Genomic DNA, 55,516 nt, shown 5'->3' on the forward strand with positions numbered 1-55,516 from the left:
CCGGCGTCGCGGGTCGATGGCTCTCGCCTGGCGGCGTTGTCGTCGGTCGCCGCAGCTCCGCTGCGTCTCCCTTCTCCGCCTTGCCAAACTCGGCCCTCGACCCGCTCCTTTCTCCACCCCGCCTATCCGCGCAGACCTCTTAGCTGTCGTGAGCAGCGAGCCTCTCGGTCGCCCGCGTCGGCAACCCCCCGCCACGCAGCTGCCGCAACGTCCCCGTGCCCGCGAGACTCCGGGCCCCCCAGAGGGGTCGCGAGCCCGCCCGGCACACCGGTCACCCAGGAGTAGCCGCGCACATCCGTGCGGGACTCGCACAGGGCTGTGCGCGGGCCCGGCGCAGGGCGGTATCCAGGCGATGCGTGGAAGTCCCGATGCCCCGCACGTGCGAAGGACGGGTCCTGTCGCCCAGTTCGGTGACCAGGAAGTCCGTGAACCGGGCGCACAGTTGCGGGTCGGCCGTCCGTTCCGCAGCCCGCGGCGCGACGTACGCGCCCTCCAGGTCGGGTCCGAGCAGGTTCCTCGACCGGTGCGGCGGTGAACGGCGCGAGCTGCGAGGTCGGGCTGAGGCCGGCGCGGGGTTGCACGGTCCTGGCTGCCGTGATGACAGCGGGACCCCGGATGCCCCCGTCGCGGGCCGCGGCTGGTCATCGAGAGACGTCTCCGACTGGCTCCGCCCGTCAGGCCGGGCGCACTATGGAGACAAGAACACTACTGTCCAGTCGCGGAGGTGAACCGCGATGACCGTGCCCGCCCACCGCCGGCCCGGCCGGCTCATGGAAGGGTTTCCCGCCCTCGGCTGGGGCGAGCCGATGGCATCCGAGTTCGACGAACTCTTCAGCCGCATGAACGAGCTGCTGGCCTCGGCCGCCGCGACCGGCCCAGGCGCCTCGTCGCCCCTTGCGGACATGCACGAGACCGAAGACGCCTATGTGATCGAGGCCGAGCTGCCCGGCATCACGCGCGAGGACATCGACGTCGAGGTGGACGACCAGCACCTGCGCATCACCGGGGAGTACAAGAAGCGCGAACGCGAAGGCATTTTGCGCCGCAGCACCCGGCGGACCGGACGCTTCGAGTACCGTGCCCTGCTGCCCACCAGCGTCAACGCCGAGGAGGTCAAGGCTCAGTTGGCGGACGGCGTTCTGACCGTCACCGTACCCAAGTCCCAGAGCGCCAAGCCCCGGCACGTCGAGATCACCGGAGGCTGACGGGCGCCCCGTCCCACCTGGCGCCCCGGTCACGGCCCGGCGTGGCCGACGTCCCCGGACGGGGGTAGAACGCGTCGTCCGCGGCCGCGGACGAGCGGCGCTGAGAGACTGCGCTCGGCGCCGCACCATCGGCGCGGCCCGTCTTCGCGCGATGTGACCGCCACCAGCCGCACCGACGCCGCGCACGCGTCTGATCACGGCGGCCGGCGGCGGTCTCATCCGGCGAAGACAGGAGGACCGGAAGCATGCAGAAGCTCTCGCTCGACGCGCTCGCCCGCGAGCACCTGGAACACGCCGCAGCCGCCTCCTCGGGGCGCAGCGCGGCCACGGTCTACGGCGGTCAGGAACACTCCCTGCGCCAGACACTCCTCGCGCTGACCGCCGGCGCCGCCCTCGCCGAACACGAGAACCCCGGCGAGGCCACCCTGCTGGTGTTGCGCGGACGTGTGCGGCTGACCAGCGGCGACGCTTCTTGGGAGGGGCGGAACGGTGACCTGATCAGCGTCCCCGAGGCCCGCCACAGTCTGCAGGCCGTCGAAGACGCGGCGGTGCTCCTCACGGTCGCCGAACGCGGCTGACGCCGGGTCGCTCAGCAACAGGTCGGCGGGCCGGACGAGGCCGTGTCCGTGACGTTCCGTCAGCCGGAGTCCGAGGACATGCGCGGCAGGCTCCGCTCGCCTCATCGAACACCGCCCGCGGCTGCCCTGACGGAGGGGGCGTTACTCTGCGTGGGTGACAACGCGATCGAACACCCCGGCGGGCTGGTACCAGGACCCGCACGGCACGCACGACCTGTTGCGCTACTGGGACGGATTCCGGTGGACGGAACACACCCACCCGGGCGGCGCCCAGGTCCCGCCGCAGGCCACGGCGAGCCCCTGGGAGCTCGGCGTCGACGGCGCCCCCGACCCCTCGCGCGTCCAGCGCCAGGTGCAGCAGCAGGCGGGCGTGGCCCCCACCGGCCACGGCGGGGGGACACTCTTCAGCGAGCCTGTGCTGGTCGTCAACCAGAAGGCCAAGCTCATCGAGCTGAACAACGAGTACAGCGTCTTCGACCAGCAGGGGCGCCAGCTCGGCTCCGTCGTCCAGGTCGGCCAGAGCACCGCGCGCAAGGTGCTGCGGTTCGTCTCGAGCGTCGACCAGTTCCTGTCGGTGCGCCTGGAGGTCCGCGACGCGCACGGTCGGCCGCAACTGCTGCTGACGCGCCCCGCGAAGTTCATCAAGTCGAAGGTGATCGTGCAGCGCGCCGACGGCACGACGCTGGGCGAGATCGTCCAGCAGAACGCCATCGGAAAAATCAACTTCTCCTTCGAGGTGAACGGCCAGAAGATCGGCGCCATCAAAGCCGAGAACTGGCGCGCCTGGAACTTCGCCGTCGTCGACCACACCGGCGCCGAGGTCGCCCGGATCACCAAGACGTGGGAGGGCTTGGCGAAGACGATGTTCACCACGGCCGACAACTACGTCCTGAAGATCCACCGACCGCTGGCCGAACCCCTGCTGAGCATGGTCGTCGCCTCCGCGCTCACCGTGGACACCGCTCTCAAACAGGACTCGCGCGGCCTCGGCTGAGCGGAACACGCATACGGTGCCGGAGTGGCGCGGACCCGGCGCCGTATCAGGACAGAACCGGACAGGTGACGCCTGCGACGGCCCCGCCCGAACAACCGACCGCGCAAAGGCACTAGCATGCCTCGCCATGAGCACTGCCGAAGGCCCCGCAGCCGGCCTGCCCGTTCGTATGCCCCGCCCCCGCCAGCCCGGACGGCACCGGCGGCCGGAGCCGCTGACCGCGCCCGAGGGCGCCCCCGCGCTGGTCCTCGCCGTGCCCGGTACCCCTTCCTCCGCGATACGGAGTCTGGCGGAGGAGATCGTCAGCATCGCCCGTATCGAGCTGTCCGGTCTCGACCCGCGCATCGGCTACGTCGACGGCGACGGCGAGGAGTTCCCGACGCTCGAATCGGTGCTGGCCCAGGCTGCCTCCGAGCGCGGCGACGAGGCTCCCGCGGCCGTGGTGGTCCCGCTGCTGGCCGGCCCCGAGGCCTCGGTGATGCGCCGCGTGCGCCAGGCGGTGGCGGACAGCCGTGCCGCGGCCGAGGTGACCGACGTGCTCGGCCCTCACCCGCTGCTCGCCGAGGCGCTGCACGTGCGCCTCTCGGAGGCCGGCCTGGCACGCGCCGACCGCGCCCGCCTGTTCACGGTCGCCACGGCCGCCGACGGCATCATCCTGGCCACCGTCGGCGGCGAGGAAGCCGTCCAGGCCGCGGGCGTGACGGGGCTGCTGCTGGCCGCGCGCCTCGCGGTGCCGGTGCTGGCCGCCGCGCTGGACATCGAGGGCTCGGTCGCCGCGGCCGCCGAGCAGTTGCGTTCCTCCGGCTCGACCACTCTGGCGCTCGCGCCGTACGTGATCGGTCCAGAGGTCGCCCCCGAGGTCCTGCACGACGCCGCCAAGGAGGCCGACTGCTCCTCTGCCGACGCGCTGGGCCCCTACCCGGCCATCGGCAAGCTGCTCGTGACCACCTACACGGCGGCCCTCGGCGTGGCCCAACCGGTGCAGGGTGCTCCGCTGGTCTGAGCCCGCGGAGCGTCAGACGCTCGACGACGGCGGGCTGGCGACCGCCCGGGATTCCGGGGCGGCCGCCAGCCCGCCGTCGCGCGTACGAGGCAGCTGTCGTCAGCCGAAGAGCACACAGGACGCGGCCGGTACGGCCACCGACCCCGCGAGCGTGGGTGTGCCGGTGGCCGGGTCCACGTCGAACCAGCTGACGTCGCCCGATCGCTCATTGGCCGCGTAGAGCCGCTTCCCCGCGGGGTCGAGCGTCAGGTGGCGCGGCCACTCGCCGCCGCAGGGCACGGTCTCCAGCAGCTCCAGCCGGTCTCCGCTCCCGTCGACGGAGAGCACGGCGATGCTGTCGTGACCGCGGTTGGCGGCCCAGGCGAACCGGCCGTCGGCGGAGACGACCAGCTCGGAGGGGTAGTTCGGGCCTGAGGCGCCGGCGGGCAGCACGGAGACCTCGGCGACGGGCGTCAGCCGGCCGATCCGGGCGTCCCAGTGGCACACCGTCACCACGGAGTCCAGCTCGTTCATGACGTAGGCGCGGTCGCCGCGGGGGTGGAAGGCGAGGTGGCGCGGTCCGGTGCCGGAGCGCAGACCCATCTCGCGCTCCACCTCCAGCTCCCCGCTGTCCGCGTCGAGTGCGCAGACCCGCACGGAGTCCGTACCGAGGTCCACGCTGAGAACCCAGCGCCCGGAGGGGTCGGGCAGCACCATGTGGGCGTGCGGTCCCTCCTGGCGCTCCGGGTTCGGTCCGTCGCCCTCGTGCTGCAGGATGTGGCGCGGCGCCCCGAGCGCGCCGCCGTCCCCGAGCGGCAGCACGCTCACGGTGCCGGAGGCGTAGTTGGCGGTGAGCAGGTGGCCCTGGTGCAGGCACAGATGCGTCGGGGAGGCACCGCGCACCGGCACGGTGGCGCCCAGCAGTTCGGGGCGGGCGGGGTCGGCCAGCGAGAACACGGCAGCGCCGCCGTCCTCGGCCTCACTGACGGTGTAGAGCAGGCCGCGGTCCTTGGAGAGCGCGAGGAAGGAGGGGTCCCCCACCGAGGAGTCGGCGCCCAGCAGCGTCAGCGCTCCAGAGTCGGGGTCGACGGCGGCGGTGGTCAGTCCCTTGCCGCCCGCCGAAGTGAACGACCCGATGTAAACGTGCCCGGCCACTGCCGTACCTCTTCCGCAGGTTGTCTGTACGGCGGCTGAGAGTAACGCAGTGGCCGGAAACCGATCCCGCTGCCCCCGTCACACCAGCGCCTCGCCGCGGGAGAGGGCGAGTGACTCGGGGTGGTGGACATAGGCGGGCGTCAGGTCGCCGGTGTCGTAGTAGCGGTGGAAGACACCCGTGGCCGAGCCCGAGATGGGCGGCACGATCCACGACCAGTCGGCGGGCACCGACCGGCCCTTGCGCTCCTCCCGCTCGATGTGGGAGAGGAAGCGGCGGGATTCGGTGTGGTGGTCCGTGATGCTGACGCCGGCGCGGTCGAAGGAGTGCAGGACGGCGCGGTTGAGCTCGACCAGGGCGCGGTCGCGCCAGAGCGAGCGGTCGCTCGTGGTGTCCAGGCCGAGCCGCTCGGCGAAGCGCGGCAGGAGGTCGTAGCGATCGGTGTCGGCGAGGTTGCGGGCGCCTATCTCGGTGCCCATGTACCAGCCGTTGAAGGGTGCCGCCGGGTAGCAGACGCCGCCGATCTCCAGGCACATGGAGGACACGGCCGGGACGGCGTGCCAGCGCAGGCCCCACTCCGCCAGCCAGTCGAACTCCGGGTGCCCGATGGGCACCTCGAGCGCCGCGTCGGCCGGCAGCGGGAAGTGGCGCGGCGGCTCGGACCCGCCCTGCACGATCAGCGGCAGGACGTCGAAGGGTGTGCCGGGGCCGCCGGGCCAGCCGAGTTTCCGCGCCGCCTCGGTGATGCCGGTGTTGCCGGGGTCGCCGAGCACTCCGCCGTCGGGCCGGGAGTAGCCGGCGTAACGGATGAGCTGGTCGTTCCAGATCCTCGGGCCGGGGCGCTCCGGGGTGTCCGGGGCGAAGACGGTGATCACCGGGCGGATGCGCCCGCCGTTGGTCGCGACCTTCAGATGGGCGGCGGCCTCCCGGGCCACCCCGTGTGCGGTCGCGATGTGGCGGCGGTCGCGGACCTGCAGGGAGTTCCAGTACAGGCGTCCTATGCAGCGGTTGCTGTTGCGCCAGGCGACGCGCGCGCCGAAGACGAGTTCCTCGCCGGTGTGCCGGTAGGTGCCCGTCTCGTCGATCTCATCGAGCACCGCGGCCAGCCGTCGCCGCGGGTCGCGGTCGCCGCCGGGTAGTTCGCGGTGGTACTGCAGGATGAAGTCCGTGGCCAGGGCGCGGACGTCCACGTCCTTGTGCCGGACGGCCGGGGCGCCGTCCCGCCCGGCCGCGCCGCCGACGGGGCAGGCGGACACCGCGTCCTGCGGGCGCCAGGCGTCGGCGCCCTCCTCCACCGGCTGCGGGTGCCCGGCCGGGCACCCGGCCAGCGGCTCCGGGCCGTCCATCCGCGCATGCTCCGACGCGGGCGAGACCCGGCCCGGTCCGGCGTGGCGTTCGTTCTTTCCCTCGGTACGGCGCAGAAACCTCAGCACGCCTGGCACCCCCCAAGACCGTCCTGCGCGGAGCGTTTCCTCACGGTCCGCGGGTACGGCACGAGACTGGAATCGGTATGACCGCTGTCCGGAGTCAGTCATCCTGGCACGCGCCGCCGAACGGATCGCCGCATCAGATGAATTGACGACATCCCGCCCTGCGTCGGACACAGCCGGTCATGGCTCGACCGCTACCGGTCTCGATCGATCCGAGGGTGTGCATGAATCCGGCAGGACCGCAAGCCGTCACCGATCGTGCGGTCTGCGCCGCGGCGCGGCACTGAAAGGCGGCGGCGCCCGGGTACGGGTGGGACCCGCGACCCCGCGCCCTCTGCCGTGGCCGCCCCAAACGCCTGGGCGCCGCTCCGCCCCCGCCGCGTGCAGCGGCACGAACAGTGGGCCCTCGGCTTCGACGCCGCGGACACGCACGGTGGGGCACACAGGACAGGCACAGGCATCGGGAGGCGACGACGCGACGCCCTCAGGGCGAGTCCTGCGGTGGCGCGAGACCGCCGAGCGCGAAGGGGGCAGGCAAGGCCGGCAGAACAGGGCCGCAGCTGCCAGGGCCGCTACCCATGCCGAAACACTTGTTCGGCGTATATTTGAGAGGAAAGCCGTCTCTATAGACGCGAAATGGCCGAACCCACCTTTAATAACGCCTGACGAACCAACTCACCGGATCCGCCCCAGGAGGGGCTCGAGTCGTATCCGACCCGTCCGGAGGAGGACGCGATGAGGGACGTGGCGCACCAGCGGGACGTGGACCGTCCCGCAACCATCGAGCGTGTCGTGACACTCGACGTCAACGGCCGGACCTACACCCTGCGCCTGGACACCCGGGTCACACTCCTGGACGCCCTGCGGGACCGGCTCGGCCTGACGGGCACCAAGAAGGGCTGCGACCAGGGAGCCTGCGGAGCGTGCACGGTGCACCTCGACGGCAGGAGGGTGCTCTCCTGTCTGACGCTGGCCGCACAGGCCGAGGGCCAGGCGATCACCACCATCGAGGGCGTCACCGGCACCGACGGACCGCACCCGGTGCAACAGGCCTTCATGGATCACGACGGCTTCCAGTGCGGCTTCTGCACCCCTGGGCAGATCATGTCGGCGGTGGCGCTGATGACCGAGGGCCGGGCCGGCTCCGACGAGGAGATCCGCGAGTTCATGAGCGGCAACCTGTGCCGCTGCGGCGCCTATCCCAACATCGTGGCCGCGATCCGCGAGGCCGCGTCCGGTGGAGGTCACGATGCGCGCGTTTGAGTATGTACGGGCCACCGACACCCAGGAGGTCGTGCGGAAGCTGGCGGAGGACCCTTCGGCGTCCTGCCTCGCGGGCGGCACGACCCAGCTGGACCTGATGAAGGACGGGGTGCTCGAGCCGCCGACGCTGATCGACATCACCCGGCTCCCCCTGCACGGCATCGAGCGGCGCGGCGAGGCGCTCCACGTGGGGGCGCTGGCCACGATGGAGGAGCTGGCCGCCGACGCCACGGTCGCCGAACGGCTGCCGGTGGTGCGCGAGTCCCTCCTGATGGGCGCCTCGGTGCAGTTGCGCAACATGGCGACCATCGGCGGCAACCTGCTGCAGCGCACCCGCTGCCGCTACTTCCGCGATCCCACGGTGCTCGAGTGCAACAAGCGCGCGCCGGGCACAGGATGTGCGGCCGTGCTGGGCGCGGCCAGGATGCACGCCGTGCTGGGCGCGAACGAGAACTGCATCGCGCTGCACGCCTCCGACCTCGCCGTCGCCTTGGTGGCGCTCGACGCCGTCGTCCACATCCACGGCCCGTCCGGCCGGCGCAGCGTCCCGCTGACGGACTTCTACATCACCGCCGACGAGAGCCCCGAGCGGGAGAACGTCCTAGAGCACGCCGAGCTGATCACCGAGGTGGAGATCCCGCTCCCGCCGCCGTCCGCCCGTTCGGGCTACCTCAAGGTCCGCGACCGGATGTCGTACGAGTTCGCGCTGACCTCGGCCGCCGTGGTGCTCGTCATCGAGGAGGGCACGATCCGTCAGGCCCGGATCGGACTGGGCGGGGTGGGCACGAAGCCCTGGCGGGCGTACGAGGCCGAGCATGTGCTGACCGGCGCGCCCGCCACGTCGGCCACCTTCCGGGACGCGTCCGAGGCGACGATGCGCGACGCCTGGACGGTGCCCGGCACGGCGTTCAAGGTGCCGCTGGCCCGCCGGACCCTCGTTCGCGAGCTGCAGACAGTGTCAGGAGTGACGGCATGAGCACCGTCGAGAGCAGGCCCCTGGTCGGCGCGGGCGTCAACCGGGTCGAGGGACCGCGCAAGGTCACCGGCGCCGCCCCCTACCCCATGGATTTCAGCGTGCCCGGCCAGGCGTACGGCGCCCTGGTGCAGAGCACCGTCGCCGCGGGCCGGATCGTCCGCATGGACACCGCGGAGGCCGAAGGCTCACCAGGCGTGATCTCGGTGCTCACGCACGAGAACGCCCCGCGGGTCGGCACCGGCCCCACGACGGTGCTGGGCGAGGCCCCGCCCGCCCCGCTGCGCGACGACCGGGTGATCCACCACGGGCAGCACATCGCCTTCGTGGTGGCCGAGACGCCGGAACAGGCCGCCGCCGCGGCACGGCTGGTGCACGCGGAGTACGAGGCCACCGAGCCGCTGCTGGACCTGCAGGACCCGCGGGCGCAGCACCTGGTGGACCCGTGGGAGATGGACCACTCGCGGGGCGACGCAGGCGCCGCTCTGGAGACCGCCGACGTCGTCGTGCGCGGTACGTACGTCACGGCCGACAACACCAACAACCCGCTCGGGCTCTTCGCCACGCTGGCCGCGTGGGAGGAGGACACCCTCACCGTCCACGACACCAGCCAGTGGCCGTCGATGGTGCGCACCACCCTAGCCATGGTCTTCGGTATCCCCGAGAGCTCGGTGCGCGTACTCGTGCCCTATGTGGGCGGCGGCTTCGGCGCCGGACTGCGGGCGTGGCCGCACGTGATCCTCACCGCCATGGCGGCCCGCGCCGCCAAGCGCCCGGTGAAGCTCGTGCTGACCCGGCCGCAGATGTTCACCTCCGTCGGGCACCGTCCGAGCGGGGTCCAGTGGATCGGCGTGGGCGCGTCGCGCGACGGCGAACTGGTCGCCCTCGACCACCGCAGCCTCAGCTCGCTCAGCATGGAGGACAACGACTTCGAGCCGTTCTCCCACGGCACCTCCTACGCCTACCGGTGTCCGAACGTGATCACCCGGGACGAGCAGGCCAAGCTCAACATCGCGGTGCCGACGTCGATGCGCGCCCCCGCGGAGGCGCAGGGCAGCTTCGCGCTGGAGTCGGCCCTCGACGAGCTGGCGTACGCCTTGCGCATGGACCCGCTCGAACTGCGGATCCGCAACCACACCGAGGTCGACCCGCGCAACGGGCTGCCCTGGTCCAGCAAGGCGCTCCTGGAGTGCTACGAGGCCGGCGCGCGGCGCTTCGGCTGGTCGGAGCGGAACCCGGAGCCGCGGTCCATGCGCGAGGGGAACTGGCTCGTCGGCTACGGCATGGCGAGCGCGATGTTCCCGTACTTCGCCACGCCGTGCATGGCCGAGGCCACTGTCAACCGCGACGGCAGCGCGTTCGTGCGCAGTGCGGCGACCGACATCGGCACCGGCACGTACACCGTGATGGCGCAGCTGTCCGCCCAGGAACTGGGCCTGCCCCTGGAGAAGGTCCGCTTCGACCTGGGGGACTCCGACATGCCCGACTCGATGATGGCGGGCGGCTCAGGGCTGACCGGCGCGCTCGGCAACGCCGTGCACGACGCCTGCCGCAGGCTGATGGGGCTGTTCGCGGACCTGGCGCGAGGGGACGCCGACTCCCCGCTGCGGGGCGCCTCCCCCGCGGACGTCGAGGTCTCCGGGGGCCGGGTCCACCTCGTCGGCCGCCCGGACCGCGGGGAGTCGTACGCCGACATCCTGTCCCGGCACGAGATTCCCCAGCTCACGGCGACCGGCAGCAGCACGCCCCCGGACCCGGACGAGATCGGCATGTCCTTGGCCGGGGCCTACGGCGCGAAGTTCGTGGAGGTGCGCGTCGACGCCGACCTCGGGATCGTCCGGGTCGCCCGGGTGGTGTCCGCGATCGACGGTGGCCGCATCGTCAACGAGAAGACGGCGAGGAGCCAGATCATCGGCGGGACGGTCGGCGGGATCGGCATGGCCCTGTTCGAGGACACCGTCACCGATCCGCGTACCGGGCGCATCGCCAACGGGACGTTCGGCGACTATCTCGTCGCCGTGAACGCCGACATCCCCGAGCTGGACGTGATTTTCGTCGGCGAACCCGACCGCGGCACGCCGACCGGCACCAAGGGTGTCGGCGAGGTCGGCCTGGTCGGCATCGCACCCGCCATCGCCAATGCCGTCCACCACGCCACCGGGAGGCGCGTGCGCGACCTGCCGATCACCCTCGACAACCTGCTCTGACCGGCGCGGCACGCCGTCGTCGGCACGGCATGCCGCGGCCGGGATCATCGGGGACCGCCGGAGGCGTTCCCGTCCGCGGCGGCCTGCTCACCCCGACGGCCGGACGACGCCGTGGACGCCGGCTTGGCATGCTGGGGGCATGACGCTCCCCGCGGTGATATTCGACCTCGACGGCACCCTTGTGGACAGCGAGCCGCACTACTTCGAGGCGGGCCGGCGGCTGCTGGCGTCGCACGGCGTGCACGACTACACATGGGAGCAGCACCGGCGCTTCATCGGCATCGGCACCAAGGAGACGCTGGAGGTCCTGCGCGAGGAGTACGGCCTGTCGGCGCCCGTCCAGGAGCTGCTGGACGGCAAGAACCGGATCTACCTGGAGCTCGCCCGCGGGGCCACCGACGTGTTCCCGCGGATGCGGGCGTTCGTCGAGTTGCTGGCGAAGGCGGGGCACCCCATGGCGGTGGCCTCGGGATCCTCCCGGGAGGCGATCCGGGCGGTGCTGGCCGGCACCGGGCTCGACGTCCGGTTGCCGACCGTGGTGTCGGCGGAGGAGGTGGAGCACGGCAAGCCCGCCCCGGACGTCTTCCTGGAGGCGGCGCGGCGGCTCGGCGTCGACCCGGCGGACTGCGTGGTCGTCGAGGACGCGCCGCCCGGCGCCCAGGCCGCGCACCGGGCGGGGATGCGGTGCGTCGCCGTCCCTTACCTTGCGGCGCAGGCTGACGACCCCGCCTTCGCGACAGCCGGCCTGCTGGTGCGCGGAGGGCAGGACGCCTTCGACGCCCGGGGGGTCATGGACTGGCTGACGGCCCGGCAGACCGGCGGACGGGCAGCCGGCCGGGACTGACCGGCACGCAGGGCCGCCATGTCCGGCCGGTAGCGCTCGCCGGTCGTCGTTCGGCCGGGACGTGGGAGCCGAGGGGCCTCAGCAGCGGAAACACAGCCGGACCTGACACGGAGGTCGTCGCGGTTGGTGGCCGCCGAACTCCGTCAAGACAACCAACAGCATCGCCGGGCCTCACCCCGAAGCGCCGTCCTGGTGCGGGCTCCATGAGGCGCTTGTGATGTGAGATGCCGCGACGTCGCCTTCCCTGACGGCGCGGCACCTCCCACCGGCTACTTGGTCAGCCGAGGAAGCTCAGCCGGACCTGGCGCCGGGGGTTGTCGCGGTTGGTGTCGACCAGGACGACGGACTGCCATGTGCCGAGTTCCAGCCGGCCGCCGACCACCGGGAGGGTGGCGTGCGGCGGGACGAGGGCGGGCAGCACATGGTCCCGGCCGTGACCGGGGCTGCCGTGCCGGTGGCGCCAGCGGTCGTCGGCGGGCAGCAGGTCGCGGAGCGCGGCCAGCAGGTCGTCGTCGCTGCCCGCGCCGGTCTCGAGGACGGCGATCCCCGCGGTGGCGTGCGGGACGAACACATTGAGCAGCCCGTCGCGTCCGCGGGCGACGCCGTCGAGGAAGTCGGCGCAGGCGCCGGTGAGGTCGTGGACCGTCTCGCGGCTGCCGGTGGTGACATCAATGGTGCGGGTGGAGAAAGCGTCGGCCATGTGACCATGGTGGCCCACGCGGCGGTGCCGCGCGTGCCGGGGTCAGGGGGTCGGCGACGGGCGTTCCAATGGCGGAGACGCCGTTGACGCCGTGACGCCGCTCGGGCGGCCTGGCTACCGTCGTGCACACGTCGCGTCCCGTTCTGTTCACCACGCGCGGTCACATCGACCTGCGGCGAGTGGCCTCCGCCCCCTGTCGCCGCGGCTGCTGACGCTTCCCCGCCCTGTCGCGCGCCCTTCTTCCTCCGCGCGCTTCTCCGCACCTTGGTGCGCCCTTCCGCACCGGCCCCCGTACGCTCTTGACGAGTCGTAGCGCCCATACCTGGGCTGGCCCGTCCGGTTCCGCGTACCGACGGGCGTGCGCGGACGCTCGCCGCCTCCCCTACGTGGCTCCTCCCATGGGCATCAGCAAAGCGGCCGGGCATCTCTCCGGCACCTGTCGAGGTCCCGGCCGGACGTCGTGCATCATGCCCGAACTGGCCGCCGGGGGCTGCTCGATCGGGCGCCGGCCGCGCGCGTTCCCCGGGCGACCAGCCGTCCGGCGTCCGCAGAGAGCGGGGCGCCGCTACTGCTCTCCAGGGGCGGCTGAACGCGCCGGGCGACGAACGGCCGTCCTGACCCGGGCAGCCGACACCGAATTGGTCTGGACCATTAGCCTCCTTCGGGATAGGGTCGGCAGCGCCCGCTGGAGCGCCAGAGGGGGACCCACGTGTACGCACCGCACCGTGTCGCCGCCTTGGTCGACGCCTGCCTGCTGCCCGTCGGCCGGACCCGCAGACCGCCGCAATGGCTCCGGCGCGCACTGGAGCGGGCCGGGGCGGTCACCATCGGCGTCGCGGCCGCCCTCAGCGGGCCCACGGCCACCGAGCTGCTGCGGGAGGAGTACGGCGACGTCACGGTCGTGATCAGCGAGCCACTCGACACGGACGAGGTCGTCGAGGGCTGGGGCGTGCCCGGCGCGGCCGTCCTGGCCTGGCTCTCGGGCGTCGACCTGCTCCAGCTCGGACCCGGCTGCGGGGAGGGAGTCCAGGAGGCCATCCGTACCGCGGCCGCCCGCGCGGTCGCCGACGGCGACCTGCCGCTGTCCCGCCTGGAGGAGGCCGCCGCGCGCGTGGCCCGGCTGCGCGGCGAGGCGTCCTCGGGAAGCTTCCGCGAACGCGCGTAGTTGCTCTGGTCGTGAACCATGTGGACGTGGATGTCGCCGTCATCGGGGCCGGGCAGGCCGGGCTGTCCGGGGCCTACTTCCTGCGTAGGGCCGGGCTGCGGCCCGAGGAGGACTTCGTCGTCCTCGACCACTCCCCTGGTCCCGGCGGCGCCTGGCAGTTCCGCTGGCCGACGCTGACGTACGGCAGGGCGCACGGGGTGCACTCGCTGCCCGGCATGGCACTGGAGGGCGCCGACCCCGACCGGCCGTCCGCCGAGGTCGTCGCCGAGTACTTCGACCGCTACGAGCGCACCTTCGACCTGCGGGTGCACCGTCCGGTCGACGTCTCCGCCGTCCACGAGGGCCCGCGCGGGCGGCTGATCGTCGAGTCCGGAGCCGGCAGTTGGGCGGCCCGCGCACTGATCAACGCCACCGGGACCTGGGACCGGCCCTTCGTGCCCCGCTACCCGGGCCAGGAGACCTTCCGCGGCCGCCAGCTGCACACGGCGGGATACCGCGGGAGGGAGGAGTTCGCCGGGAAGCACGTCGTCGTCGTCGGCGGCGGCACCTCCGCCGTCCAACTTCTGATGGAGCTCCACGAACCGGGCGGCGCGGCAGCGACGACCTGGGTCACCCGGCGGCCCCCGGTCTACCGCGGCGGCCCCTTCGGGCAGGAGCAGGGGCGAGCCGCGGTCGCGCTGGTCGAGGAGCGCGTCAGGCGCGGTCTGCCGCCGCAGAGCGTCGTCAGCGTGACGGGACTTCCCATGACCGAGGCGATGGAGCGCGCCCGTGAGCGCGGCGTCCTCGAACGCCTCCCCATGTTCGAGCGGATCACCCAGGACGGCGTGAGCTGGGCGGACGGCCGGCACGTCTCGGCCGACGCCATTCTGTGGGCCACCGGCTTCCGGGCGGCGCTCGACCACCTCGCCCCGCTGCGCCTGCGCGGGCCCGGCGGCGGCATCCGGCTGCAGGGGCTCACCCAGGTCGCCGCCGACCCCCGTGTCCGTCTCATCGGTTACGGCCCCTCCGCGAGCACGATCGGCGCCAACCGGGCCGGCCGCAGCGCGGTCCGTGAGATCCGCGCCTATCTGCGCGGACTCGACCGGGCTCCGGGCGGGGTCCCGGAGCCGGAGCCGGCGGCCGCCGCTTGCTGAGCCCGGGACCGGCTCTCGGCGCCGCGCGAGGTGGCGGCGGCCTCTCCGTGGAGGGGGCGCCCGGCATGGGCCGGACCTACGGCGGCGCACTCCTCGGCGACGCCCCGCGCCCTCGACCGGCGCAGAGCACACGGGCCCCGGCGGATCGGCCGGCCCCGGCCCGTGACGCTGCCGGACACGGCGCGCTGCGCCGAAGGCTCAGCGCGCGGTCCGGGCGCCCCTTCCGAGGGTGGAGGCGCGTACGACGAGTTCGGGCTGGAAGACGATGCGCCGGTGCTCGTGCTCCTCGGCCGCCTCCCCGGTCTCCTCGATGAGCAGGTCCGCCGCGGCCCGGCCCATCCGGTACGCCGGCTGCCGCACGGAGGTGAGCGGCACCGCGGCCGCCGCCGCGAACTCGATGTCGTCGTAGCCGACCAGCGCGATCTCCTCGGGAACCGCGATGCCCGCGGCATAGAGGGCCTGCAGCACGCCGAGAGCGAGCAGGTCGTTGGCGCAGAAGACCGCGGTCGGGCGGTTGGCCATCCCCAACAGGCGGGCGCCGGCATCGCGTCCTGAGGGGACGTCGAGCCGCTCGGCCTCGATGTGCGCCAGGGACTCGGCGGGGAGGCCCGCGGCGGCGAGCGCGTCCAGGGCACCGGCGCGCCGGTCCTGGCACTGGGCGAGATGCATCGGACCACTCACGTAGACGATGCGTTCGTGGCCGCGCTCGATGAGGTGGTCGACCGCGAGCCGGCCGCCCTCGACGTCGTCCACGGACACCGAGCAGGCCTCCGCGCTCGGCACGACGCGGTCCACGAAGACGAAGGGGATGTTGTGCCGCCGGAAGGAGGAGATGTTCCGGCCGCTGGTGTCCGCGGGCGTCACAAGGACGCCGCGCACCCGCTGCTCGGCGAAGAGCCCCAGGTAGTCGGCCTCCTCCGCCGGGCTCTCACCGCTGTTGCAGAGCATCACGCCGAGCCCCGCCTCCCGGGCGGCCCGCTCGGCCCCCGAGGCGACGTCCACGAAGAAGGGGTTGGCCATGTCGAGAACGAGCAACGCGATGATCCTGCTGCGGCCCGCTCGCAGCTGCCGGGCGGACTCGCTGCGTACATAGCCGAGTTGCTCGATGACCGACAGCACACGGGCCCGTGTGTCCTCGGAGACCATGTCGGGCCGGTTGATCACGTTCGACACCGTGCCGACCGAGACGCCCGCCTGCCGGGCGACGTCCTTGATCCCCACCATCCGTGTCACGAGTTCCGCCCTACCTCCTGCCGCCCGCCCGCCGCAGGCCTGAGAAGACATGCTACGCACAGGAGGACGGCGCGGGGGCACACTGTGTTCCAAGGACCTGAGGACGGGAGCCGGGTCCGCTCTGGCGGAACAGTGCGATCGGCTCGGTAACGGACGGCCGGGAGGCGGGTCGGCGGCTTCCGGGGCGGGGCTGCGTCCCCTTACGGGCAGGGCGGCCCCGTCAGGCCAGGTGGAAGACCTCCGTGAGCGGCCGCATGGCCTCGTCCGGCCGGGACCCGTCCAGCGCCTCGAAGAAGTCCGCCATCTCCGCCTGCCAGCGGGCGTTGACCTCGGTCGCCGCCATGGTCGCCTGGGCGGCCGCGAAGTCCTCGGTCTCCAGATAGCCGACGAGCAGGCCGTCCTCGCGGAGAAAGAGCGAGTAGTTGTGCCAGCCGGCCGCCGAGAGCGCGTCCAGCATCTCGGGCCAGACGGCGGCGTGGCGCTCGCGGTACTCGGCGAGCCGGTCCTCGCGGACCTTCAACAGGAAACAGACGCGCTGCACGGTCGGCCCTGGCCTCTCGGGTCTGATATGAAAGGTTTCAATCGATGGCAGGGACGTTAGGACACCCCGACATGGCTCGTCAATGGCACCCTCTGCGACCCGCAGACATCCGATCTCTGCCCCCTGGTGCGGGGCGCATGCGGCAGTATGAGCTCACGGGTGGCCGTGCCGACCGTGAGGAGGCCCCATGCGCGTAGCGCTGTTCGTCACGTGTGTGAACGACACGCTCTACCCCGAGACGGGGAAGGCCGTCGTGACCCTGCTCGAGCGGCTGGGGCTGACCGTGGACTTCCCCGCCGCGCAGACCTGCTGCGGCCAGCCGCAGTTCAACACCGGCTACCGCCACGAAACGGAGCCCCTGGTCAAGCGGTACGCCAAGGCCTTCGAGGGCTACGACTACATCGTCACCCCCTCCGGCTCCTGCGCCGCGATGGTGCGCGACAACTACCCCCGCATCGGGGAGCGGGCCCGCGCGGAAGGGCGCGGGGACGGTCTTGCCGCCATCGCCGAGTTCGTCGTGCCGCGCACCTACGAGCTGACCGAGTTCCTCACCGATGTGCTCAAGGTGACGGATGTGGGCGCCTACTTCCCCTACCCGGTCACCTATCATCCGACCTGCCACGGCCTGAGGATGCTGGGACTGGGCCGCCGTCCGCTGGAACTGCTCAGCCATGTGAAGGGGCTGGAGCTGGTCGAGCTGCCCGGCGCGCAGGAGTGCTGCGGCTTCGGCGGCACCTTCGCCGTCAAGAACGCGGCCGTCTCCGCCGCCATGGGCGCGGACAAGGCCCGCAGCATCACCTCCACCGGCGCGCGCGCCGTGTGCACGGTGGACAACTCCTGCCTGATGCACATCGGCGGCACTCTCGCCCGACTCGGTTCCGAGGTCCGGCCGGTACACCTCGCGGAAATCCTCGCGTCGACCGAGGAACAGCCCTACGGAGGCATCCGATGAGCGGCACCTATCTGGGCATGCCCGCCTTCCCCGTCGCCGCCGGCGAGGCGGTGCGCGACAGCACGCTGCGCGGCAACCTGCGGCACGCCACCCACACCATCCGGGACAAGCGGGCCCGTGCCGTCGCGGAACTCGACGACTGGCAGCAACTGCGCACCGCGGGCAAGCAGATCAAGGACGACGTCCTCGCCCATCTCGACCACTACCTGGTGCAGATGGAGGAGGCGGTCACCGCCGCGGGCGGCACCGTGCACTGGGCGGCCGACGCCGACGAGGCGAACCGGATCGTGACGGACCTGGTGCGCGCCACCGGCGAGCGGGAGGTCGTCAAGGTCAAGTCCATGGCGACCCAGGAGATCGGCCTCAACGAGGCGCTGGCCGAGGCCGGCATCTCGGCCTACGAGACGGACCTGGCAGAGCTGATCGTGCAGCTCGGCGACGACCGGCCGAGCCACATCCTCGTGCCCGCGATCCACCGCAACCGTTCCGAGATCCGCGACATCTTCACCGACGCCATGGGGCGCTGGGGGCGTCCCGCTCCCGAGGAGCTGTCCGACTCCCCCGCCGAACTCGCCGAGGCGGCACGGCTCCATCTGCGGGAGAAGTTCCTGCGCGCCAAGGTCGGCATCTCGGGCGCCAACTTCATGATCGCCGAGACCGGCACCCTGGTCGTGGTGGAGTCCGAGGGCAACGGCCGCATGTGCCTGACGCTGCCCGAGACCCTGATCTCGGTGGTCGGCATCGAGAAGGTGCTGCCGAGCTGGCAGGACCTCGAGGTGTTCCTGCAGCTCCTGCCGCGCTCCTCCACGGCGGAGCGGATGAACCCCTACACGAGCACCTGGACCGGCACGACGGACGAGGACGGACCGAGCACCTTCCACCTCGTCCTGGTCGACAACGGCCGTACCGACACCCTCGCCGACGAGGTGGGGCGGCAGGCTCTTCGCTGCATCCGCTGCTCCGCCTGCCTCAACGTCTGCCCGGTGTACGAGCGGGCCGGCGGACACGCGTACGGCTCCGCCTATCCGGGGCCGATCGGCGCCATCCTCACCCCGCAGCTCCGCGGCACGGACACCGCGCTCGACGCCTCGCTGCCCTACGCCTCCTCCCTCTGCGGCGCCTGTTACGAGGTGTGCCCGGTCGCCATCGACATCCCGGAGGTCCTCGTCCACCTGCGGGAACGCGTCGTACAGGGCGGCGAGACGACCCGGGGCGGCAACAGGGTGACGCTCCGGCCCGCCAAGGGGCACGCGGCCGAGCGGGCGGCCATGCGCGCGGCGCGCTGGACCCTGGACCACCCGGCGGCGCTGCGCGCCGGCCAGCGGCTCGCGGCGCGGACCCGCAGGTTCCACCCCCGGCGGCTGCCCGGGCCCGGCAAGGCGTGGACCGACACCCGGGACGTCCCCTCGGTGCCGGCGGAGTCCTTCCGCGACTGGTGGCAGCGCACCCGCGGTGCGGGTGCCGCGGGCCCCGGCGCCCGCATCGGAGACGGCACCGCTACCAGCGCCGGCATCAGCACCGAGAACGGGGAGGGCGGCAAGTGAGCACCCGTGACCAGATCCTGGGGCGGATCCGTCGTGCCCTCGCCGACGCGCCGCAGGGCGCGGCGCCCGCGCGCGGCGTGGTGGACCGCGGCTATCTGCGCGTCCACGGGCGGCGGGACGCGGCGCAGACCGCCGACCTCCTGGCCGAGAACCTCGCCGACTACCGTGCGATCGTCCACCGCGCCACCGTCGAGGAGCTCCCGGGCCGGCTCGCGGGCCTGCTGGCGGCGCGCGGCACCCGACGGGTCGTCGTGCCGCCCGGCTTGCCCGAGCAGTGGCTCTCCGCGGTGCAGGGCGTTGAGCGGGTGGCCGACTCCGCGGAGCTGACGGCCCGCGAGCTCGACGCCGTCGACAGCGTCGTCACCGGCTGCGCGGTGGCGATCGCGGAGACCGGCACCATCGTGCTGGACGCGGGGCCCGACCAGGGCAGGCGCAGGATCACCCTCGTCCCGGACCACCACGTCGTCGTCGTGCGCGTCCCGGACCAGGTCGTCGACTCGGTCCCGCAGGCTTTGGAACGGCTCGATCCCGCCCGGCCTTTGACGTGGATCTCCGGCCCCTCGGCCACCAGCGACATCGAACTCGACCGGGTCGAGGGCGTCCACGGGCCACGCACCCTGGAGGTCGTGCTCGTCACGGACTGACAACGCACCTCTCATTTGGCGTCCGCATAGCACTCGACCGCATGAGTCTGCAGCGGAAAGGGCACCGGCGTCGGCCCGAAGAGCAGGCGCCGGGCCTCCTCCGCGGACTCCGCCACCGCACGCTCCACCGCGGGGGCCAGCTCCTGGGGTGTGTGCACGATGACCTCGTCGTGCAGGAAGAACACCAGGCGCGGCCGGTCGTCGAGCGCGGTCAGACGGCGGCGCAGGGAGGCCAGCACGGCCAGCGCCCACTCCGCCGCCGTTGCCTGGATGACGAAGTTGCGGGTGAAGCGGCCCCATGCGCGGGCCTGGGCGTCGGTCAGATCCTGCCGGTCGGCCGGCGGGGCCGGCGACGTACGCCCCAGGTGCGACCGTACGACCCCGCCGCCCTCGCCGGTGCGCGCGGCGGACTCCACCAGGCCCATGGCGTCCGGGAAGCGGCGGCGCAGCACCTCGAGCAGCGGCCCCACCTCGCCGCTGGTCTGGCCGTACATGGCGCCCAGGAGGCCGAGTTTGGCCCGTGCGCGGTCGCCGTCGAAGGCGGTGCGCGCGAGGGCGGCGTAGAGGTCTCCCTCGGCAGCGGCCGCCGCCAGCCCGCGGTCGCCGGACAGTGCGGCCAGGACGCGGGGTTCCAACTGGCCCGCGTCGGCGACGACCAGCCGGTGCCCGGGGTCGGCGACCGCGGCGGCACGGAGCTGCCGCGGGATCTGCAGGGCGCCGCCGCCTCGCGTCGCCCAGCGGCCGGAGACGACACCGCCGACGACGTATTCGGGATGGAACCGCCCGCTGGGAGCCCACTGTTCGCGCCAGGCCCAGCCGTGGGCGCTGTGGATGCGGGAGAGCTCCTTGTAGCGCAGAAGCAGAGCGGCCGCCGGGTGTCCGACCTCCCGCAGCACATGGGAGCGGGTCGAGGTGATCCGCACGCCCACGTGCTCGAAGGCGGGCAGCAACTGGGCCGGGGAGTCCGGGTTCACCGGGCGGCCCAGAGCCTCCTGGATGCCGGCGGCGAGCTCGGACAGCACCCTGGGGCGGACACCGCCCACCGGACGGGGACCCAGCAGCCCGGTGAGCACCGCGTCGTGGGCGGCCGCGCTCCAGGGCAGGCCGTCCCGGCTCATCTCGGCGGCGGCCAGGGCCCCTGCGGACTCGGCGGCGCACAGCAGGCGCATCCGGTCGGGATGTTCGGACAGCGCGGTGCGGCGCTGCTGGTCGGCGTGGACGGCGACCACCGCCTCCAGCGGGTCGGCGCCGGGCGGCAGCTGCTGGCGGTCGGCGGCGAAGAGCACCGGCTGGTCGTCGGGGCCGCCCTCTCGTGCCTCGTCCGGCACGGGGGGCCCACGCAGCCGCGCCCAGGCGGCGCCCAGCGACCGGGGCAGGCCCCAGCGCTCCTCCGAACCGAGCAGCAGGGCCTCGACGAGCTTGAGGTCGTGGCACCGGGCCAGGCGTGCCGGTAGCCGTTCGAGCAAGGGCGGGTAGATCTCGTCGGTCGCCGCCCACACCCAGCGCGGCGCCTCCCGGGCCTCGCGCTCGGCGACGGCGGCCGCGAGGTCGCCGACGGTCTGCGGGGAGCCGTCCGGGGTGCCGTCCTCCCGCAGCGCCTGCAGCCGCCCGCCGATCCCCAGGGGATCGGCGACGACGGCGACGGACAGGCTCCTTGGCGAGGTCACCGTTCGAGACTAGACGGGGGCACCGACAGCGCGGCCGCGAGGTGCGCCGTGTTGCGGGGCGCTGCCCGCGGTGGCGGGGCGCCCGGCCCGCGCCGGGCGGTGGCCGGCGGCCGGACGCGCCTGCCTGGCGCCTCCGGCGGTCTTCAGCGCGCCGTTCCCCGCCCTCAGCCAGGGGCGGTGGCAGGCCGCGTGAAGGGCGGCAGGGCCGCGAAGTCCGGGGCCTGGAGGGAGACGGCCAGTTGGGCCAGCGCGTCCCGGACCCGGGTGAGAGGGTGCTCCGGGAAGCGCGCATCGTGGGCAGGGGCGTCGGCCCGGTGGAAGGGCAGGCCCTGCCGCAGGTCCGGGGCGTAGGGATGCTGCCTGAAGTAGCGCTCGGAGCCGAGTTCGACGAGGACACCTGCCTCGCGGGTTCAGGTGGCGCCCTGCTCCAGGGCCCGCGCCTTCGACGGCGCTGCGAGAGGCGCGGGGCAGGGTGTAGCTGCCCAGGAACGCCTGGCCCGTGGGGCGGCCCGGCAGGGGGACCTTGAGGACCTGGCGCAGTGTGGGCACCGTCCCCGGGTGCAGCACGTCGGCCTCGACGAGGCCGCCGCCCGCCCGGGCCGTGTAGTGGGCCAGAGCGTGCCGCAGGTGCGGCAGTTCCTCCAAGGGCGCGGGTATGTCCGGCGGCGCGTCGAACCGGTGGACGCTGACGAGGTCGCCGTGGTCGTGGTCCAGGCGTCGGCCTCGATCTGCCGGTGGCCGGGGAGTGCCGCCCCCGCGATGGCTCCCACGGCCGAGGATCATGCCGTAGGGGCCAGGCGGGCGTCACGGCGGACCAGGGCGGCGTAGCGGCCGTCCAGGGCGAGCAGTTCGTCGTGGCTGCCGCGTTCCACGATCCGGCCGTGGTCGAGGACGACGATCTGGTCGGCGTCGCGGACGGTCGACAGCCGGTGGGCGATGGTGATGGTGGTGCGGCCCGCCGAGAGGGCGTCGACGGCGTCCTGCACCGCGCGCTCGGTACGGGTGTCCAGCGCGCTGGTGGCCTCGTCGAGGATGAGGACCGGCGGGTCCCGCAGGATCGTCCTCGCGATGGCCAGGCGCTGCTTCTCGCCGCCGGAGAAGCGGTATCCGCGCTCGCCGACCACGGTGTCGTACCCGTCGGGCAGGCCCGCGATGTGGTCGTGGATCTGCGCGGCGCGTGCGGCGGCGACGATCTCCTCGTCGGTGGCGTCGGGTTTGGCGAAGCGCAGGTTCTCGGCGACCGAGGCGTGGAAGAGATACGTCTCCTGGGAGACCACGCCGACCGACGCGGCCAGCGTGTCGAAGGCCAGGTCGCGCACGTCGACGCCGTCGAGCGTCACACGTCCTTCGGTGACGTCGTAGAGCCGGGGCACGAGGTAGCTCAAGGTGCTCTTGCCGGAACCGGTGGCGCCGACGACGGCGAGACTGCGGCCTGCCGGGAGTGTCAGTTCGATGCCGTCGAGGGTGCGTCCGGGCGCGTCCGGGTCGTACGAGAAGCCGACGCCTTCGAAGCGGATCTCCCCGCGGACGCGCGGCAGGCGTAGGGGGTCGTCCTTCTCGGTGATGTCGACGGGCAGGTCGAGGTATTCGAAGATGCGCTGGAAGAGCGGGAGCGAGGTCTGCACCTGGACGCCGGTCGACAGCAGGCTGACGGTGGGCCGGAAGAGTCCCTGCTGGAGCGAGACGAAGGCCACGAGCGTGCCGATGGAGACGGTCCCGCCCGACGGGTGCACGGCGACGCCGGCGACCCAGTAGATGAGCGCGGGCATCGCGGCCATGACGACGCCGATGGTGGACATGCGCCAGCGGCCGGCCATGTTGGAGCGCACCTCGAGGTCGGCCAGCCGGTCGGACTCGGCCGCGAAGGAGCGGGTGAGGGAGTCGGCGCGTCCCATGGTGCGGCCGAGGAGGATGCCGCTGACCGACAGCGACTCGGTGACGATGGCGGACATCGCGGCCATCTGTTTCTGGCGCTGGGTGGTGATCTTCTTCCGCTCGGTGCCGACCCTTCGGCTGATCCACACGAAGACCGGCAGCAGGAGCAGGGAGGCGATGGTCAGCCGCCAGTCGAGGGCGATCATCGCGACGACGGTGGCCACGACGCTGGTGAGGTTGGAGACCAGCGAGGTCGCGGTGGAGGTGACGGTGGCCTGCATGCCGCCGATGTCGTTGGCGATGCGGGACTGCACCTCTCCGGTGCGGGTCCGGGTGAAGAACGCGAGGGACATGCGCTGGAGCCGCTCGTACACGGCGGTGCGCAGGTCGTGCATGACCCGCTGGCCGACCGTGGTGGAGATCAGGGTCTGCAGGACTCCGAAGACGCTGTTGAGGACGGCGGTGGCGATCATGCCGAGGGCGAGCAGGCTCAGCAGCCCGGTGCGGCCCTGGGGAATCGCCGTGTCCAGGATCTCGCGCAGCAGGAAGGGGGAGGCGACCGACACGAGCGAGGCGGCGCCGACGAGGAGTCCGACGAGGGCGAGGCGGCCGCGGTAGGGCCGGAAGAGCCTCAGGACGCGGCGGACGTCGGTGGGCCGGGCCGTGTCCTTGGGCGGCGGGGTCCACCGCGGGGGTTCATCGGGGTGCAAAGGGCCTCCGAAAGGTCCGGGCAGGGCAGGACGGTGCGAGTGTAGTTTATTGTTACCTATACTCACAATGAAGTGCATCCTGATACGCTCCGACCATGGACTCCCGCACCTCCGCCGCGGACGCCGACGAGACCACCGGGCGTCTCGCCGACCAGTTGCTGTGGCTGACCCGTCGGCTGCACCGCGCACAACGGCGTCACCTGGAGCCGGTCGGCATCACCCCCGCCCAGGCGCGCATGCTGCGCACGGTCGCGCACCTCGTCGCGAACGGACCCGCGCCCCGCATGGCCGACCTCGCCGAGCGTCTGGACGTCGTGCCGCGCGCGGTGACGAGCCTGACCGACGCCTTGGAGGAGCGGAGGCTCGTGCGCAGGGCACCCGACCCGGCCAACCGCAGGGTGGTGCGCATCGAGCTCACCGAGGAGGGCGACGACGCCGTGCGACGCTTGCGCCGAGCCCGCCGGGCGGCGGCCGAGGAGTTGCTCTCGCCCCTGGACACGGATCAGCGCGACGCCCTGACGGCGCTGCTCGCCGCCCTGGACACCGGGCCGGGCCGCTGCTGAGGCCCCCAGGACGGCGCTCGGGGAACAGCTCGCTTGGCCCGGGCGACAGTGCTGTGGACCCTGCCGCGAGGATTTCCGGAACCCTCGTCAGGCAGCCAGGTGCGCACGGTCACCCATCACCACGATCGGGTGAAGTGCCGGGTCGAGTGTGCGCAGCAGGTACTCCATGGCGGACTCGGACTGGCTGACGCAGGCGGACGTGCCGCTGCCGTGGTCCATGTGCAGCCAGATGCCACCGCCCTTGGACTGGCCCTCGGGGCGGGTCGGGTCCAGGGGGGACGTGCCCTTGACCCGGTTGTAGTCGACGGCGATGACGAGGTCGAAGTCGTGCCAGTGCGACCGCGGCCACCAACGCGGCGCGGCGAAGGCGGAGGAGCGGTGGTACGGCAGCCGCGACCCCGGGTCGGCCAGCACGCCGCCCGCGTCCGTCAGCGTGAAGACCCCCACGGGGCTCTTCCGGTCGCCCTCATGGTGATCGGTCGTCCACCCGCGCTTGCCGTTGTGCCCCGGCCACGAGCGCTCCCGCTTCCACACGTCGCCCTCGCGGGTGTACAGCACGATGGTCGACTCCGCGGAACGCATGCTGTCCCCGTACACCGCGACCACCTGCCCTGCGTCGGCGGGGATGCGGGACCGCAGCGCGGGACCGACACCCGGAATCTCCCGTGTGGGGGCCGCCCGGGTGGAGCGTGCCGGCTTCTTCACCGGGTGATCCGCCGTGCCCCGCGGCGCCTCCGCGCCCCCGGCACAGCCCGCGAGCAGCACCACTGTCGCCGCGACGACCGCCGTCCCCGCCCCACGCTTCATGCGAACCGCCCCTCCACCGGGCCGTCGCAGTCCATCCTCGCACTCTCCGGTGACGACGGCCGCGAGCCAAGGCCCGTTCCGGGCCACGGAAAAACGGGTTGAATTCGTCACGCCGGTGACGGGACGCTGGCACGTCCGCTCCCACCCCCTGCACCGATGTCGGGACGTCATGTCGCTCAGCGCTCTCCCCCACGCCGACCCGGGTGTCCCCGACACCCGCTCAGGCTTCCGATTGCTGCTCTGGCTGGAACAGCGCCAGCTCGGCGGCCAGATCAAGGCCACACTGTGGGGCACCCTCCACATGGCGGCCGTGGCCTGCTTCCCGGCCGCCGTCGGCATCGCCGTACAGGCCGTCGTCGACGGCTCCGGCGGCCGGCTCGCGCTCGCGGGCGGCATGATCCTCGCCCTGGGCCTGGTGGCCGCCGCGGGCGACACCATGCTGCACCGCAGCGCCGTCACCAACTGGATCACCGCTGCCGCCCGGGTACAGCTCCTGCTGTCGCGCAAGACCCTGGAGTTGGGCGCGCTGCTCACCCGGCGGGTGGCGGCGGGCGAGGTCGTCGCGGTCAGCACCGGCGACGTCGAGAAGATCGGCTGGTTCGTCGAGGCGCTGGCCCGCTTCGCCTGCTCCCTGCTCGCGACCGTCGGCGTCACCGTGGCGCTGCTGGTCTATCGGCCCGAGCTGGGGCTGATCGTCGCCGCGGGCATCCCCGTGCTGGCGCTGGCGGTGCTGCCGTTGCTGCCGCACGCGACACGGCGCGCCGACGAGCAGCGCGCCAAGGCGGGCAAGGCCACCGAACTCGCCTCCGACACCGTGGCCGGTCTGCGCGTGCTGCGCGGCATCGGCGGCGAGGAGCAGTTCCTGTCCCGCTACCGGCGGGCCTCCCAGGAGGTGCGCGGCGCCGCCGTCCGCAGCGCCCGGATGTGGGCGCTGATCAACGCCGTGCAGGTGGCCCTGCCCGGGCTGCTGCTGCTCGCGGTGACCTGGTACGGCGCGCGGCTGGCGCTGGAGGGACGGATCGCGGTCGGGGAGCTGGTCACCGTCTACGGGACGGTGGTCTTCCTGCTGTTCCCGCTGCGGGGCTTCGAGGAGATCGCGATGGCGTACTCCTTCTCCCGTCCGTCCGCCGCACGTGCCGCCGCCGTGCTCTCCCTGCGGCGGGACACCGATGGCGCCGACCGCGGGAGCAGAGGGCACGCGGGCCCGCTGCCGGCCGGCGACCTCTACGACCCGCTGTCAGGGCTGCTCGCCCCGGCCGGAGAGCTGACCGCCGTGGTGTGCGGAGACCCGGACGCGGCGGGCGCGCTCGCCGACCGCCTGGGCGGGCACAGCCCCACCGCAACGGGCGACGCCCCGTCGGTGCTGCTCGGCGGGAAGGCGCTGGACGACCTGCCGCTGGCGTCGGCACGCGCGGCCGTACTGGTGCAGGACAAGGACCCTGTGCTGCTGTCCGGCACGCTGTCCGCGCTGCTGGACGTCCCCGCCTCCGGTCGGGTCGGCGCGGCCGAGGCCCTCGAGGCGGCACAGTGCGGCGACGTGCTCGAGGCGCTGGCACAGGCCTCGGTGGACGCCTCCGGGGACCCGATGCGCACCCGGATCACCGAGCGGGGGCGCTCCCTGTCGGGCGGCCAGCGGCAGCGGCTCGCGCTGGCCCGCTCGCTCGTCGCCGACCCGGAGGTCCTGGTGCTGGACGAGCCGACCAGCGCCGTCGACACGCACACCGAGGCCCGGATCGCCCGCGGTCTCAAGGCGCTGCGCGCCGACCGGACGACGGTGGTCCTCACCTCGAGCCCGTTGCTGCTCGACCTAGCGGACCGCGTGGTGTTCGTCGACGACGGCGCGGTGCGGGCCTGCGGCACCCACCGTGAGCTGCTGCGCTCCGACGTCGGCTACCGCGCCGTCGTCACCCGCGACAGCGAGCAGGAGGAGCCCTCAGGGAAGGCAACGCGACTCGAGAAAGCCGAGGAAACCGCATGATCGGCGTGAAACCTCCGGAGTACGACCCGGCAGCGCCACGGCAGGCGACGACCCTGCCGGTCGGCTCGCCCGCCACGGTGCGCCGTTACGTCGGCGAACTGGCCCGGCGGCACCGGGGAGCGTTCGCGCTGCTCGTCACGGTGAACGCCGTAGCCGTCGTCGCCTCCATGGTCGGCCCCTACCTGCTGGGCGGTCTCGTCGAGGACCTGGCGTCGGGCGAGCGCGACCTGCACATCGGACGCACCATTGCGCTGTTCGCCGCGGCGCTCGCCGTGCAGACCGTGTTCGTCCGCGAGGTGCGGCTGCGCGGCGCGGTCCTCGGCGAGCTGATGCTCGCCGACCTGCGTGAGGACTTCCTCGTACGGTCCGTGGGCCTGCCCCCCGGCGTCCTGGAACGGGCGGGCACCGGCGACCTGCTCTCCCGTATCACCACCGACATCGACCGGCTGTCCAACGCCATGCGGGAGGCCGTGCCGCAGCTGGCGGTCGCCGTGGTGTGGAGCGGCCTGCTGCTCGGCGCGCTGACGGCCACCTCGCCTCCGCTGGCGCTGGCGGTGCTGGTGGCCGTGCCGGTGCTGCTCGTCGGGTGCCGCTGGTACTTCCGGCGCGCGCCGCGTGCGTACCGCTCCGAGGCGGCCGGCTACGCCGCCGTCTCGGCGGTCCTCGCGGAGTCGGTGGACGCCGGGCGCACCATCGAGGCGCACCGGCTCGGCGACCGCCGCGAGGAGCTGTCACGCACCCGCATCCGCCAGTGGGTGGCGTGGGAGCGCTACACGCTGTGGCTGCGCAGCGTGCTCTTCCCCGTGATCAATGTGACGTACACGCTCATCCTCGCGTCGGTCTTGATGATCGGCGGCGCGTTGGTGCTGCACGGCATGGTGTCGGTGGGCGAGCTGACGACGGGCGCGCTGTACGCGCAGATGCTGGTCGACCCGATCAACCTGATCCTGCGCTGGTACGACGAGCTCCAGGTGGCGCAGGTGTCGCTGGCCCGGCTGGTCGGCGTCCGGGAGGTCGAACCGGGCGCCGCGGACGAGCGGGTCGCGCCCGACGGCCGCGACGTTCACGCCGACGAGGTGCGCTTCGGATACCGGGCCGGCAGCGACGTGCTGCACGGGGTGAGCCTGCGGGTCCGACCCGGGACCCGGCTGGCCCTCGTCGGCCCGTCCGGGGCGGGCAAGTCGACGCTGGGACGGCTGCTGGCCGGCATCTACAGCCCCCGGGCCGGCGAGGTCACCCTGGGCGGCGCCGAGCTCGCCCGGATGCCGGCGGAACGGGTGCGCGAGCACGTGGCCCTGGTCAACCAGGAACACCATGTCTTCGTCGGCAGCCTCAGGGACAACCTGCTGCTCGCCCGCGCGCAGGCCGGCGACGAGGAGCTGTGGGCGGCGCTGACCGCGGTGGACGCCGACGGCTGGGCACGGGCGCTCGCGGAGGGCCTGGACACCGAGGTCGGCTCCGGCGGCACCGCGCTGACCCCGGCCCAGGCCCAGCAGGTGGCGCTGGCACGACTGGTCCTCGCCGACCCGCACACCCTGGTGCTGGACGAGGCCACCTCGCTGCTGGACCCCCGCGCGGCGCGTCATCTGGAGCGGTCGCTGGCTCGCGTGCTGGACGGCAGGACCGTGGTGGCGATCGCGCACCGGCTGCACACCGCGCACGACGCGGACCTGATCGCGGTGGTCGAGGACGGCCGCATCAGCGAGTTGGGCAGTCACCACCAGCTGGTGGAGGCCGAAGGCGCGTACGCGGCGCTGTGGCGGTCCTGGCACGGGTAGTGCGGACCGGCACAACGCCGCGTCGCGGTGGCGCGAAGGTGGGGGCGCTCAGCCGAACAACAGCGCTCCTGCCGCGCCCACACCGCCGATCGCGAAGAAGATCGGGGTCAGCACCTTGACCTCGACCTTGCTGCCGGCGCGGAAGCGCATGGGCTTGGGCGTGCCGATCGGGTACCAGCGCCTGCGCCCGATCGGGATGGGCCACAGCACCGGGCAGCCGGACATGGTCAGGGCGTCGCCGAGGCAGTGCACGATGGATCCCAGCACGATGGGGATGCCGATCCACAGGTACTGCTGGTCGGGCTGGGTGAACAGCCAGCCCTTGCCGCTTGCGGTGCTGTCCAGGGCGTCCGCCAGCACCCAGGCGCTGGTCGCGCCGAGCAGCCACACCAGGACGTCGCTGGAGACCCTGGCCTGCCGCCACAGCAGCCCCTCGACGGCCAGGACGGCATGTACGAAGAGGATGACGAGCACCGCCCACCGGCCGCCCACCAAAGCCACCCCGGAGGCGGCCGCGCCCATCAGGACCGCCCACAGCCATGTGTGGGTGAGGGTGCGGTGCCCGCCCTGGCGCACGGGGTCGCCGGGCTTGCGGGTCCTCTTGTAGGCGGCGAACGACAGCTTGTCGATGATCTCGCACAGCCCGCGCGATATGGGGCCGAAGGCGCGCGAAATCGTCGCGGCCTTGTGGTCGAGGTCGGGGGCGAGAGCCGCGCCGGCGCAGATCAGCGCCCCGACCACGATCGTCGGCCAGGGCATCGGATGACCGAGTCCCGCGGAGATCGCTCCCAGCGACAGCCACGCCGCCGCTCCGGAGATGGAATGTGCCGGTCCCATCATGGTGTGTATCCCGCCCTTTCGACCGCTCTTGCAGCGGACTTGACGCCCAGTCGACGGCACACCATACCGTTGGTCGATCTTCGTGAGGCCCGCCGGTTCACCCCCTGGCCCGGGAGGCAGGCAAGATGGTGGGGTGACCCTCATCGACCAGCTGCCTGCCGAGCCCGATCCCGACGCCCTCTTCGAGGCCTTCTCGTCCTGGGCGGAGGGCCGCGGCATCTCCCTCTACCCCGCCCAGGAGGAGGCGCTGATCGAGGTGGTGTCGGGGGCGAACGTCATCCTGTCGACGCCCACCGGCTCGGGGAAGAGCCTTGTCGCGGCCGGTGCGCACTTCGCCGCTCTCGCCCGTGACGAGGTCACCTTCTACACCGCCCCGATCAAGGCGCTGGTGTCGGAGAAGTTCTTCGACCTGTGCAAGCTCTTCGGTACCGAGAACGTCGGCATGCTGACCGGTGACGCCTCCGTCAACCCGGACGCGCCCGTCATCTGCTGCACGGCTGAGGTGCTGGCGTCGATAGCGCTGCGCGACGGCAAGGACGCGGACATCGGCCAGGTCGTCATGGACGAGTTCCACTTCTACGCCGAGCCCGACCGCGGCTGGGCGTGGCAGATCCCCCTGCTGGAGCTTCCCCAGGCCCAGTTCCTGCTCATGTCGGCGACGCTCGGCGACGTCACGCGCTTCGAGAAGGACCTCACGCGCCGCACCGGCCGTCCCACGGCCGTCGTGCGCTCGGCGACGCGGCCGGTACCGCTGTCGTACGAGTACCGGCTCACCCCGCTCACCGAGACGCTGACCGAGCTGCTGGAGACGCGCCAGGCCCCGGTCTACATCGTGCACTTCACGCAGGCGGCGGCCGTGGAGCGGGCGCAGGCGCTGATGAGCATCAACATGTGCACGCGCGCCGAGAAGGACGCCATCGCGGAGCTCATCGGGAACTTCCGCTTCACCACGAAGTTCGGCCGCAACCTGTCCCGTTACGTCCGGCACGGCATCGGGGTGCACCACGCCGGCATGCTGCCCAAGTACCGGCGCCTGGTGGAGAAGCTGGCACAGGCCGGACTGCTGAAGGTCATCTGCGGCACGGACACCCTGGGTGTCGGCGTCAACGTGCCGATCCGCACCGTGCTCTTCACCGCCCTGACCAAGTACGACGGCAGCCGTGTCCGGGTGTTGCGCTCCCGTGAGTTCCATCAGATCGCGGGCCGCGCCGGGCGCGCCGGATTCGACACCTCCGGTTTCGTGGTGGCCCAGGCGCCCGAGCACGTGATCGAGAACGAGAAGGCCCTCGCGAAGGCCGGCGACGACCCGAAGAAGCGCCGCAAGGTGGTGCGCAAGAAGGCGCCCGAGGGCTTCGTCGGGTGGACGGAGAACACCTTCGAGAAACTGATCGCCTCCGACCCCGAACCGCTCACCTCCCGGTTCCGCGTGACCCACGCCATGCTGCTGTCGGTCATCGCGCGCCCCGGCAACGCCTTCGACGCGATGCGGCGGCTGCTGGAGGACAACCACGAGGACCGCAGGTCCCAGCTGCGGCACATCCGCCGGGCCATCGCGATCTACCGCTCGCTGCTCGCGGGCGGGGTCGTGGAGCGGCTGGACGAGCCCGACGAGGAGGGGCGCATCGTCCGGCTGACGGTGGATCTGCAGCAGGACTTCGCGCTCAACCAGCCGCTGTCCACCTTCGCACTGGCCGCGTTCGAACTGCTGGACCCGGAGTCCCCCTCCTATGCGCTGGACATGCTGTCGGTGATCGAGTCGACCCTCGACGATCCGCGGCAGATCCTCGCTGCCCAGGAGAACAAGGCCCGCGGCGAGGCCGTCGCGGCGATGAAGGCCGACGGGGTCGAGTACGAGGAGCGGATGGAGCGGCTGCAGGACATCTCGTACCCCAAGCCGCTGGAGGAGGTGCTGTCGCACGCCTACGGCGTGTACCGCAAGAGCCATCCGTGGGTCGGCGACCACCCGCTGTCGCCCAAGTCGGTCGTGCGCGACATGTACGAACGGGCGATGACCTTCTCCGAGTTCGTCTCCCACTACGAACTGGCCAGGACCGAGGGCATCGTGCTGCGCTACCTGGCGGGCGCGTACAAGGCCCTGGAGCACACCGTCCCGGACGACCTGAAGTCGGAGGACCTGCAGGACCTCATCGCCTGGCTCGGCGAGCTGGTCCGCCAGGTGGACTCCAGTCTGCTCGACGAGTGGGAACAGCTCGCCAACCCCGCGGAGCTGACGGCCGAGGAGGCCCAGGAGCGCGCCGACCAGGTCAAGCCCGTCACGGCCAACGCCCGTGCCTTCCGGGTCCTGGTGCGCAACGCCATGTTCCGCCGGGTCGAGCTGGCCGCGCTGGAGCGGTTCGGTGAACTCGGCGAGATGGACGCCTCGTCCGGCTGGGACGCGGACGCGTGGGCCGAGGCGATGGACGCCTACTGGGACGAGTACCAGGACCTGGGCACCGGCCCCGACGCACGCGGGCCGAAGCTCCTGCAGATCGAGGAGCGTCCCGACGAGGGGCTGTGGAAGGTCCGGCAGACCTTCGCGGACCCCGAGGGCGACCACGACTGGGGCATCTCCGCCGAGATCGACCTCACCGCCTCCGACGAGGAGGGCCGCGCGGTGGTCAAGGTGACCGCTGTGGGGGCGCTGTGACCGAGGGAGCGGCGGCCCGGCGGAAGGGACGCGACCGGTGACCAACCCCGCCGAGCGGCTGGTGGACCTCCTCGATCTGGAGCGGATCGAGGAGGACATCTTCCGCGGGAGAAGCCCTCAGGAACGCCTCCAGCGGGTGTTCGGCGGCCAGGTGGCGGGCCAGGCCCTGGTCGCGGCCGGCCGCACCACGGACGGCAGCCGTCCGGTGCACTCCCTGCACGCGTACTTCCTGCGGCCGGGGCGCCCCGGAGTGCCGATCGTGTACCAGGTGGAGCGGATCCGCGACGGCCGCTCCTTCACCACGCGGCGCGTGGTCGCGGTGCAGCAGGGACGGACGATCTTCCATCTGACCGCCTCCTTCCACGCGCCGGAGCCAGGGTTCGAGCACCAGTTGCCGATGCGCGGGGTGCCGGCACCGGAGAGCCTGCCGAAGCTGGGCGACGAGCTCCGCGAGCACCTCGGCGACCTGCCAGAGCAGTTGGAGCGGATGGCGCGACGGCAGCCGTTCGACATCCGCTACGTGGACCGGCTGCGCTGGACCGCCGAGGAGATCGAGGGCGCCGAGCCGCGCAGCGCCGTCTGGATGCGCGCGGTGGGCCCGCTCGGGGACGATCCCCTGGTGCACACCTGCGCCCTGACGTACGCCAGCGACATGATGCTGCTCGACGCGGTGCGCGTGCCGGTCGAGCCCCTGTGGGGGCCGCGCGGTTTCGACATGGCCTCGCTGGACCACGCCATGTGGTTCCACCGGCCGTTCCGCACCGACGAGTGGTTCCTCTACGACCAGGAGTCCCCCGTCGCGACCGGGGCGCGTGGACTGGCCCGCGGGCGCATCTACGACCGCGAGGGCCGGCTGCTGGTCTCCGTCGTCCAGGAGGGGCTGTTCCGCAAGCACGGCGGCTGAGCGTCCCGTCTCACGAGTCCGGCCCTCCCCGCCGGCGCCAGGGTCGGCCCGAGGCCGGTGCCCGAGGCGGGCGTTCCCAGGCCGCGCGCCCCGGCTCAGCTCATGCGGAAGACCGGGCCCTTGGGTGTGAAGGGAAGGCGGCCGTCGTGGCGGATCAGGAAGGCGTGGGTGCGACGGATCCGCAGGACGTCGCATTCACCGTCGGTGATCAGCAGGATCGGTGCCGTCGGAGGGAAGTCGGGGGCGCGGAGGAGGAGGTCGACACCCGGCTGCAGCACGGTGCCGCCGCGGCCCCTGACCCGCACGCGGTCAGCGATCTCGGTCACCGGCAGGTAGCCCGCGTCGAAGGGGGCGACGTCGCAGAACACCACGCGGGCGGCGGTCACATCGCGGGCGGTGGCGTAGGACGCGATGGCGCCGAGCGCCTTGCCCAGCAGCGTCCGGTCCATGGATGCGGAGGTGTCCAGGACCACACCGAAGGTGCAGCGGGCCACTTCCTGCGGCGGGTGGCTGCGGCCGGCACGGGGGATGTCCGGCGTGGACGCCTGCCGCCGGGAAGGACGGGCGAAGCTGCGTACGGCCTCGGGGCGGGGCACGTACTCGTCGAACCAGCGGGCCAGCCTCGCGTCCCAGGGCAGCGGCGGCTGGGAGAGCGCGCGGATCTCCTCGACGAGGCCGCCCGGCAGGAGCCCCCGTTCGCGCCGGTGCATCTCGAAGCCCTGGAGCAGACCGCGCCGGTAGAACTCGTCCAGGTCCACCCACGCGGGCGCGCTCTCCCCGGGTCGGGGCAGCGGCTCGCCCAGGATGTCGCCGAGGCCCTTGCCGCGCAGTGTGGCCAACCGCCGCAACCGCCGCTGGTCCCCGGCGATGCGGTCATAGACCTCCTCGCTCGACAGCCCGGCCAGGGCCGGGTCGTGCAGCAGGCCCTCGGGCATCTGCCCGACACCCATCTCCAGCAGCCAGCCGTTGACCACGTAATCGGCTGCGACGTTGAACAGGTAGGGATCCCGGCCGCCCAGGCGCTCACCGTGGCGCAGCGCGGCGTGCAGCATCTCGTGGGCGAGGACGAACCGCCATTCCTCGTCGGTGTACCGGCACAGGGGATTGAGGTAGATCTCCCCCGCCTCGGCGTTGACCGCCGCCACCAAGATCCGCTGGGCACGGGCGAGTTCGGCGTCGGCGACCAAGGTCATCCCGGCGGCGATGCCACCGAGCAGCGGGAAGGAGGAGACGAACCAGCTCAGGGCGCGCTCCCACGGACGCAGCGGGCGTCTGTCCCCGGTAAGCTCCTCGCGCCGGCCTCCGGCGACGTCCAGAGCCGCCGACATCGTCCTGGTCAGGGCGGCGACGAAAGCGACGGTCCAGTCCTCCGGTTCGCGCCAGTAACCGATCCAGGGCCGGAGCACCTGGTCCGGCTCCGCGCCCGCGGTGCCGCCCGACGCGAACTCGGCCGGGATGCCGTCGCGGCGCCAGCGTGCGGCGAGCTGCTCCTCGTCGCCGTCCGGGAAGAGCTCGGGCAGCGGGACGGGTGCCCGGCCCACGGAGAAGGTCTCCAGGAAACGGTTGACCACCGTGCAGCGGGCGGCCAGCTCGAACCGGTCGGGCTGGTGCCGCTCGCCCCGGGCGGCCGGCACGTGCCCGAGACCGAGGTGCAGGAGACTGTGCGCGAGCACCCAGGCCCACTCCTCCGGCTCGGCGCGGCGCAGGGGGTCGACGTGCACGACGCCGTTGGAGGTCACCGCGGCCCAGCCGTCGCCGGGGTGCTCCGCGCACTCCTTGCTCCGGCACAGGCGGCCGTCGACGGTGACGAGCGGGGCGAGGGCTGTGTTGTGGCGCAGCAGCTCCACCCCCGCGGCGAACGCCTCGGCCGCGGGGTCCTTGCGGGATGCCGACCGCTCCCGGGACCTGGCACCGTGCGAGCCGCTCACCGGCGGGCCTCGACCAGCCGGGGCATGTCACGGGCGGCCTCGAGGAGGAACCAGGAGGGCAGCACCGGGTTGCCGTCTTCGCCGTCGGCTATCACGGTCTGTGCCACCTCGACGGATATCTCGGCCAACTGCACCAGCAGCGACTTGGCCCGGTAGGCCATCTGCCGTACGGCCTGCGGCGCGCGCTCGCGCTGCGCCGGCAACTCCTTGATCAGACGACCGCGGAAGGAGTCGGCGAGGTAGTAGAGCAGGTCGCGGTCCTCGATGCGGCGCGGCCACGAAGCGTCGCCCTTGAGGATGGCGTCGAGGCCGTACGCGTGCCGGACGATCTTGACATAGCCGCAGAAGGCTGTGGCGTGCGCCGGGCTGAGCGTGCCGTACGCCAGCACCTTCAGCGTCCCCTCGTCCAGAGCTGGTCCGAAGGAGTGCAGCGCGTCGGAGAGCATGTGCCAGGCGCGTGGCGTGGAGAACGACTCCTCCGTCTTGGGCGGCGCGGACCACAGGTGGTCCGGCCGGTCGGTGAGGTGGTCGATGATCCACGGATGGATCCCCGCGCCCGCAGCCCAGATCAGCCAGTCCTCGGCAGAGGCCCGCAGATGGACATGCGCCAGCCGGTTGACCAAGGCGGAAGCCATGGGTCGTGCCAACGCGTTGTCGGTGGCGCGGTTCCCCGCACCGATGACGATGCTGCCGGGAGGCAGCTCGTACGAGCCGATGCGGCGGTCGAGGATCAGCGAGTAGAAGGCCTTCTGCACATCGGGGGTGGCCGCGTTCAGCTCGTCCAGGAAGAGGCAGTAGGGCTCGTCGCGGGCGATCGTCTCCGGCGGGCAGAAGCGGGACCGACCCTCGACGATCTGCGGTACGCCGATGAGGTCCTCCGGAGCCAGTTGAGTGCCGACGAGACTCACGCAGTCCAGTCCCAGGGAGTCGGCGAACTGCCTGACCAGGGAGGATTTTCCGATGCCGGGTGCGCCCCAGAGAAAGACCGGGCGGACGGTGGCCAGGTTGAGCAGCAGCTCGGGCACTTGGGAAGGGGAGACGGTGACAACACCCTGCAAGTTCGGGCTCCTCGGGATCGGGACAATGGCGGGCGGGCACCCTGCAGATGACGGCCGGTCCATGGTCTCACCCTGCCGCCGACCCGCCGCACCTGGTAGCTCGCGCGCACGCCCGTCGACGATCGGCGCGGGGAGAAAGCCCGTCGGCATCTCCCCACCGGCCCCCCGGAGGACAAGATCGTCGGCCTCACGCGCCGCCGCTGCCGCGACTCCGGTCGGGCGCGACGTCGTCGTCACCGCCTGTCGACGTGTCATGTGGCACCGGACCTGGTCGACGCAGGCCGAGAAGGCGCTTCCAGCGGCCGAGCGGCGCTGTTGGCGGTGACGTCGGCGGCAGGGCGAGTAGCGGGGAGGAAGGTGGCGGCGGGGCCATGGCGGGCGGCGGAATGTCCACGGCGACCGGGGCGGCCGCCGGCGCACCGCGCTCGGGTCGCGGGGCTGGACGGATGGCGCGTGCCCTGATCAGTGCGTCAGCGAGCGAGACATGGGCGAAGGCGATCTCGTCGGGGTCGCACGCGACGACCTGGGCCTCGATCAGCTCACGCGACGCGTAGGGGCCCGTGCTCCCCGCGGGGAGCGCCGGACACAGCCCGCGCAGGCAGGCCCGTTCGCGGACGTCCGAAACCGCTTCGGCGGCCGCTCGCGGGCCCAGCAGTGCGGCCCAGGCGGCGGCCTCTGCCCAGGCGTCCTCGGCGTCCCGCACGAGTTCCTCGACGCGTCGGCTCCGCCAGCCGCGGGCGCGCTGGTCCTCACCCCCGTCGAGGGCCTCGCGCAACTCGGCGGGGAGCCGGCCCTCCAACAGCGCCGGATGCTCCCGGGCGAACCGCCGCACGTCCTCGGCGAGGTAGAGCCAGACCACGGCGCGGTAGCGGTTGACGTACCAGCGGACGGGGCGGAGGAAGCCGGACTTGGCGAGCCGGGTGAAGCGCTCCCGGCTGATCCCGATCATCGCCGCGGCCTCGATGCCGCCCACCAGGGCCAGCCGCGCGCGCAGACCGTCGGGAAAGCCCTCCTCCCCCCGCAACCGGTCGACGTCCTCGCGCACGACACGCCGGCGTCCGCCGACGGCCGGCGCGGTGCGCACCTCGCCGATCTGCAGTGCCACCTCGAACTCATCGGCCTGCAGGCACAGTTCCTCCCGGGCACGCTGCATGCCGAGCGCCTCGCGGACGGCAGCCTCCTTCACAGCCATGCGACTCCCCCTGACCTCCGTAGCGAATGACTACTGACAGTCACGACGATAGGTCCTCGCGGCGCCCTCGACGAGGCCTGTGGATAACTCCGGTCACACCGCGTACTCGTACACGGTGACGGCGATCCCGCCGCGCACGAGCCGCTCCTCGATCAACGGCTCGACCCGCTCCCAGACGCCACCCGCCAGTCCGCAGCCGATGCGCGGCATGTGCACGGACGCACCGAGCTCGGCCGCCTTCAGCGCCACCACGGCGAGCCCGGCGTCGATGGCCTCGTATCGGACGGGCACATCTGTACCGCCCCTGCGGATGCCGCGCTGCCCCACGAGGTTGGCGACCCATGTGCTCTCGCCGACCTGGACGAACTGAACGGCGCCCAAGGCGAAGTCGTTGACAGCGCGTTCACGGTGCCACCGCCGGTACGCGGCCTCGGGTCCGGGCCATCGCCGGGAGACGGCGACGACAAAGCCCTTGCCCCAACGGCCCGCGTCGTTGCAGACGTGGACGATCAGCTTGACGCCTTCGCCCTGCGGTGTGGTGGCGTCCCCCCGGACGTATGCGATCCCCTCCATGAGCTCACCGTACGTCCGGGGTCCGACAACGCCGCCGGGGCGACCGGCCGGTTCACAGGGCGCGCAGGCCGTTGATGACGTCCTTGAGCAGCCCCACGTCCGGTAGTTCCGCCGGCGGCACGGGCCGGACGGCCCGCAGATGGCCGCCCCTGAGGAGATCCCCGAGCAGGACACGGACGACGCCGAGCGCGAGGTCGGCCTCCGCGGCCAGTTCGGCCACGGTCAGCGGGCCGTCCCTGCACAGGTCCAGCAGGGCCAGGTGCTCCTCGTCGAGGTCGTCGCCCAGGACCGCGCCGACGGTCGGGACCATGACGGCGATCAGATCGACGTCTCCTTCGGAGTCCGGCCGGGTACGACCACCGGTGATGGTGTACGCGCGCACCATGGGACCGGCCTCGTCGTCATACCAGAGCGCGCCCTCGTCTCCCGGCGGGCTCGGGTTCATGCATCATCACTCCCCCGGTGCCGCCGCGTCGTGCCGGCGCGGCATGACACCGAGGTGTTCACCGACCCGGTGGACCATCAGGGTCATCTCATAGGCGATCTGCCCGACGTCGGCCTGCACCCCACTGAGCACCGAGAGGCAACTGCCCTCGCCCGCCGCCGTGACGAACAGGAAGCCGTCGTCGAACTCGACCATCGTCTGGCGTACGCCGCCCGCGTCGAAGTGCCGCCCCGTGCCCTTGGCGAGGCTGTGGAACCCGGACGACACGGCGGCCAGGTGCTCGGCCGTGGCACGGTCCAGACTGGTGCTCGCCCCGGTCACCAGACCGTCGGTGGACAGCACCAGCGCGTGCCTGACGTGCGGCACCCGCTCCGTCAGATCGTCCATCAGCCATGTGAGTCCACTGCTCACCGTCATCCCCCGTCCTCCCCGTTCTCCGCTGTCCCCTGCGGTGCTACGGCGTCCCTGCCGCGGGCCAGGCCGCGGGCGAACGCCCTGATGGTGGAACGCGCCTCTTCCGGAGATCGTTCCCTTTCGTCTCCCCCATGCGGCTCTCCGGGGCTCTGGTGCACCCCGTCGTCCCTCAGTTGCGCTACGAGAGTGGCCTGCCGCTGCCGCTTCGGCAACCCCGCCCCCGTCCTCCCCTCCTCGCGTGGGCGGGTCGGTCCCCGCCGTGGCATCAGAGCGCGCGGCTCCGCTCCGGCGCGACCGGGTGCCGGCGGTTCGGGCAGGGCTCGTGGGCGGAGCACCTGTCCGCCGGTCTCGACGTCCTCACCCGAGGCGTCCACGAGTACCGACTGCGGGATGAACACCACCGCCACCGTGCCGTCGAACCGGCCGCGGCGCAGGGTGACGCGCACGCCCTGCCGGGCGGCGAGCCGGCCGACGGTGAACAGACCGAGTCGGTCGGTCTCGGGAAGCTCCGTCCCGGCGCCGGCCTCGCCGAGTTCGTTGTTCGCCTCGGCGAGCCGCTGGGCGCTCATACCGAGGCCGCGGTCCTCGACCTCGAGGACGTAGCCACCGGCAACCACCTCGCCACGCACCTCGACCTTGCTGTCCGGCGGTGAGAAGGCGGTGGCGTTGTCGACCAGCTCGGCCAGCAGGTGCAGCACGTCGGCGACCGCGGGGCCGGCCAGCGCCACCCGGGGCATGCGCCGGACCGAGACCCGCTGGTAGTGCTCGACCTCGCCGACAGCGGCGCGCGCCACCTCCGCGAGACGGACCGGCCGACGCCAGGCGCGGCCCGGTGCGTTGCCGGAAAGGATCAGCAGGCCCTCGGCGTGCCGGCGCATGCGGACGGCGATGTGGTCGACGCGGAAGAGGTCGTCCAGATCCGCCGGGTCGGCGGAGCGGCGTTCCATGGCGTCGAGCAGCGTCAGTTGCCGGTGCAGCAGCACCTGACTGCGGCGAGCCAGGGTGGTGAAGACGGCGGAGACCCCGCGGCGCAGCCTCTCCTGGTCGACCGCCGCCTGGACGGCGGCACGCTGGGCGTTGTTGAAGGCCCGGCCGACTTGACCGATCTCGTCGGTGCCGAGGCTCAGGTCGGGTGCGGCCCGGGCCACGGCGGCGGCGTCGAGTTCCTCGCCGGCGCGCAGCCTGCGCAGCACCTCCGGCAGGCGCTTCCCGGACAGTTCCAGGGCCTGGTTGCGCAGCAGTGTGAGCCGCCGGGCGATGTTCCGCCCGATGAGCAGGGAGACGACGAGCGACAGCACGACGAAGAACAGTCCGGCACAGCTGACCGCACCGGTCCGCACAAGCACGCCCATGCCGTCGTCATGCGCCTGTTCGCCCACCTCCCGGGCGGCGGCGAGGTTGATGTCGCCGAGTTCGGTGAGCGCCCGGTCGGCGTTCTGCCGCCAGCGGTCACGCGAGATGCCGAGACCGACGTCGCCGATCTCCGCGGCACGAGCCGTGGACTCCATGGAATCCAGCGTCCAGGCGACGCTGCCGCCCGCGAACTCGTCGAGGCTCTCCTTCGCGGCCTTGGTCAACTCCGGGTCGACGATGGCATGCAGCAGTTTGCGTCCGTCGATGGTGCCGACGAACTCGCGGTACTGCACGGGTGTCATCGGCGGACCGACCTGTGCGGCGGTGAGCATGGCGTCCTCGCGGGACAGCAGTTCCCTGGCGCGTGCGAGGTCGACGACCAGACCGCCCTGCCGGGCGGCCTCACCACTTCGCAGCGTGGCAAGCGATCCGAGCAGCCGGAAGATGGGATCGATCACAGCGGAGTAGCGGTGGAGCGCCATCGACCACGCGATGTCGCGCCGGCCGGCGTCCTCGCGCAGAGGTGCCAGGTCATTGGCGGCGGTGAGCAGCTCCGTGAGCCGCTGCCGCTGGGCGAGGTTCAGTTCGGTGCCCCGCGCCTGTGCCCGCGCGTGCTCCCGCACGATCGTGAGCAGCCGGTCGGTGGTCCGTTCGGCCTGCTTCAGCTCGCTGCCGCCGGTCGCGCCACCGGAGGCCACATAGGTGACGGCGAGGCGTCGCTCCACTTGCAGCGCCCGGCCGAGGTCGTCCGCGGGTGCTCCGTAGTAGCGATAGGTCTCGGCGATCCCCAGGAGGGCGAACGCCCCGCGCACCGAGGTGAAGGTGCTGTATGTCCACAGACCCGCCAGCGAGAGCAACGGCACCAGGAGAAGTGCCACGAGTTGCGTGCGGATGGTGCGGGGGCGCAGGCGCATGCGTCAGGTCCTCGGTCGACCATGGGCTCGATGGGGAGGGGCACAGTCTGGCCCACGAGTGCCCCCTCGGTGACGCCGACTGTGACATCTCACAATTGCCTTCCCCGGTGAACGGTGCCGAGAGGGGGCACGGGAAGGCGCGAGGGGGACGAGCCACGGAGCAGGGTCGGCAGGCCAGGGCACCGTCGTGGGGCCTGGAGACGCGCCGCGCCTCCAGGAGCGGAACACGGCGAAGCGTCGTACCCTGCTTTCCCGCGCCTTTCGCGGCGGGTCCGTTCGCGTCGCGGACACGGTGCGGCATTGCGGGGGAAACCCCGCTGACGCACGCTAGACGCATGGAACGCGGACAGGTCGTGCGCCGGGTCCACGGTCCCGCTTCGGAGGCGGAGGGGGCTCTGCGGGACGTCCCGCTGGTCCATCGGGACATCCACGGCTACCGGCGTGCCTTCCGGCTGGGCGGCAGCGGGCCACCGCTGCTGCTGATCCACGGCCTCGGCGACTCGTCGGCCACGTGGTCGCACATCCTGCCCTTGCTGGGGCGCCGCCACACGGTCGTCGCGCCCGATCTGCTGGGCCACGGCGACAGCCAGCGGCCTCGCGCCGACTACGCGGTCGCGGCCTACGCGTGCGGTATGCGGGACCTGCTGGGTGTGCTGGACATCGACCGGGTGTCGGTCGTCGGGCACTCCCTCGGGGCGGGCGTCGCCATGCAGTTCGCCTACCAGTTCCCGGAGCGGTGCGAACGTCTGGTGATCGTTGGCGGTGGCGGCCTCGGCCCCGAGGTGCACCCCCTGCTGCGGCTGGCCGCGGGCCCGGGGGCCGAGGTGCTGCTGCCCCTGGCCACGTCACCGCCCGTGCGCAAGGCGCTGCGGCTGCTCGCGCCGCTGCTCAGGAACGCGGGCGGGCTGGGGCTGGGCCGGCACGACTTCGACTACGTACTGGAGCGTTACCTCATGCTCGACAGCTCCATGGCGCGTCAGGCCTTCCTGCGCACCCTGCGCGCGGGCGTCGACGCGCGGGGACAGGTCATCACGATGATGGACCGCAGCTATCTGACGGCGGGACTGCCCACCCTCATCATGTGGGGAGAGCACGACGGGGTGATCCCGGTGCGCCATGCGCTGCAGGCCCACACGGCGATGCCGGGCAGCCGGCTGGAACTTTTCGAGGACGCGGGGCACTTCCCGCACCATGACGCGCCCGAGCGGTTCGTCGACGTGCTGGAGGACTTCCTCGCCACCACCACGCCGCAGGAGTACGACCCTGTGCTGTGGCGCCGGTTGCTGCGCCGCGGAAGGGTGGACGTGCCGCTCTACAGGGAGGTCGAGCCGCCGCACCCCTCCAGCGGGTCCTGAGGCCGCCCCCGTTCGCATACGTGGTGCTGGAGGGCCGAGCCGAGGCGATCCGGGTGGCCCACTCCCGCAGGAGAGTGGGCCACCCGGATCGCCGCACGCTCCATGGGCGAGGACACGCCGAGGCCGTGCGGAATCCTCCAGCGGTAGGGGAGCCGGGCCCGTGCACCCCTACCGGCCGGCCGTACGCACGCCGTTCTCGGCCGGTTGCCGATGCACGGTCAATGGCGCCATAGGCGAACGGCGCCAAGGCGCTCGGCCCGCGCGGCGGTCAGCGCACCGACTCCAGGAGGCGGGCCGCGTGCATCCGCCCGGCGTGCTCGACGAGGGCGACCAGAACCTCCTTGCCCGACGCGCGCTCCCGGGCGTCGCAAGGGACGACAGGGGTGCCGGCTTGCAGGTCGAGGGCGCGCGCGATGTCCTCGGGACGGTGTTCCAGCGCTCCGGGGAAGCGGTTGACGGCGACGGCGAAGGGAATCTTCCGGTGCTCGAAGAAGTCCACGGCCGGGAAGCAGTCCTCCAGACGGCGCGTGTCGGCGAGCACGACCGCGCCGAGCGCGCCCTGTGACAGCTCGTCCCACAGGAACCAGAAGCGGTCCTGGCCCGGGGTGCCGAACAGGTAGAGCGACAGTCCCGCCCTGATGGTGATCCTGCCGAAGTCCATCGCCACGGTGGTCGTGGACTTCCGCTCGACGCCCATGGTGTCGTCCACATGACGGCCGGCCTCCGTCAACTGCTCCTCGGTGCGCAGCGGCCGGATCTCGCTCACCGCACCCACCATGGTGGTCTTGCCGACCCCGAAGCCCCCCGCGATGAGGATCTTCAGGGCCATGACCGGCGTCTCAGAGTGCCCGGAGTCCATTGATCACCTCTCGCAGGATGCGCTCGTCCGGTAGCTGCGCCGGCGGTACGGGTCTGCTCACCCGTACGCCGCCGAGCGCCAGCAGGTCGCCGAGGAGCACGCGTACCACGCCCACCGGCAGGTCGGCGTCGGCCGCCAGTTCGGCGACCGACAGGGGCTCGTCCCGGCACAGCGCGAGCAGCGCGCTGTGCTCGGGGGCGAGCGTGGGATCGTCCGCGGCGCCAGGTTCGGCGAGCACCAGGGCGATCAGGTCCAATGCGGCGACAGCTGCGCCTGGCCGGGTGCGGCCGCCGGTCACGGCGTAGGGACGCACCATGGGCCCGGCCGCGTCGTCGTACCACAGGCCGTCCGGCCCGCGCGAGTGTCCGCCGTCCATCACCCGTTCGCCGACCGGCCCGCGGCCGGTTCGGCGGCGCCGAGGCGCGGTGGGGTGTACAGGTGCTCCCCCACGCGCTTGACCAGCCGGGCCATCTCGTAGGCGATCATCCCGATGTCGGCTCCCGCCTCGGTGAACACCGCGAGACACGATCCCTCACCCGCGGCGGCCACGAAGAGGAAACCCTGATCGAGTTCGACCATGGTCTGCCGGACCCGGCCCGCCTCGAAATGGCGACCGGCGCCCTTGGCGAGGCTGTGGAAGCCCGATGCGACAGCAGCCAGGTGCTCGGCGTCCTCCCGGGTCAGCCCGCACGAGGAGCCCACGGCCAGGCCGTCGCCCGACAGCACCACGGCGTGCCGGACGTGGGCCACCCGGTCGGTGAGGTCGTCCAGCAGCCAGTCCAGTTCACCGGACCGGTTCGGTGTGTCGATCATTCGAGCTCTCCTTCGCGGGGTGCCGGGTCCGTACCGCGGGCGTGGTGCCGCCCGCCTTCCTCGGGCAGTGCGTGCGGACCGCCCCAGGGGCCCGTCTCCCCGGGAGCGGGCCGGCCGCCGCCGGGCTCCGGGGCGGGTCGCAGGGGGGTCGGGCCGGCGGCCTGCCCGTCGGTGGTGTCACGGGCCGCAGGACCGCCGCCGCGGACCCAGCCGCGCCGGAAGGCGGCCATCGTCGAACGCGCCTGCTCCGCCGTCCGCTCGGGGGCGTCACGCCCCGTGTCCCGCGGCCCGAAGGAGGGTTCGGGTGCGCGAGGCTCGAGGAGCTGCGGGGCGAGACTCGCGCGACGTACGCGGCGCGGGAGTACGCCGGCGGCGGAGGACGCGGGAGCCTCGGCCGCCGCGGATGCGGGCGCGGCACCTCGCTCCGGGGCGGTGGCCGCAGCCGCCCCGGGTGCGGGCAGACGGACGGGCCGGGGCACGGAGGGGTGCGGCGGTGCGGCGTCGCCGTGGCCGCGAGGGAAGGCCGCCGGGGCCGTCGGGACCTGGGCGGGTTCCTGGCGCGGTGCAGGTCCGTGCGGGCCGGCCACCGGGCTCCCCGCCCCGGCTCCCCGTTCGGCGCGGGCCTCGGGTGCCCTCATGTCGACCAGGGCGGTGGGCAGGAGGACCACGGCGGTGGTCCCGCCGTACGGGGAGGAGCGCAGTGAGACCTTGACGTCGTGCCGCCGGGCGAGCCGGCTGACGACGAACAGGCCCAGCCGGTCGCTGTCGAACAGGTCGAGCGCCTCCGTCCGGGCGATGCGCCGGTTGGCCTCCGCCATGGCCTCGTTGCCCATGCCCAGGCCGCGGTCCTCGATCTCGAGGGCGTAGCCGTTGCCGACCTGCTCGCCGTCGACGCGCACCTTGGTGTGCGGCGGGGAGAACTGGGTGGCGTTCTCGACGAGTTCGGCGATCAGATGGGTGAGGTCGGCGACCGCGGAGCCGATGACCGCCGCCTGCGGGAGCCGGCGGACCTCGACGCGGGCGTAGTCCTCGACCTCCGCGACGGCGGCGCGCACCACATCGGTGAGGGGCACGGGCTTGCTCCAGGCGCGGCCGGGAGCGGAGCCGGAGAGAATGATCAGTCCCTCGGCGTGCCGCCTCATACGGGTGGTGAGGTGGTCGAGCTTGAACAGGTCCTCCAGCTCGCCCGGGTCCTCGGTGCGCCGTTCCATGGCGTCCAGCAGGGCTAGCTGACGGTGCACCAGGACCTGCTGCGGCGGGCCAGGTTGACGAAGACGCCGGAGACGCCGTCGACCAGTTCGGCGCGCTCCGCGGCAGCACGCAGCGCGGCACGCTGCACAGTGGCCACGGCTTCGGCGACCTGGCCGATCTCGTCGGCGCCGTGCCTGCCGAGGGGCGCCTCCTTGCCCAGGTCGATCTCCTCTCCCGCGCGGAGCCGCCGCATGGCCTGAGGCAGTTTGCGGCGAGCGAGCTCGAGTGCGGTGTTGCGCAGGCCGATCAGCTCGACGACGAGGCCGCGGCCGATCCGTACGGAGATGAGGAGAGAGGCGAGGACGGCGAGCAGACCGAGCATGACGGCGATGCCCGAGGGACTCGACAGGCCGTCCGCGACGGTCCGGTCGGCCGGTGCGGCGGCCTCGGCGACGTGGCCCAGCCCGGACAGCACTTGCGCTGCCGTCCGGTCCCAGACGTCGGGACTCGTGGCGTCCGCGGCCGCCTTGCCGGGCCCGGCGTCGAGGACGGCGTCCTCCATGGCCTCGAGGTCCACGTACGCGGTGGAGCGGGCCAGCCGGTCCCAGGCGCCGCGGCCGCGGCCGCCGAGGTCGGCCGTGGAGCCCGCGACCAGGACGCGGCGGGCGGTGACGGCGCCGCTCAGTTCGCGGTAGCGGTCCGCGGGAAGGTCACGGGTGAGGGCCGCCGCGGTGAGCAGCGCGTCCTCACGGGACAGTTGTTCAGCGGCACGGTCGATCTCCAGGGCGACGTGCTCACCGCGGGACGCGGCAAGGGCGCCGCCGATCGCGAAGCCGTCGTCGATGGCGCCGGTGTAGGACTGGTACGTCTCCCGCCAGTCCGCCGTGCCCCGCGTGATGTCCCCGCGGGAGCCGCGCAGGCGCTCCAGTTCGCCGACGAAGGTGCGGACCCGTACGACCGCGGCGCCCGGCAGGCCCGCTCCCTCGGCGACGGTGTGGCCGCCGTCCAGCCGCAGCCTCGCGGCGGCGCGGTCGGTGGCCGCGGCGCGCTTGCTCAGATCGGCGGCCGCCCCGGAGGTGGGCCGGGTCAGGTAGCGCGTGGCGGCGCGGCGTTCGGCCTGCAGGGCGGTCACGGCGCCCGCGACCGGCTCGCGGACCGTTTCGGCGACGCGCTGGGCGCGCAGCCGCCCGGAGACGTCCTGGGCTGTGGTGACGGCCGCGAAGGCCCACAACGCCATCAGGGACACGATGGGCACCATGAGGAGGGACACGATCTTCGCGCGTACGCTCCTCGGCCGCAGGCTCGGCCGCCCGCGCGCGGCGTCGCCCTATATGCCGTCGTTCTCGCCGAGGGGCTTCTCGTCCGCGGGGAGCCCGGCGTGCGCTCTGCGGCCCCGTGGCGGCGTCACAGGGCGCCCTCGCCGACGCGCTGCGCGGTCGCGGAGGCCACGCGTTCCCTCGCCGTCGGTGAGAGCGCGACGAAGGCGGAGGTGAGGAAGAGGTAGGAGCCGAGCCCGACGATGAGGGGGAAGAGGAACGCCATCGCCTCTGCTCCGGGCAGCACATCCGCCGAGGGTCGGACCTGGACGTCCACGGCGAGCATCCCGGTGTAGTGCATGCTGCTGACGGCGGCGCCCATCACCAGGGACGCGACGGCGACGATCACGGGCCGGTGGATGGTGAGCGCCGCCCACAGGGCGGCGGTCGCGGCGGCCCAGGCGATGACGACGGACAGCGCCACGAGCCAGGGTTCGTAGGCCACCGTGCCGTGCAGATGTACGGCGGCCATGCCCAGGTAGTGCATGCTGGCCACGCCGGCACCCGTGGTGAGGCCGCCCACCGCCAGGGCCCGGAAGCGGCTGCCTCCGTACCCGACGGCGAAGACCCCGAGACCGACGACCACCATGGCGACGGCCAGGCTGAGGACGGTCAGGGGGACGTCGTAGCGGATCTCGGTGCCGCTGACGCGGAAGCCGAGCATGGCGACGAAGTGCATCGTCCAGATACCGGTGCCCAGAGCGCTCGCGGCGGTGATCAGCCAGTTGCGCCGGGAACGGCCGGTCGTGGCCAGGGCCCGTACGGTGCAGCGCAGTCCGAGCGCGGCACCCACGCACGCCATGGCGTACGAGAGCAGCGGTGTCAGCCAGCCGAAGGCGGCGTGGTCCATGTGTCCCATGGCCCCGGGACGCTAGTGCGAACGTGGTGGCACGCTCGTGCCATGACTGAACCCTGCCGCTTTTGACAACGCGCTTGCCGACTGGGGACCTTGACGATCGTGTTCGGCACGAACCTGCGCAAAGGAAGCGTCTCAGCCGTTGCGCGGCGCGTACATGATGATGCCCACGCCCACCAGGCACACCAGGGCGCCCGCCACGTCGTAGCGGTCCGGCCGGTAACCGTCGGCCGCCATCCCCCACGCGAGCGAGCCCGCGATGAACACACCACCATAGGCGGCGAGGATGCGGCCGAACTCGGCGTTCGGCTGCAGGGTGGCGACGCACCCGTAGAGCCCCAGGGAAATGACGCCGGCGCCGATCCACACCCAACCGCGGTGTTCGCGCAGCCCCTGCCAGACCAGCCAGGCCCCGCCGATCTCCAGCAGCGCGGCGAGCAAGAACAAGGCGACGGAACGCAGCGGGATCATGCGACCATGATGCCCCGTACCCCGTGCCCTCCCGGGCGGGCCCCCAACCGGAGGTGGTCGTCGTGCACACCGATCCCGCACAGGTCCGCGCCTTCTTCGCCGCCCGCGCCGCCGGCTGGGAGACCCGCTATCCCGACGACGCCCCCGCCTACCGGGCCGCTGTAGCCGAACTGGGCTTGCGGGAGGGACAGGCGGTCCTCGACGCGGGGTGCGGCACGGGCCGGGCGCTGCCCTTCCTGCGGGCGGCCGTGGGAGCGTCCGGGACGGTCGTCGGCGCCGATCTGACGCCCGAGATGCTCGCCGAGGCGGTACGGGCCGGTCGCCGTGAACACGGCGCCCTGCTGCTGGCCGACTGCGCCCGGCTCCCTTTGCGCGACGGCGCCCTGGACGCCGTCTTCGCCGCGGGGCTGATCGGGCACCTGCCGGACCCGCGGGTGTGCCTGCGGGAGCTGGCCCGGGTCACCCGGCCGGGCGGCCGGCTCGCGCTCTTCCACCCGATCGGCCGGGCGGCACTGGCCGCCCGGCAGAGCCGTGAGCTCACCCCTGACGACGTGAGGGCGGAGCCCAACCTGGGGCCGCTGCTGGAGTCCTCGGGCTGGACCATGACGTCGTACACGGACACCGACGAGCGGTTCCTGGCGATGGCGTCGTCACTCGGGTAGCGGTCGTCGCGCGGTGTCGGGCTCCGCCGATGGGCGTCCGCGCCGGCACGGGTGTGCTGAGCGGGCAGGGCCGCCGGCGCCAGCCCGGCGGCCCGCGCCTGGGACTCCTTCAGCCCGGTACGGGCGATCTCCAGGTCGCACACCTTGCTGACGGCCGTGCCCACCACGCCGGGGAAGGTGGCGTAGCCGCCGCCGATGTTGGTGCCGATGACCCGGCCCTGCTTGTTGGCGTGGGTGCCCAGCGGGATGTGCTGCATCCCGCCGGAGATTAGGTTGAGGACCTCCACGCAGTCCCCTCCCGCCCAGATCGCCTCCTCGCCGCGCACGCGCATCGCGCGGTCGGTGAGCAGCCCGCCGTGGGCGCCGACCGGCAGCCCCGCGTCACGGGCGAGGCCGGTCTCAGGCGTGACGCCGAGACCGAGCACGACGACGTCCGCGAGGTACTCGCCCCGGTCGGTGGCCACGGCACGGACCCGGCCGTCCGCCCCGGTGAGCACCTCGCGCACCGGGGGCCCCGGTGACGACGGTGACGCCGAGGCCCTCCATGGCCTCCCGTACGAGCCGGCCCATGTCCGGGTCCAGGGTGGCCATGGGCTGCTCGGAGCGTTCGACGAGGGTGACCCGGAGCCCGTGCCGCAGCATGGCCTCGGCCATCTCCACGCCGATGTAGCCGCCGCCGACCACGACGGCGTTCCGCAGGGGCCTGCTGTCGAGGGCGTCCAGGATGTCCTCCCCGTCACCGAGGGTCTGCACGCCGTACACGCCCGCCGCGTCGATCCCCGGGATCGGCGGGCGCTTGGGGACGGCGCCGGTGGCGATGACGAGCCGGTCGTACCCCGTCCAGTCCTCCGCCCCGAAGACGTCGCGGGTGCGCACCCGCCCTCGGTCCCGGTCGATCTCCACGACCTCGACACCGAGCCGCACGTCGATGTCGCGGGCGCGGTGCTGCTCGGGCGCACGGGCGATCAGCGCGTCGGGGCCGGTGGTGTCCCCCGCGATCCAGTAGGGGATCCCGCAGGCGGAGTAGGAGGTGTGGCGCCCGCGTTCGAAGGCGACGATCTCCAGCTCATCGGGCCCTTTCCTCCTGCGCGCCTGGGACGCCGCCGACATCCCCGCGGCGTCCCCGCCGACGACCACCAGCCGTTCCCTCATGCCCCGCAGCGTATGTGCCGCCCCGGTGTCCGGCACGGCCGCCCCCGTGCCGCAGACTGGAGGCCATGGACCTGCAGATCACCGCGACCTCCCCGGACCATCCGGCGGCCCTCCTCGACCTGCCGTGGAACGTGCCGCTGGAGGAGTGGCCGGAGGAGTACCTGGTGGCGCTGCCGCGCGGCATCTCGCGGCACGTCGTTCGCTTCGCCCTGGCCGGCGACGAGGTCGTGGCGGTCAAGGAGGTCGGCGAGTGGGCCGCCGTCCGGGAGTACGGGCTGCTGCGCGACCTGGACCGGATGGGCATACCCGCGGTCGACGCCCTGGCCGTCGTCACCGGCCGCACCGACGCACGCGGCGAGCCGCTGGAGCCGGTGCTGATCACCCGCCACCTGGTCGGCTCGCAGCCCTACCGCTCGATGTTCGAGACGACCATGCGCCCGGGCACGGTCAACCGGCTGCTGGACGCGCTCGCCGTTCTGCTGGTCCGGCTGCACCTGGCGGGCTTCGCCTGGGGCGACTGCTCGCTGTCGAACACCCTCTTCCGGCGTGACGCGGGCGCCTATGCCGCCTACCTGGTGGACGCCGAGACGGGACAGATCCAGCCCACCCTCTCGCGCGGCCAGCGGGACTACGACATCGAGGTGGCCCGGGTCAACATCGCGGGCGAGCTGCTGGACCTTGAGGCGGGCGGCTCGCTGCACCCCGCGGTGGACCCGATCACCTTCGGCCAGGCCATCGCGGACCGCTACGAGGAGCTGTGGCACGAGCTCACCCGCGAGTCGGTGTACCCGGTGGCCAAGCGGCACTACATCGACCGGCGCATCCGGCGGCTGAACAACCTCGGATTCGACGTCGCGGAGATGCAGATCCAGAAGTCGCCCGACGGCGACAACATCACATTCCTGCCCAAGGTCGTGGACGCCGGGCACCACCAGCGCCAACTGCTCCGGCTCACCGGCCTGGACGCCGAGGAGAACCAGGCCCGCAGCCTCCTCAACGACCTCGAGACATGGATGGCGACCCAGGAGGACTACGCCCCGGGCGACCCGCTGGGCGCCCGCCCCGAGGTGCTCGCCCACCGGTGGGTCCGCGACGTCTTCCGGCCCACGGTCCGCGCCGTGCCGCGGGAACTGCGCGGCTCGCTGGACACCGCGCAGATCTACCACGAGCTGCTGGAGCACCGCTGGCTGATGTCGGAGCGGGCGCAGCGCGACGTGGGCCTGGACGCGGCGGTCGAGGACTACGTCCGCACCGTGCTCCTCGCGTCGCCGCAGGGACCCGCCGTTCCCCTGCCGCCGGAGTAGGGCCGGGGAGTAATCTCGGCGGATGACCGACCGCAGTTCGCTGAGGGGCGTCTTCGACGAGGACGCCGAACTGTACGACCGGGTTCGGCCCGGATATCCCGGCGTGGTCTTCGACGACCTGACCGCCGTGGCGGGCCTTCGTCCCGGCGCGCGCGTGCTGGAGATCGGCTGCGGGACCGGGCAGGCCACCGTGCCGCTCGCGGCGCGCGGCTTCCGCGTCACGGCGGTCGAGCTGGGGCCGTCGATGGCGGCGGTCGCCCGGCGCAGGCTGGCGGCCTCCCCCGGGGCCGAGGTGGTCGTCTCAGCCTTCGAGGACTGGCCGCTCCCGGACGAGCCGTTCGACGCGGTGGTCGCGGCCACGGCCTTCCACTGGATCGATCCCGCGGTGGCCGTCGTGAAGTGCGCCGAGGCCCTTCGCCCCGGCGGGGTGCTGGCCGTCATCGCCACCCACCATGTGGACGGCGGCTCGCGGGACTTCTTCGCCGACGTGCAGGAGTGCTACGAGCGCTTCACACCGGAGAGGCCGCCTCGCCCGCGGCCGAGCGCGGCGGCTCTCGTTCCCGCGGACAGCGGGGAGACCGACCGCTCCGGGTGCTTCGGTCCGGCCGTCTTCCACCGCTACGAGCGCGAACTGCCCTACACCACCGACGAGTACCTCGATCTGCTGCTGAGCTACTCCAACCACCGGGCACTGCCCGCCGTGCTTCGCGAGGGCCTGCTCGCGTGTGTCCGCGCGCTGATCGACGGACGCTACGGCGGCCGCGTCGTCAAGCGGTACCTGACGGAGCTGCGGATCACGCGGCGGCTGTGACGCTGCCGCAGGCCAGGCGCGTACGAGGTGTGCAGGGGCGGCGCGTCACGGCCCCCGCGGGCTCGCAGCCGTTCTCCCCCTGACCGCCGCTGTCCCGGAGGGCAGGCGGCACGCTTCGCCGTGGGGTGGGACGCCGCTTTCGTCCCGCCCCGCCGAGCGCCGGGCATCGGACCTCGAGACACGCCGCAGGCACCGGCGCATCCGGGTGAGGCGAGCCGCCCACCCGGCGTGTCCCCTCCACGCGCGCCGGTCATATGAGCTGATGTTCGCTCCATGGGTTCACACCGTGCGGCCAAGCACGCGCGCCGCCGCGCGGCCGGAGGTCCACGGCGTGCCACCCGCGTCTGGGCGACGGCCGCCGCGACGGCCGGTGCCGTCGCCGTCGCCGCCATCGGGGTGCAGAGCCTGCTCATCCGCACCGACCCACCCCCCGTCCACGCCCGCCCCGCACCAAGCCCGCAGCTCATGCCCCTCCCCGACCCGGCCGCACGGGCCGGGCTGCAGCACGTACCGCTCCACCCGGCCCGCGAACCCGCCATCGTGCCCCGCAAGAGCTGGGGCGCCGACGAGTCGCTGCGCACCGAGCCCCCGCACTACAGCGCCACGGTCAAGGCGGTGTTCCTGCACCACACGGACAGCGGCAACGGCTACAAGTGCGCGGACGTGCCAGAAACCATCCGCGACATCTACTCCGGCCACATCCAGAGCCGCCACTGGGACGACGTCGCCTACAACTTCTTCGTCGACAAGTGCGGCACGATCTACGAGGGACGGGCCGGGGGCTCCGACCGCCCCGTCACCGGGGCGCACTCCCTCGGCTTCAACCAGGACACCATGGGCATCGCCGCGATCGGCACCTACGACGACAAGGGCAGCGTCCCGCCGGCGATGGCCGAGGCGATCGCGCGGCTCGCCGCCTGGAAGCTCGGGCTGTCCGACATCGATCCCCGAGGGAAGGTCACCCTGGTGTCCAGCAGCAGCAAGAGCCGCTTCAAGAAGGGCGAGCGGGCGGTCTTCCACGTGATCGCGGGCCACCGGGACGCGTACATGACCGACTGCCCCGGAAAGGAGCTGTACGCCAAGCTCCCGGAGATCCGCACCGAGGCCGCCAGGCTGCAGGGCCGCCCCCCGCCGGCCGCCGCGCAAAGCGACGACTGACCGGCCCGCCCGCGATCAGCGAGGCGCCAGCGCCAGCAGCGCGACATCGTCGCGCACCGCACCCGCATGCCGGTGCAGGTCTTCCCACACCGCGTCGACAACGGCCTGAGGACAGGGGACAGCACCTTCGGCCAGCCAGGCGGCGAGGCGTTCCGCAAGCGGGTAGAAGACCCCGGCGGCGTCACGGGCCTCGGTCACCCCGTCGGTATAGGCGAGGATCACGTCCCCCGGCACCAGGGGCACGACGGAAGGCGGCGCCGGTTCCTGTCCGGGCAGCCCGGCGCCGAGCGGCGGACCGTGCTCGCACGTGAGCTCCCGTACCTCGCGGCCGCGCAGCAGCAGGGCGGGCGGATGCCCCTGGCAGACCAGCCGCACCCATGACCCGTCGTCGGGAAACTCCAGCAGCAGGGCGGTGGCGAACAGTTCGTCGTCCCCGGCCGCGTCCAGGGACAGCCGCCGTTCGAGACGCCGGGCCACACCGCGCAGCTCCCGCTGGTCGAGCACCGCCTCGCGGAAGGCGCCGAGCAGGGCCGCGACCGTGCCGACCGCGGCAAGGCCGTGTCCCTGCACGTCGGCGACCAGCGCCCGTACGCCATGGGGCCCGTTCCGCACGTCGTACAGGTCGCCGCCCACCAGGGTGCCGCGCTGTGCGGCCCGGTACAGGGCGGCGCAACGCACCTGCCCCACATCGCCGGGCACCGGGGCGAGGACGGCGAGCTGCGCTGCCTCCGCCACCGACCGGGCCAGCACCAGCCGGCCCCGGAAGCGCCGCTGCAGCGCGGCGATGACCACGCTGAGGGCGCCGATGAGCACGACGGCGCCGAGCTCGGCGCCGACCAGCGTTCCCGAGCCCACCACGGGGAGCTCCATGACGACCACGACGGTGGTGGCCAGGATCGCGGTGCCCGCCACGCCGTAGGTGAGCGCGGCGAGCGGCGCGACGGCCGCGTAGTAGGCCCCGAGTTCCACGTCGCCGGGGGTGACGCCCTGAGCCAGGATCAGCGCGCCGAGCAGGGCGACCGGGAGCACGCGCAACCAGCGCGGCGGTGCGCCGATCCGCAGCGTGCCGTCCTCGGCCGGAGCCGTGCCCATGCACGCACCGTATCCGTGAGCGGCGCGGGCCGCGCGTCTCAGAGGCGGCCGCGGTCGCGGGTCGTGGCCGCGTGCCACGACCCGCGGCGAGCTCGCTGTGGTGCCGTCAGCCGACCTCGAGGCGGGCGTGCGCCGCGTCGAAGGCGGCGGCACGGCACCGGCATCGGCGGTACGTCGTGGAAACCGCCGTCGCAACGATCCACCGGCGGGCCGCCGGCCTCGCCGCTACCGGGCCGCGTTCGACGCCCTGACCTCATGGGTGGAGCGGAGCCGGACGCCTCCCGCGGACCGCACGGTGCCCCGGCCGGCGAGCGGGGACGTCGTCGACTCCTGCGCGCTGTCCTGAGTCAGACCCGCTCGAGCGGACGGTGCGGCCCTTCGGGGAGCTCGACGGCGATCGGATCGCCGGGCCGCACCTCCCCGCCGTGCAGGACCACGCCCATGATCCCGCCCTTGCGGACGACCGCCCCGCGCTCGTCCCTGCCCACGACCTGCCGCAGCAGACCCGGCCGGAAGCCGTCGATCTGGCGGCAGGGGTTGCGCAGACCGGTCACCTCGACGACGGCCTCGGCACCAAGCCGCAGCCGTGTCCCGACGGGCAGGCCCAGCAGGTCGACGCCGCGCGTGGTGACGTTCTCGCCGAGCTCGCCCGGGGCGACCTCGAAGCCGGCGGCGCGCAGCTCGTCGTGGAGTTCGCCGTGGATGAGGTGGACCTGGCGCAAGTTGGGCTGCGTCGGGTCCTGGGCCACCCGCGACCGGTGCTGCACCGTCACCCCGAGATGGGCGTCCCCCTCCACGCCGAGCCCGGCCAGCAGCCGGATGCTGCCCCGGGCGGGCTTGCTGAAGTGGTGCCCCTCGTCGCGGCTGACGGCGGTGACGGTCGCGGTCATGGTCGCCTGCTCCCCCCTCGGTCGGTTCGGGATACCCTCAGTCTAACCAGGAGCTTCATTGAACTTTCAATGATGCCGCCGTAAGGTGGACTCATGCCTGTTCGCCGTCTCAACCACGCCGTGCTCTACATCCGTGACGTCGCGCGGTCGGTGGAGTTCTACACCGCCGTGTTCGGCTTCACCGTCGACACGGAGATCCCCGGACGCGCCGCCTTCCTGAGCGCCGCGGGCACGCTCAACGACCACGACCTGGGACTGTTCGCGATCGGCCCGGACGCGCCCGGCCCCGAGCAGGGCCGCGTCGGTCTCTACCACCTGGCCTGGGAGGTCGGCACACTCCGCGAACTGGCCGACACCGCCCGTCTGCTCAGCGAACGCGGCGCGCTCGTCGGCTCCAGC

Annotated in this window: 50 protein-coding genes and 1 pseudogene (1 of these 51 cut by a window edge); 25 read left to right on the top strand and 26 right to left on the bottom strand. The window is 72.9% G+C overall.

Annotated elements, in window-relative coordinates:
- The first annotated feature begins 734 nt into the window (after positions 1-734).
- The 4 genes from AC3ET4_RS15035 (at position 735) to AC3ET4_RS15050 (ending at position 3,780) form a co-directional block, all read left to right on the top strand.
- Positions 735-1,205 (top strand): Hsp20/alpha crystallin family protein, encoded by a 471-nt coding sequence (locus tag AC3ET4_RS15035; protein WP_431949347.1) that lies wholly within the window; start codon positions 735-737, stop codon positions 1,203-1,205.
- Positions 1,206-1,450: 245 nt separating this feature from the next.
- Positions 1,451-1,783 carry a cupin domain-containing protein gene (locus AC3ET4_RS15040; RefSeq protein ID WP_431949349.1) on the top strand — a complete coding sequence of 111 codons (333 nt, stop codon included), beginning with the start codon at positions 1,451-1,453 and terminating at the stop codon, positions 1,781-1,783.
- A gap of 154 nt (positions 1,784-1,937) precedes the next feature.
- Positions 1,938-2,777 (top strand): LURP-one-related family protein, encoded by an 840-nt coding sequence (locus tag AC3ET4_RS15045; protein WP_431949351.1) that lies wholly within the window; start codon positions 1,938-1,940, stop codon positions 2,775-2,777.
- A 127-nt stretch (positions 2,778-2,904) separates the two neighbouring features.
- A complete protein-coding gene (locus AC3ET4_RS15050; RefSeq protein ID WP_431949353.1) occupies positions 2,905-3,780 on the top strand; it encodes a sirohydrochlorin chelatase in 876 nt (291 codons plus the stop codon).
- A gap of 99 nt (positions 3,781-3,879) precedes the next feature.
- On the opposite strand, the gene AC3ET4_RS15055 is transcribed toward AC3ET4_RS15050, so the two are convergent.
- Both AC3ET4_RS15055 and AC3ET4_RS15060 read right to left on the bottom strand, forming a co-directional pair.
- On the bottom strand, positions 3,880-4,914 hold the full coding sequence (locus AC3ET4_RS15055; protein ID WP_431949355.1) for a lactonase family protein: 1,035 nt from the start codon (positions 4,912-4,914) through the stop codon (positions 3,880-3,882).
- Positions 4,915-4,992: 78 nt separating this feature from the next.
- Positions 4,993-6,258, bottom strand: a complete 1,266-nt coding sequence (locus AC3ET4_RS15060; protein WP_431949357.1) for a nitric oxide synthase oxygenase — start codon at positions 6,256-6,258, stop codon at positions 4,993-4,995.
- 819 nt (positions 6,259-7,077) lie between these two features.
- Here AC3ET4_RS15060 and AC3ET4_RS15065 point away from each other — a divergent pair.
- The 4 genes from AC3ET4_RS15065 (at position 7,078) to AC3ET4_RS15080 (ending at position 11,629) form a co-directional block, all read left to right on the top strand.
- Positions 7,078-7,605, top strand: a complete 528-nt coding sequence (locus AC3ET4_RS15065) for a (2Fe-2S)-binding protein (RefSeq protein WP_431949359.1) — start codon at positions 7,078-7,080, stop codon at positions 7,603-7,605.
- Entirely contained in the window at positions 7,592-8,581 is a 990-nt protein-coding gene (locus AC3ET4_RS15070) for an FAD binding domain-containing protein (RefSeq protein ID WP_431949361.1), read from the top strand. Before AC3ET4_RS15065 ends, AC3ET4_RS15070 begins: the two co-directional genes overlap by 14 nt.
- On the top strand, positions 8,578-10,785 hold the full coding sequence (locus AC3ET4_RS15075; protein WP_431949363.1) for a xanthine dehydrogenase family protein molybdopterin-binding subunit: 2,208 nt from the start codon (positions 8,578-8,580) through the stop codon (positions 10,783-10,785). The genes AC3ET4_RS15070 and AC3ET4_RS15075 overlap by 4 nt, the downstream gene beginning before the upstream one ends.
- Positions 10,786-10,924: 139 nt before the next feature.
- Entirely contained in the window at positions 10,925-11,629 is a 705-nt protein-coding gene (locus tag AC3ET4_RS15080) for an HAD family hydrolase (RefSeq protein WP_431949365.1), read from the top strand.
- Between the two features lie 277 nt (positions 11,630-11,906).
- Here the strand turns inward: AC3ET4_RS15080 and AC3ET4_RS15085 are convergent, their stop codons facing one another.
- Positions 11,907-12,329, bottom strand: a complete 423-nt coding sequence (locus tag AC3ET4_RS15085; RefSeq protein ID WP_431949367.1) for a secondary thiamine-phosphate synthase enzyme YjbQ — start codon at positions 12,327-12,329, stop codon at positions 11,907-11,909.
- 122 nt (positions 12,330-12,451) lie between these two features.
- On the opposite strand from AC3ET4_RS15085, the gene AC3ET4_RS15090 reads away from it, so the two are divergent.
- The 3 genes from AC3ET4_RS15090 (at position 12,452) to AC3ET4_RS15100 (ending at position 14,627) form a co-directional block, all read left to right on the top strand.
- Positions 12,452-12,541, top strand: a complete 90-nt coding sequence (locus tag AC3ET4_RS15090) for a putative leader peptide (RefSeq protein ID WP_431949369.1) — start codon at positions 12,452-12,454, stop codon at positions 12,539-12,541.
- A 497-nt stretch (positions 12,542-13,038) separates the two neighbouring features.
- Positions 13,039-13,494: a glycoside hydrolase family 3 protein gene (locus AC3ET4_RS15095; protein ID WP_431949371.1), complete on the top strand. Its 456-nt coding sequence runs from the start codon at positions 13,039-13,041 to the stop codon at positions 13,492-13,494.
- A gap of 20 nt (positions 13,495-13,514) precedes the next feature.
- On the top strand, positions 13,515-14,627 hold the full coding sequence (locus tag AC3ET4_RS15100; RefSeq protein WP_431949457.1) for an NAD(P)-binding domain-containing protein: 1,113 nt from the start codon (positions 13,515-13,517) through the stop codon (positions 14,625-14,627).
- A 198-nt stretch (positions 14,628-14,825) separates the two neighbouring features.
- Here the strand turns inward: AC3ET4_RS15100 and AC3ET4_RS15105 are convergent, their stop codons facing one another.
- Positions 14,826-15,851 (bottom strand): LacI family DNA-binding transcriptional regulator, encoded by a 1,026-nt coding sequence (locus AC3ET4_RS15105; protein WP_431949459.1) that lies wholly within the window; start codon positions 15,849-15,851, stop codon positions 14,826-14,828.
- Between the two features lie 229 nt (positions 15,852-16,080).
- Complete coding sequence (locus tag AC3ET4_RS15110) at positions 16,081-16,401, bottom strand: L-rhamnose mutarotase (protein WP_431949372.1); 321 nt, start codon at positions 16,399-16,401, stop codon at positions 16,081-16,083.
- A 187-nt stretch (positions 16,402-16,588) separates the two neighbouring features.
- Here AC3ET4_RS15110 and AC3ET4_RS15115 point away from each other — a divergent pair, with 187 nt between their 5' ends.
- The 3 genes from AC3ET4_RS15115 to AC3ET4_RS15125 are packed head-to-tail and all read left to right on the top strand — an operon-like array spanning position 16,589 to position 19,541.
- A complete protein-coding gene (locus AC3ET4_RS15115; protein ID WP_431949374.1) occupies positions 16,589-17,353 on the top strand; it encodes a (Fe-S)-binding protein in 765 nt (254 codons plus the stop codon).
- A complete protein-coding gene (locus tag AC3ET4_RS15120) occupies positions 17,350-18,897 on the top strand; it encodes a LutB/LldF family L-lactate oxidation iron-sulfur protein (RefSeq protein ID WP_431949376.1) in 1,548 nt (515 codons plus the stop codon). Before AC3ET4_RS15115 ends, AC3ET4_RS15120 begins: the two co-directional genes overlap by 4 nt.
- A complete protein-coding gene (locus tag AC3ET4_RS15125; protein ID WP_431949378.1) occupies positions 18,894-19,541 on the top strand; it encodes a LutC/YkgG family protein in 648 nt (215 codons plus the stop codon). Before AC3ET4_RS15120 ends, AC3ET4_RS15125 begins: the two co-directional genes overlap by 4 nt.
- A gap of 11 nt (positions 19,542-19,552) precedes the next feature.
- Here the strand turns inward: AC3ET4_RS15125 and AC3ET4_RS15130 are convergent, their stop codons facing one another.
- Both AC3ET4_RS15130 and AC3ET4_RS15135 read right to left on the bottom strand, forming a co-directional pair.
- Positions 19,553-21,208 (bottom strand): bifunctional 3'-5' exonuclease/DNA polymerase, encoded by a 1,656-nt coding sequence (locus tag AC3ET4_RS15130; protein WP_431949380.1) that lies wholly within the window; start codon positions 21,206-21,208, stop codon positions 19,553-19,555.
- Between the two features lie 779 nt (positions 21,209-21,987).
- Positions 21,988-23,793, bottom strand: coding sequence for an ABC transporter ATP-binding protein (locus tag AC3ET4_RS15135; RefSeq protein WP_431949382.1), 1,806 nt, complete (start codon positions 23,791-23,793; stop codon positions 21,988-21,990).
- Between the two features lie 95 nt (positions 23,794-23,888).
- Here AC3ET4_RS15135 and AC3ET4_RS15140 point away from each other — a divergent pair, with 95 nt between their 5' ends.
- Positions 23,889-24,356: a MarR family winged helix-turn-helix transcriptional regulator gene (locus tag AC3ET4_RS15140; protein WP_431949384.1), complete on the top strand. Its 468-nt coding sequence runs from the start codon at positions 23,889-23,891 to the stop codon at positions 24,354-24,356.
- Between the two features lie 87 nt (positions 24,357-24,443).
- On the opposite strand, the gene AC3ET4_RS15145 is transcribed toward AC3ET4_RS15140, so the two are convergent.
- The gene (locus AC3ET4_RS15145; RefSeq protein WP_431949386.1) at positions 24,444-25,163 is read right to left on the bottom strand and encodes a hypothetical protein; all 720 of its coding nucleotides are present in this window, start codon (positions 25,161-25,163) and stop codon (positions 24,444-24,446) included.
- A gap of 169 nt (positions 25,164-25,332) precedes the next feature.
- Here AC3ET4_RS15145 and AC3ET4_RS15150 point away from each other — a divergent pair, with 169 nt between their 5' ends.
- Both AC3ET4_RS15150 and AC3ET4_RS15155 read left to right on the top strand, forming a co-directional pair.
- A complete protein-coding gene (locus AC3ET4_RS15150) occupies positions 25,333-27,141 on the top strand; it encodes an ABC transporter transmembrane domain-containing protein (RefSeq protein WP_431949388.1) in 1,809 nt (602 codons plus the stop codon).
- On the top strand, positions 27,138-28,919 hold the full coding sequence (locus AC3ET4_RS15155) for an ABC transporter ATP-binding protein (RefSeq protein WP_431949390.1): 1,782 nt from the start codon (positions 27,138-27,140) through the stop codon (positions 28,917-28,919). Before AC3ET4_RS15150 ends, AC3ET4_RS15155 begins: the two co-directional genes overlap by 4 nt.
- A 48-nt stretch (positions 28,920-28,967) precedes the next feature.
- On the opposite strand, the gene AC3ET4_RS15160 is transcribed toward AC3ET4_RS15155, so the two are convergent.
- Complete coding sequence (locus AC3ET4_RS15160; protein WP_431949392.1) at positions 28,968-29,759, bottom strand: metal-dependent hydrolase; 792 nt, start codon at positions 29,757-29,759, stop codon at positions 28,968-28,970.
- A gap of 133 nt (positions 29,760-29,892) precedes the next feature.
- Here AC3ET4_RS15160 and AC3ET4_RS15165 point away from each other — a divergent pair, with 133 nt between their 5' ends.
- Together AC3ET4_RS15165 and AC3ET4_RS15170 are read left to right on the top strand one after the other, a co-directional pair.
- Positions 29,893-32,406, top strand: a complete 2,514-nt coding sequence (locus tag AC3ET4_RS15165; RefSeq protein WP_431949394.1) for a DEAD/DEAH box helicase — start codon at positions 29,893-29,895, stop codon at positions 32,404-32,406.
- 37 nt (positions 32,407-32,443) lie between these two features.
- Entirely contained in the window at positions 32,444-33,310 is an 867-nt protein-coding gene (locus tag AC3ET4_RS15170; RefSeq protein ID WP_431949396.1) for an acyl-CoA thioesterase, read from the top strand.
- Positions 33,311-33,405: 95 nt separating this feature from the next.
- Here the strand turns inward: AC3ET4_RS15170 and AC3ET4_RS15175 are convergent, their stop codons facing one another.
- From AC3ET4_RS15175 to AC3ET4_RS15205, 7 genes are all read right to left on the bottom strand, one after another.
- Complete coding sequence (locus tag AC3ET4_RS15175; RefSeq protein WP_431949398.1) at positions 33,406-35,238, bottom strand: vWA domain-containing protein; 1,833 nt, start codon at positions 35,236-35,238, stop codon at positions 33,406-33,408.
- Positions 35,235-36,296 carry an ATP-binding protein gene (locus AC3ET4_RS15180; protein WP_431949400.1) on the bottom strand — a complete coding sequence of 354 codons (1,062 nt, stop codon included), beginning with the start codon at positions 36,294-36,296 and terminating at the stop codon, positions 35,235-35,237. The genes AC3ET4_RS15175 and AC3ET4_RS15180 overlap by 4 nt, the downstream gene beginning before the upstream one ends.
- 187 nt (positions 36,297-36,483) lie before the next feature.
- On the bottom strand, positions 36,484-37,488 hold the full coding sequence (locus tag AC3ET4_RS15185; protein WP_431949402.1) for a DUF6397 family protein: 1,005 nt from the start codon (positions 37,486-37,488) through the stop codon (positions 36,484-36,486).
- Between the two features lie 93 nt (positions 37,489-37,581).
- On the bottom strand, positions 37,582-38,061 hold the full coding sequence (locus AC3ET4_RS15190; protein ID WP_431949404.1) for a macro domain-containing protein: 480 nt from the start codon (positions 38,059-38,061) through the stop codon (positions 37,582-37,584).
- A gap of 52 nt (positions 38,062-38,113) precedes the next feature.
- A complete protein-coding gene (locus tag AC3ET4_RS15195) occupies positions 38,114-38,506 on the bottom strand; it encodes a DUF742 domain-containing protein (RefSeq protein WP_431949406.1) in 393 nt (130 codons plus the stop codon).
- Positions 38,507-38,512: 6 nt separating this feature from the next.
- Positions 38,513-38,923, bottom strand: coding sequence for a roadblock/LC7 domain-containing protein (locus AC3ET4_RS15200; protein WP_431949408.1), 411 nt, complete (start codon positions 38,921-38,923; stop codon positions 38,513-38,515).
- Positions 38,920-41,187, bottom strand: coding sequence for a sensor histidine kinase (locus AC3ET4_RS15205; protein ID WP_431949410.1), 2,268 nt, complete (start codon positions 41,185-41,187; stop codon positions 38,920-38,922). The genes AC3ET4_RS15200 and AC3ET4_RS15205 overlap by 4 nt, the downstream gene beginning before the upstream one ends.
- 335 nt (positions 41,188-41,522) lie before the next feature.
- Between AC3ET4_RS15205 and AC3ET4_RS15210 the strand changes: the two genes are divergently transcribed.
- Entirely contained in the window at positions 41,523-42,542 is a 1,020-nt protein-coding gene (locus AC3ET4_RS15210) for an alpha/beta fold hydrolase (RefSeq protein ID WP_431949412.1), read from the top strand.
- A gap of 268 nt (positions 42,543-42,810) precedes the next feature.
- Here AC3ET4_RS15210 and AC3ET4_RS15215 read toward each other — a convergent pair whose 3' ends face one another.
- From AC3ET4_RS15215 to AC3ET4_RS15245, 7 genes are all read right to left on the bottom strand, one after another.
- Positions 42,811-43,401, bottom strand: coding sequence for a GTP-binding protein (locus AC3ET4_RS15215; RefSeq protein WP_431949413.1), 591 nt, complete (start codon positions 43,399-43,401; stop codon positions 42,811-42,813).
- On the bottom strand, positions 43,382-43,777 hold the full coding sequence (locus tag AC3ET4_RS15220; RefSeq protein ID WP_431949415.1) for a DUF742 domain-containing protein: 396 nt from the start codon (positions 43,775-43,777) through the stop codon (positions 43,382-43,384). Before AC3ET4_RS15220 ends, AC3ET4_RS15215 begins: the two co-directional genes overlap by 20 nt.
- Entirely contained in the window at positions 43,777-44,214 is a 438-nt protein-coding gene (locus tag AC3ET4_RS15225; protein ID WP_431949417.1) for a roadblock/LC7 domain-containing protein, read from the bottom strand. Before AC3ET4_RS15225 ends, AC3ET4_RS15220 begins: the two co-directional genes overlap by 1 nt.
- On the bottom strand, positions 44,211-45,455 hold the full coding sequence (locus tag AC3ET4_RS15230) for a sensor histidine kinase (protein WP_431949419.1): 1,245 nt from the start codon (positions 45,453-45,455) through the stop codon (positions 44,211-44,213). The genes AC3ET4_RS15225 and AC3ET4_RS15230 overlap by 4 nt, the downstream gene beginning before the upstream one ends.
- A complete protein-coding gene (locus AC3ET4_RS15235) occupies positions 45,440-46,663 on the bottom strand; it encodes a nitrate- and nitrite sensing domain-containing protein (RefSeq protein ID WP_431949421.1) in 1,224 nt (407 codons plus the stop codon). The genes AC3ET4_RS15230 and AC3ET4_RS15235 overlap by 16 nt, the downstream gene beginning before the upstream one ends.
- Before the next feature lie 146 nt (positions 46,664-46,809).
- Complete coding sequence (locus AC3ET4_RS15240) at positions 46,810-47,580, bottom strand: MHYT domain-containing protein (RefSeq protein WP_431949423.1); 771 nt, start codon at positions 47,578-47,580, stop codon at positions 46,810-46,812.
- A 132-nt stretch (positions 47,581-47,712) separates the two neighbouring features.
- Complete coding sequence (locus tag AC3ET4_RS15245; protein ID WP_431949425.1) at positions 47,713-48,048, bottom strand: YnfA family protein; 336 nt, start codon at positions 48,046-48,048, stop codon at positions 47,713-47,715.
- Between the two features lie 62 nt (positions 48,049-48,110).
- Between AC3ET4_RS15245 and AC3ET4_RS15250 the strand changes: the two genes are divergently transcribed.
- Positions 48,111-48,710, top strand: coding sequence for a class I SAM-dependent methyltransferase (locus AC3ET4_RS15250; protein WP_431949461.1), 600 nt, complete (start codon positions 48,111-48,113; stop codon positions 48,708-48,710).
- Between the two features lie 41 nt (positions 48,711-48,751).
- Here the strand turns inward: AC3ET4_RS15250 and AC3ET4_RS15255 are convergent.
- Positions 48,752-49,862 (bottom strand): annotated as a pseudogene (locus AC3ET4_RS15255) (NAD(P)/FAD-dependent oxidoreductase); the annotation flags it as partial.
- Between the two features lie 65 nt (positions 49,863-49,927).
- On the opposite strand from AC3ET4_RS15255, the gene AC3ET4_RS15260 reads away from it, so the two are divergent.
- The 3 genes from AC3ET4_RS15260 (at position 49,928) to AC3ET4_RS15270 (ending at position 53,135) form a co-directional block, all read left to right on the top strand.
- Positions 49,928-51,166: a DUF4032 domain-containing protein gene (locus AC3ET4_RS15260; RefSeq protein ID WP_431949427.1), complete on the top strand. Its 1,239-nt coding sequence runs from the start codon at positions 49,928-49,930 to the stop codon at positions 51,164-51,166.
- A gap of 22 nt (positions 51,167-51,188) precedes the next feature.
- A complete protein-coding gene (locus AC3ET4_RS15265; RefSeq protein ID WP_431949429.1) occupies positions 51,189-51,977 on the top strand; it encodes a class I SAM-dependent methyltransferase in 789 nt (262 codons plus the stop codon).
- 273 nt (positions 51,978-52,250) lie between these two features.
- Positions 52,251-53,135 carry a peptidoglycan recognition protein family protein gene (locus AC3ET4_RS15270; protein WP_431949431.1) on the top strand — a complete coding sequence of 295 codons (885 nt, stop codon included), beginning with the start codon at positions 52,251-52,253 and terminating at the stop codon, positions 53,133-53,135.
- A 15-nt stretch (positions 53,136-53,150) separates the two neighbouring features.
- On the opposite strand, the gene AC3ET4_RS15275 is transcribed toward AC3ET4_RS15270, so the two are convergent.
- Positions 53,151-54,227, bottom strand: coding sequence for a PP2C family protein-serine/threonine phosphatase (locus tag AC3ET4_RS15275; protein WP_431949433.1), 1,077 nt, complete (start codon positions 54,225-54,227; stop codon positions 53,151-53,153).
- A gap of 347 nt (positions 54,228-54,574) precedes the next feature.
- Entirely contained in the window at positions 54,575-55,117 is a 543-nt protein-coding gene (locus tag AC3ET4_RS15280; RefSeq protein WP_431949435.1) for an MOSC domain-containing protein, read from the bottom strand.
- Between the two features lie 93 nt (positions 55,118-55,210).
- Here AC3ET4_RS15280 and AC3ET4_RS15285 point away from each other — a divergent pair, with 93 nt between their 5' ends.
- Positions 55,211-55,516, top strand: the 5' portion of a protein-coding gene (locus tag AC3ET4_RS15285) for a VOC family protein (protein ID WP_431949437.1). It continues 195 nt past the right edge of the window; only the first 306 of its 501 coding nucleotides appear in the window; the start codon lies at positions 55,211-55,213; its stop codon lies beyond the right edge, outside the window.

It is taken from the genome of Actinacidiphila sp. bgisy167, assembly GCF_057707665.1.

Bases quoted from the DNA above. Each gene is read 5' to 3' on its own strand.
- AC3ET4_RS15035 (WP_431949347.1), top strand. From the start codon at position 735: ATGACCGTGCCCGCCCACCGCCGGCCCGGCCGGCTCATGGAAGGGTTT.
- AC3ET4_RS15040 (WP_431949349.1), top strand. From the start codon at position 1,451: ATGCAGAAGCTCTCGCTCGACGCGCTCGCCCGCGAGCACCTGGAACAC.
- AC3ET4_RS15050 (WP_431949353.1), top strand. From the start codon at position 2,905: ATGAGCACTGCCGAAGGCCCCGCAGCCGGCCTGCCCGTTCGTATGCCC.
- AC3ET4_RS15060 (WP_431949357.1), bottom strand. From the start codon at position 6,258: ATGGACGGCCCGGAGCCGCTGGCCGGGTGCCCGGCCGGGCACCCGCAG.
- AC3ET4_RS15065 (WP_431949359.1), top strand. From the start codon at position 7,078: ATGAGGGACGTGGCGCACCAGCGGGACGTGGACCGTCCCGCAACCATC.
- AC3ET4_RS15070 (WP_431949361.1), top strand. From the start codon at position 7,592: ATGCGCGCGTTTGAGTATGTACGGGCCACCGACACCCAGGAGGTCGTG.
- AC3ET4_RS15075 (WP_431949363.1), top strand. From the start codon at position 8,578: ATGAGCACCGTCGAGAGCAGGCCCCTGGTCGGCGCGGGCGTCAACCGG.
- AC3ET4_RS15080 (WP_431949365.1), top strand. From the start codon at position 10,925: ATGACGCTCCCCGCGGTGATATTCGACCTCGACGGCACCCTTGTGGAC.
- AC3ET4_RS15085 (WP_431949367.1), bottom strand. From the start codon at position 12,329: ATGGCCGACGCTTTCTCCACCCGCACCATTGATGTCACCACCGGCAGC.
- AC3ET4_RS15105 (WP_431949459.1), bottom strand. From the start codon at position 15,851: ATGGTGGGGATCAAGGACGTCGCCCGGCAGGCGGGCGTCTCGGTCGGC.
- AC3ET4_RS15115 (WP_431949374.1), top strand. From the start codon at position 16,589: ATGCGCGTAGCGCTGTTCGTCACGTGTGTGAACGACACGCTCTACCCC.
- AC3ET4_RS15120 (WP_431949376.1), top strand. From the start codon at position 17,350: ATGAGCGGCACCTATCTGGGCATGCCCGCCTTCCCCGTCGCCGCCGGC.
- AC3ET4_RS15140 (WP_431949384.1), top strand. From the start codon at position 23,889: ATGGACTCCCGCACCTCCGCCGCGGACGCCGACGAGACCACCGGGCGT.
- AC3ET4_RS15145 (WP_431949386.1), bottom strand. From the start codon at position 25,163: ATGAAGCGTGGGGCGGGGACGGCGGTCGTCGCGGCGACAGTGGTGCTG.
- AC3ET4_RS15150 (WP_431949388.1), top strand. From the start codon at position 25,333: ATGTCGCTCAGCGCTCTCCCCCACGCCGACCCGGGTGTCCCCGACACC.
- AC3ET4_RS15155 (WP_431949390.1), top strand. From the start codon at position 27,138: ATGATCGGCGTGAAACCTCCGGAGTACGACCCGGCAGCGCCACGGCAG.
- AC3ET4_RS15160 (WP_431949392.1), bottom strand. From the start codon at position 29,759: ATGATGGGACCGGCACATTCCATCTCCGGAGCGGCGGCGTGGCTGTCG.
- AC3ET4_RS15185 (WP_431949402.1), bottom strand. From the start codon at position 37,488: ATGGCTGTGAAGGAGGCTGCCGTCCGCGAGGCGCTCGGCATGCAGCGT.
- AC3ET4_RS15190 (WP_431949404.1), bottom strand. From the start codon at position 38,061: ATGGAGGGGATCGCATACGTCCGGGGGGACGCCACCACACCGCAGGGC.
- AC3ET4_RS15195 (WP_431949406.1), bottom strand. From the start codon at position 38,506: ATGAACCCGAGCCCGCCGGGAGACGAGGGCGCGCTCTGGTATGACGAC.
- AC3ET4_RS15200 (WP_431949408.1), bottom strand. From the start codon at position 38,923: ATGACGGTGAGCAGTGGACTCACATGGCTGATGGACGATCTGACGGAG.
- AC3ET4_RS15205 (WP_431949410.1), bottom strand. From the start codon at position 41,187: ATGCGCCTGCGCCCCCGCACCATCCGCACGCAACTCGTGGCACTTCTC.
- AC3ET4_RS15210 (WP_431949412.1), top strand. From the start codon at position 41,523: ATGGAACGCGGACAGGTCGTGCGCCGGGTCCACGGTCCCGCTTCGGAG.
- AC3ET4_RS15215 (WP_431949413.1), bottom strand. From the start codon at position 43,401: ATGGACTCCGGGCACTCTGAGACGCCGGTCATGGCCCTGAAGATCCTC.
- AC3ET4_RS15220 (WP_431949415.1), bottom strand. From the start codon at position 43,777: ATGGACGGCGGACACTCGCGCGGGCCGGACGGCCTGTGGTACGACGAC.
- AC3ET4_RS15225 (WP_431949417.1), bottom strand. From the start codon at position 44,214: ATGATCGACACACCGAACCGGTCCGGTGAACTGGACTGGCTGCTGGAC.
- AC3ET4_RS15235 (WP_431949421.1), bottom strand. From the start codon at position 46,663: ATGGTGCCCATCGTGTCCCTGATGGCGTTGTGGGCCTTCGCGGCCGTC.
- AC3ET4_RS15240 (WP_431949423.1), bottom strand. From the start codon at position 47,580: ATGGGACACATGGACCACGCCGCCTTCGGCTGGCTGACACCGCTGCTC.
- AC3ET4_RS15245 (WP_431949425.1), bottom strand. From the start codon at position 48,048: ATGATCCCGCTGCGTTCCGTCGCCTTGTTCTTGCTCGCCGCGCTGCTG.
- AC3ET4_RS15260 (WP_431949427.1), top strand. From the start codon at position 49,928: ATGGACCTGCAGATCACCGCGACCTCCCCGGACCATCCGGCGGCCCTC.
- AC3ET4_RS15265 (WP_431949429.1), top strand. From the start codon at position 51,189: ATGACCGACCGCAGTTCGCTGAGGGGCGTCTTCGACGAGGACGCCGAA.
- AC3ET4_RS15270 (WP_431949431.1), top strand. From the start codon at position 52,251: ATGGGTTCACACCGTGCGGCCAAGCACGCGCGCCGCCGCGCGGCCGGA.
- AC3ET4_RS15275 (WP_431949433.1), bottom strand. From the start codon at position 54,227: ATGGGCACGGCTCCGGCCGAGGACGGCACGCTGCGGATCGGCGCACCG.
- AC3ET4_RS15280 (WP_431949435.1), bottom strand. From the start codon at position 55,117: ATGACCGCGACCGTCACCGCCGTCAGCCGCGACGAGGGGCACCACTTC.